Origin of the sequence: Moorella glycerini (genome assembly GCF_009735625.1) — a bacterium.
In the GTDB taxonomy this organism is placed as follows: Bacteria; Bacillota; DSM-521; order Neomoorellales; family Neomoorellaceae; genus Neomoorella; species Neomoorella glycerini.
In genome coordinates, this window is the sequence record NZ_CP046244.1 from 2817905 (window position 1) to 2875575 (window position 57671).

A 57671-nucleotide genomic window follows, 5' to 3' on the forward strand; every position below is an offset into this window, starting at 1 on the left:
CGGGCGAAGAGAGTAGCCCTCACCAGGCGGGCCGGGATGCTGAAAGCCCTGGCTGTTTCAGGACGGGAAAAGGGCAAGGTGCTCAGGATTACCGACAAAAAAGGCCCCTGGTGGGAAATGATTAAAGATCTGGTGGAAAAGTACAGGTTGGTAGGAGCAGATACATATCTGCCTGATTCCATGGAGGCATTTGCCGGTGAATTGCAACACCGCATAGAAGCCGCCCTGGATGGGGTACGTATAGAAGTTAAAGAGATCAGGGATGGCATTAAGATGTATGAGGTGTTTGGCGGCTTTACAGCCGCGGTCATCAGACCCCTCGTTGACCAGGCTGCAATAATCGTTTCGGCAAATTTACATGGAGACAAGCTGGGAGCAAAACAATACGAAGGCATGATAACTTTTGACCAAATGGGCCTGAAAGTCTCCGGCCGGGCCATAGAAAATTTTAAGGGCATAGTGTTCAAGAATCAGGAAAAAGAGTGGTTTACTATGGAAACCAGGCTACTTCAGGCCGGAGATAAAGTTCAGGTCAGATCGGACGTTTACGGCGGGGAAGTTTTGGAAGTCATATCCTGGAGGCAGGATATCCCGTTACCAAGTGTGATATGTCTGAAAGAAGAAGATTTAGCCCTGGCGGTGGCTGCTTTTAAAATAAAAGAAGAGTGTTTCATAGAGATAGCAGGAAAGTTATTTGACTATCGTAAGACAACGGTAACAAAAATGGCAATCTGAATAAAAGCTGCCCCTAAACAAGAGGGTAGTTTTTTTTATTGTTTGGTAGTTTTGTAGAAAAAAGGGCGACTTTGCAGGTACATGATCACATGGTATTATATTCCTGGATTCATTCGGTATCAAGAAAGAGGGTGGGATAGTGAATTATATATATAAGGAAGAAGCGCAAAAACTTAGAGAAGTTTATAGAGACATTCTGAAGTCTATTAAAGAAAACGAATCCAGGGTAAAAGAAAAAGAAGAACGTATTCGCGAAGTAGCAGGATACGGCGGTGATATGCAGGAAGAATCCCAGGAACTACGGGTACAGAGTGATATAATTCGGCATGAAACCAAGAAGTTACAGCAAATTCTTCCCCAACCTTACTTCGGCCGGATAGATTTTCAGGAAAAAGGTGAAGAGGAAATGGAAACGGTTTATATTGGCAAGCAGGGTTACCAAAGCGATGGCGTAATGGTTATCGACTGGCGGGCACCTGCCGCTGCCATGTTTTACAGCCGTAATGGCCGCTATACCGTTAACCTAAAAGAAGGGCAAAAAATAATTGATTGCGATTTGCATTTAATCCGCCAGTTAAAGACTTACCACGACCATCTGGAAGAAGTATTTGAAGTTTTAAATGCCCAAAATCCAGGAGCTGCCGTAAGCGGAACCCATATAGATCAGTTTTTACAAAAACAACTTGACCGCCAGGGTCAGGAACGGCTAAAGGATGTAGTCGCCACTATTCAAGCCGAACAAAATGAACTGATACGTATTTCCCCAGAAAAAAATCTTATTATTCAGGGCGGGGCCGGTACGGGCAAGACAATAATAATGCTGCACCGCGCTGCTTATCTCATTTACGCCAGCAAATGCCGGGCCTCCGATATATTAGTAATTGCTCCTAATAAATTTCTTTTGGAACAGATAGCCGGGATCCTTCCCGACCTTAATGTGGAAGCTGTAGAACAGATGACCCTATATGATCTTTTTTTGAAGATAGTTGAAGATGAACAGAAAGTTAATCGTTTACATCTTAATCCTCATATTTTAAATCCCTTTATGGTTCCTCTAAAATCTAGAGCAACGGCACAAGAGATTATGCGATATAAGGGTTCTGAAAAAACCAAGGAATATTTGGATTATATTATTGATTCCCAAGTAAAGGTGGCCTTGGCTGGCGCAGGGGACTTTCTTTATGATCATAAAGTCCTGGTACCGCGGGATAAAGTTATTGGTTTTTACAACCGGGATGCCTTAAAAAGTATGCCTTATCAAGCCCGGCGAGAAAAGCTCCAGAATTGGCTGGCCGATATTTTTGAGAGTAAGAGCCTGAAAATTAAAGAAGGAACCAAACATCATGACATTGAAGATATAAAAAGAAAAGCACTAGAAAAAGCCCGAGATTATATTAATAATAACCTGCCGGATTCTAGCCGGCTTTTCTGGAATGGTGCCGTACCAGCGTATCTGGCTTTGAAATTCTTTATGGAAAAACAAGCTGGTTGGCAAGGGCCAGATTTAATAACCCTGGAAGATATTGCAGCCCTAATATATCTTTACTTACGGATAATGGGGGTACCAAAACATTATCGTTATATTCTCATTGACGAAGCCCAAAATCTTTGCCCCTTGTGGTTGGAAGTGTTAAAGATGCTACTTGCCCCCAACGGGTCAATAACTCTTTGCGGGGATATCAACCAGAAAGTTTCTTTTGGCGGTTTTGAGGAAAATTGGTCGGACGCTCTTAAGATTCTTGGCGAAGAAGCATTACTTGGTGTGCTTACAAATACTTACCGTACCACCAGGCCTATACTTGAACAGGCCAAGTGGGCCCTCGAAAAAAGCTTCCCTGATGCCTTAGACGCTATGCCATCTGTTCTGAGGGAAGGAAAAGCCGTTAAAATACGAGAAATTATCTTTAACAAGTTTTCTACCATCTGTGAGGTGATTTCCGAGATAAATGGTTATCAAACGATAGGTATTATTTGTCCCACTACTCAAGAGGCAGTGAAACTAAGCTCCTTATGGAGCACATATACGAAAAATGTTAAAGAGGAACAATTTAAGATAACCTTTCTTCCCGTGGAGTTAGCAGGGGGTACGGAGTTTGACGTTGTGATTATAACAGATTTAGACAGGTATAACCGCAGTAACCCTGAGGAGGCGCGTTTGCTCTACACAGCAATAACCCGTGCCGTACATGAATTATATCTTTTATATGCTAACGACTTTAGCGATTCCAAAATAGCCAGCAGGTCAAAAATAAATAGATTTAAATGCAGGCAATAGTTTGCAGCTAGAGGGTTCAAAATAGGCAAGGGCGGCGGCAAAAAACCTCTCCTTCCATAAAATACCGGGTTATACCCGGTTTTTTGTTGGTTATAGCTAGTCCAGGCCCACATTATGGTGCCTGACCCTTATCACGGGAACCAAGATGAACATGCCGTATAAACGGTAGGCCGAAGCGGAAAGATAAAATTTGCCAAAGAGAGGAAGGAGGTGCCATTGTGGGGGTTCCCAAAACGCAATATAATATTAAGGAAGAAAAAGACCACATCATTTATACCAGGAAATACAGCGGGATAACGGTTAACAATAAATTTCCCCGGGTAGCCTCAGATACGGAAAAGCGATTGGAAGCTTTGCGGTATCTTGCTGCCCAGATGATAATGGAAAAACTGGAGGAATAGGAGTTGCGCGCGGCGGCCCTTTACCGGGTAAGTACAAAACGGCAAGTAAAGAACGAAGAAGATAGCATACCCGTCCAGCAGCATTTATTAAGAAGCTACGCAAGCGAACGCGGATGGGAACTTGTGGCCGAATACCTGGAACCTGGAGTGTCGGCCTATAAACTATCTTCTATGGATAGGGATATCCTCCAGGACGCCCTTCGTGACGCTGAAACTGGGAAATATGATGTACTTCTTGTTTTTAAAGCCGACCGCCTCAGCCGCAATAGCTTCGAGTACCCTATGGTGTTATGGCGATTGCACCGGGCTGGAGTGGAAGTAATTGCCGTGGCCGATGCACCGGGAGGCCGCAAGCTTAACGTCGATGACCAGATGGAAAAACTCCTACGTTTTATTGAGGGGTGGCAGGCCGAAACCGAAAGCAAAAACACCTCCATTCGCGTTTCACAGGCAATGCTTGAGTTGGCCCGCCAGGGAAAGTGGACCGGTGGCCGGCCTCCTTATGGTTTTAGGCTATCCTCTTCCAAAAACGGTTTGCCCCTCGAAATAGAACCTCAAGAGGTAGAAGTTATTAAAGAGATGGTCAGGCTATACCTGGAGGAAGACATGGGGAGCAAGAAAATTGCCGAAGAGCTAAACAGCCGCGGTCTAAGGACCAGAGAAGGCAGGCCCTGGCGGGATTCCCGGGTAAGGGACGTGTTGCAGAACCCTATTATTGCAGGGCTGCCTGCGTATAACCGGACCAGGCAAGGAGACAGGCCAGGACGCCAGGTTAGAGTGAGAAACCGTTACGATATAAATAATCCGGAGATAATTATCCCCAGGGATGAAAACGGCAACCCCCGTCCAGTACCGGAGTATACCATTATCCCATTAGAAACCTGGCTCAAATTAACCCATAAAATGAAGTCGTTGGCCAGCAACACAGCCCCTGATACCAGGACGCTGGATAGCCCGGCTCTCCTGACAGGTTTCTTGAAGTGCGGCTATTGCGGGAGAGGATTTGTATCAAGCAAGAAAAACAACTCTAAAGTCATGGCCCCTAATGGCAAGATTTACAACTATAAAAGAGCCTCTTACCGTTGTGTAACGAAGGCCCGCATAAGCACAGAGTACTGCCAGGGTCAAGGAAGTTATTCGCAAAAGAAAATAGATACCATCTTTATGGCAGAACTCGAGAATTTCCTATCAAATCTTGACCTGGGCAACCTGGAAAATTATATTAACAGTAGGCAGTCTTTCAATATGGCCAGGGTACAGCACCAGATAAAGCAGTTGGAAAAAGAACTTGAAAAGGCTAGACGCCGGCACAAGAACTGGGTGGACCGTTTAAACCAGTTTTTTGCCGAGCCGGATAAAAGCATTTACAGCGAAGAGTTAATGGCCAGGGAAATCAAAAAGGCAGAAGATGATATGGCTCAACTGGAAAAGCAATTAGGAGAGCTAAAAAGCGAATACCAACAAAACCATATCGAAAGGGAAAAGCTGCAGCAGTTCGTCAAGCTGGCTCCCCACTGGTTCGAGATATTTAAAGAGGCGCCTACCGACATAAAGAAAAGGATGTTAGCCCAAATTATAGACCGGGTAATCCTCTGGCGCGACAGGATGGAGATACTATATAAAGTAGACCTTACGAGGTTGGCCCAGGCTACAGGGGAAACAGCAGATGGCACGGTCGAATTGCGGGTTGCGGTATCAATGTAGACCTTCTATATATAGAAGGTCTTTTTTCTTTTAGTAGCTACTTGGGCGGCATAGGTACGCCGATGCTGTGGCCGCCGCCCAGGACCAGGGAGACTACCGGTTTGGACATGCTGACCAGCATTTCGGCAATGGCCAGGCCGGCTTCAACATCGCCACCCACGGTATTTAAAACCACCAGGAGGCCTTTAATGCTGGGGTCCTGTTCTACGGCTACCAGCTGGGGAATAATGTGCTCATATTTGGTGGTTTTGTTCTGCGGCGGCAGGACCAGGTGGCCTTCGATCTGGCCTACGATTTGCAGGCAATGGATTTCACTTTTGTAATCAGCGACATTAGTTTGCCCCAGCTCTTTAATGTTTTCTACCTCCGGGCTGGCAGGGGGGCTGGCGGTGACTCGCGCCGGTTCCACTGGCGGCCGGGGTGGGGGTGTGGCCGGCTGGTTGGGTACAGGGTTGGGACTGATATCAGGGCTGGGCATAATTTAAACTCCCCCTTGGTAATTTAAACCTGGCTCGGTAAAGAATTGCGCAGGGTTAAGTCTTTCCGGTAATTTTCCTTATTTAGTATAGGGAATAAAGCCCGCAAACATGCATTGCCATCTTTTTATTACAGAAGCAAGGAATTTCAACCCCTGGTGTAGAATAGTAGCAACCGGGGTGATGGAAAATGGCTCCTGCCAGGACTCTAAATGAAAAGATAAAAAATGAAATTATCGGTGTGGCCCTGGTGGCCCTGGCCCTCCTTTGCCTGGCGGGGTTGTATGTCCTGGACCTGGGTTACATAAGTTCTGCTGCCAGTATTGGCGCTGTAGGTCAATTGCTGGTGGGTTTTTTAAAGGCCCTGACCGGTGAGGGTAAATATGTGTTTCCTTTATTCCTGGCTGCCTGGGGCGTCCGCCTCATTACCGGGGGTAAAATGAAGGATTCCCGGCCGCGTTTAATAGGAGGCATTTTACTTTTTCTTACTTTTTTAAGCGCCCTGCACCAGCCCCTCTTAAATGGCAGTACTTATAAAGAAGCTCTGGCCCGGGGGCTCGCCGGCCAGGGTGGCGGTTTGCTTGGTGCCCTGGGAGCTTTAATCTTGAAGTCCATCTTTGGCCGGGTCGGCACCTGGATTGTACTGGTGGCTCTAGGTTTAATTGCCTTTCTCCTGGCCACAGGTGTTTCTTTAACACGCTTTACCGGGCGTCTAGGCCAACTGCTCTATGTGACCTTCCAGGCCATTAAGGGCTGGCTCCTGGCCTTTCTCTTTACCGAGGTTGAAGAAGAGGAGCCGGAGGTGCAGGAAAAGAAAACCCTGAAGGCCGGGGGGAAGGCCTTACCGCGGGAACGGGAAGTAGTACCCGTGGTCATTAACCCGCCACCGGAACCATCGCCGCCAGTACTCCCACCGGCGGTAAATACGGAAGAGTCGGCCCAGGCCAGGGTCTACCCGGAAAATCCGGCCCCGCCGGTTAGCGAAGACGAGAAAAAGGCCCGGCGCCGGCCCAGGGTTAACCTCCAGGCAGAGGACTCTACCGGCACAGAGGGGGAAGGCACCTCCGAGCAGCCCGGTCCCTATGTCCTGCCGCCTTTGAGTCTCTTAACCCGCCCGGTAAGGGTAAAAAATCCCCGCCTGGAGAAGGATATTACCGACCGCATCAAGATCCTGGAAGACACCCTGGAGAGCTTTGGTGTCAAAGTTAAGGTGACTCAGGTCAGCTGTGGCCCGACGGTGACCCGCTATGAAGTCCAACCGGCACCGGGGGTGAAGGTGAGCAGGATTGTCAGCCTGGCCGACGATATTGCCCTGAGCCTGGCGGCTGCCCAGGTGCGGATTGAGGCCCCCATTCCGGGCAAGGCGGCGGTAGGCATTGAAGTGCCCAATAAGGAAATCGCTGTGGTTCATCTGCGGGAAGTACTGGAAGATCCTGCCTTTATGGAAGCCGGTAGCAAGCTGACGGTAGCCCTGGGTAAAGATATTGCCGGCAACCCGGTTATTGCCGACCTGGCGAAAATGCCCCACCTGCTGATTGCGGGGACTACCGGTTCAGGCAAGAGCGTTTGCCTGAACGCCCTGATTTGTAGCCTGTTGTTTAAAGCTACACCCCAGGAATTAAAGCTGTTGATGATTGACCCCAAAATGGTGGAGTTAACCCAGTATAATGGTATTCCCCACCTGCTGGCACCAGTGGTCAGCCAGCCGAAGAAGGCCGCTACGGCCCTGCAATGGATAGTCAACGAAATGGAGAAACGCTATGAGCTTTTTGCCGGCGCCGGGGTCAAGGATATTACTCGCTACAACCGTTTGATGCACAAGGAAAATGGCGGCCAGGGGGCCTTGCCCCTGGTAGTAGTCCTTATTGATGAGCTGGCCGACCTGATGATGGTGGCCCCGGCTGATGTGGAAGACGCCATTTGCCGCCTGGCCCAGATGGCCCGGGCGGCCGGTATTCACCTGGTTGTGGCCACCCAGCGGCCTTCGGTAGATGTCATTACCGGCCTGATCAAGGCCAACATCTCTTCCCGGATTGCCTTTGCCGTTTCCTCCCAGATTGATTCCCGGACTATCCTGGATATGGCCGGGGCCGAGAAGTTGCTGGGCCGCGGTGATATGCTCTTTTTACCCATTGGGGCCAGCAAGCCTATCCGCGTCCAGGGGGTTTATGTTTCGGACCGGGAAGTGGAAGACCTGGTGACTTATGTCAAACAGCAGGGTCGCCCGGAATATAACCCCAGTTTCCTGAAAGGGGAGGAAAGCAGCGAAGACAACAGCGGGGCGGAAGACGAGCTTTTTCCCGCAGCCGTGCGGGTGGTCCTGGAAACAGGGCAGGCTTCCATCTCCATGCTCCAGCGGCGCCTGCGGATAGGTTATACCAGGGCGGCAAGGTTAATGGATATGATGGAAGCCAGGGGGTTTGTGGGCGGCCATGAAGGCACCAAGGCCCGCGCCATCCTTACTAACTGGGAGGAATACCAGGAATTATTTGGCGCGAAAGAAGAATGATAGGGCAGGAATCTCTTGATATGGTGTCGAAGATGATTAAAACACCGGGAGGTGAGGCCATGGAAAAGGTAGGGGAAATGCTCCGCGCTGCCCGCCAGGCAAAGGGGATTTCTCTCCGCGAAGCGGAAGAAGCTACCAAAATTCGCCTGCGCTACCTGGAAGCCCTGGAAAAGGGTGAATATGACCAGATTCCCGGCCGGGTCTATGCCCTGGGTTTCGTGCGTAATTATGCCCGCTTTTTAGGGCTGGATGTCCAGGCGGTAGTGCAGCAGTTTAAACAGGAATACCCGTCCGACGAGGATAATTACCCGGCGGAAGAAAGTAGCCTGACGGCAACGGGATTGTCCCCCGGGAAAAGGATGCGCTGGTTACTGGTCCCGGCAGTGCTTCTTGTTCTCTGGGGTATCAACTGGTTATACAACCATTATCGTCCTTCCCTGGAGCAAAGGCCCTCGCCACCACCGGTAACAGAACCGGCACCGGTAACCCCTGAACCACAACAGCCGATCAGCCAGCCACCGCCGGTAGCGACAACACCCCAGGACCAGGGGGTGGAAGTTAAAGTCAGGGCTGCAGGGGATTGCTGGGTAGGTGTTATAATTGATGGTAAAAATGATTTTTCCGGGACTCTCAAGGCCGGGGAAAACAAGGTATTCCTGGGAAAAGAAAAAATTAGCGTTACCCTTGGCAGCGCCGGCGCAGTGGAAATAACCGTTAATGGCCAGGTCCAGCCACCCCTGGGCAGGGTGGGCGATGTAGTTACCTTTGAGGCTACTAAAGGTTCCAACCAGGCTAGAATAACGAGGAAACCATGATTAAAACTGCCGTTATAACCCTTGGTTGTGCCAAGAATCAAGTTGACAGCGAATATATGCTGGGTGTCCTGGCTAAAAACCATTTTGCCCTTGTCAGCGATCCCGGTGAAGCGGAAGTAGTTATCGTCAATACCTGCAGTTTTATTACGGCAGCCAAACAGGAGGCCCTGGAAACTATTTTAGGGCTGGCCCAGGGGGAGTCACGGCCCTATATTATTGTTGCCGGCTGCCTGGCCCAGCAGCACGCCCGGGAGCTATGGGAGGAATTACCTGAAGTCGCCGCTTTCATTGGTCCAGGAGCCATTGGCCGCTTGCCCCGGATTATTGAGCGGGTATTAAAGGGGGAACGGCTTTTGGATGTCCCGCACCCGGATAAAGAGGAAGGGGAATTGCCCCGCCTTACCGGGAAGGGAAAGCCCTATGCTTTTTTAAAGATTGCCGAGGGCTGTGATAATCGCTGCAGTTATTGTACCATCCCCGCCATCAAGGGGCCTTACCACAGCCGTCCCCTGGCAAAACTGGTTGCCGAGGCCAGGACCCTGGCCGCGGCCGGGGTGAAGGAATTAATCCTGGTGGCCCAGGACACTACCGCTTATGGCCTGGACTGTTACGGCGAGTACCGCCTGCCCCGGCTTTTGCGGGAACTGGCCAGGATCCCGGAAATAGAGTGGTTGCGCCTCCTCTATGCCTATCCAACCCGCATTACACCAGAGCTGGTGGAAGTGATGGCCACGGAAGCGAAAGTATTACCTTACCTGGATTTGCCCCTCCAGCATGCCAGTAAAACCATCTTGCGGCGCATGAACCGTCCTGGCAGCCTTACCGCTGGCATAAAGGCTATTGAACGCCTGCGCCGGGCCATGCCGGAAATAGCCCTGCGCTCCACCTTTATTGTCGGCTTTCCGGGAGAAGATGAGGAGGATTTCCAGATTCTCCTGGACTTTTTGGGCTCTATGCAGTTCGACTGGGTGGGGGCCTTTAAATATTCCCCGGAAGCCGGTACAGGCGCCGCCGATTTGCCGGATCAGGTGCCTGAAGAAGTAAAGGAAGAACGCTACCGGAAGTTAATGCTCTACCAGCAGCCCATTACCAGGGCCTGCAATGAACGCTGGGTGGGACGGCAGGTGCAGGTTTTAATAGAAGGGCCGGGGGTGGGGCGCAGTTTTCGCCAGGCTCCGGAGGTAGACGGCTTGATTTATATTAAAGGAAGTACCCTGCCGGCCGGAACTATGACGACAGTTAAACTTACCGGGGTCCATAGTAATTACGATTTAATGGGGGAGGTAGAGGAATGACGGCGGCCAACCGGCTAACCCTGGTGCGCCTGGGCCTGGTGCCCTTGTTTGCCATCCTGGTTCTTTTGCCCTGGGGACCCGGGCGTTACCTGGCGGCGGCACTATTTTTACTGGCGGCAGCTACCGATGGCCTGGACGGGTATCTCGCCCGTAGCCGGGACGAAGTTACCAGGCTGGGCCAGTTACTGGATCCCCTGGTCGATAAGCTCCTGATTACTACGGCCTTAATTTTACTGGTCCAGCTGCACCTGGTTCCCGCCTGGGTGGTAATATTAATTGTCGGTAGAGAATTTTTAATCAGCGGCCTGCGCCAGGTAGCAGCGGGGGAAGGGCTAATTCTGGCCGCCAGTTCCTGGGGCAAGGTCAAAACCCTGACCCAGGTTATAGCCATTGTTGCCTTGCTTGTCGAGGTTCCCCAGGCCGTTCTCCTTCTTTATGTGGCCCTGGTCCTGACCATGGTTTCGGCGTTGCATTATCTTTTGAGCAACCGGGATTTACTTTATCGCCCTGGCTAAAGGTAGATGTGGCAATCCTGCCAGGTAATTCATAAGGCCTGACCGGTTGAAATTTGTTATAATTGAAGGTGTTATCCCTGGGAGAGGAGTGTTTTCGTTGCACTTCAAAGGGTGGCGCCTTCAATTTGTTTTTCTGGCAGCCCTTTTGACCCTGGGTTTATTAACCGGGGGCCAGTGGGCCTACCGGCACTACAGCCAGGAAAAACCCCTGGCTGATACCCTAAAGTCCGATCCTGCGGTCCAGGAGGCAACAGTAATCCGGACGGCTGACGGCCTGGAAGTAAGGGTCATTCTCGGCCCCGGAGCTGATTTACCGCAGGCCTACCGGCAGGTACAGGAAACGGTGCACAAGCTTTATGGCCGGCAACAGGTAAAGCTGGTCATCCAGGACCGCCGTTCCCCGGCCCTGGAGAGTTTGTGGCGGGAAAGCCAGTTTGCCGTCTATGAAGCGGCAGTACGGGGCAACTTTACCCAGATGGCGGCTACCGTGGACCGGCTGGCGCGCCAGGCAGGAATCGACCATTATGCCATTAATGTGGACGATAACTATATTTATCTCCAATTCAGCCAGGGACAGGCCTACCTTTACCAGGTAGTCCCCCGGCAAAATTATGTAACCCGGGGGGAGGGGCAAAGTGTTTAAGGAAGTAAAAGAAATAATTGCTGGTACAGGCTTAGGGTTAATGATTTTTTTAGTCATCAAAGGGGTAGATATTACTCCCTTTCTGCTTTTGGCTGGCATGGGTTTCCTGGCCTACTGGGTGATTGAAAAAAAAGGATTGCTCCCTTCAACCCTGGGGGGGAAGGGATATACGCCGCCGGTCAAGGTATCTTTTGCCGATATCGGCGGCCAGGCTACGGCTATCCGCGAATTAAAGGAAGCCCTGGAGTTTTTGCTCCGCAGTGCTGAAGCTGAGGCCATGGGCATTCGCCCCCTGAAAGGCCTCCTTTTGAGTGGCCCGCCGGGAACGGGAAAGACGTTGCTGGCCAAGGCAGCCGCCACCTATACAGATGCTGTTTTTCTCGAGGCCAGCGGCAGCGAATTTATCGAGATGTATGCTGGCGTTGGCGCCCAGCGGGTACGGGCAATTTTTAACCGGGCCCGGGAACTGGCCCGGCGCCAGCAGAAAAAACGGGCCATTATCTTTATCGACGAGCTGGAAGTCCTGGGTGGCAAGCGCGGCAACCATACCTCCCATTTAGAATATGACCAGACCTTAAACCAGCTCCTGGTAGAGATGGATGGTTTAAAAGGCAGTCACGATGTCCAGGTTCTAGTTATCGGCGCTACCAATCGTCCTGACTTGCTGGACCCGGCCCTTTTACGCCCGGGGCGTTTTGACCGGCAGGTTAAGGTTGACCTGCCTGACAAGGAGGGGCGCCTGGCCATCTTAAAACTGCATACGGCCAATAAGCCCCTGGCACCGGAGGTTGACCTGGAAGCCATTGCCCGCGAAACCTTCGGGTTTTCCGGGGCGCATCTGGAAAGCGTAGCCAATGAGGCCGCCATCCTGGCCCTGCGGGAAAAGTCCCCCCTTATCACCCAGAAACATTTAATGGAAGCCGTCGATAAGGTAATGCTGGGGGAAAAGCTGGGTCGCAAGCCGGCGACGGACGAGTTGTACCGGCTGGCCATCCATGAAGCTGGCCACGCCATTGCCGGCGAGCTTTTAAGGCCCCGGTCCATTTCCCATGTGACCATTACTTCCCGGGGCCAGGCTTTGGGCTATACCCGGCAAAAGCCGGAACACGACATTTACCTCTATACCAGGGAATACCTTGAGACCCAAATGGATATCTGCCTGGCCGGGGCCGTGGCTGAGGCCTTAATCCTTGGCTGTCGCAGTACCGGGTCCCTCAATGACTTTAAAGAAGCCATTCGCCTGGCCCGGGTGATTATTACCTCCGGGCTGTCGGACCTTGGGGTAGTGGCCGAAGAAAATTTGACCAAGGAACAGATGCACAATGCTTCTTCAACTATCATCAGCCGGGAAGAGGCCAAGGTGGCTTCTCTCCTGCGGCCTTACCAGGAGGCTTTAAAGGCTTTAGCCGGACAACTGGTAGAAAAGGAAACGGTAACCGGACGGGAATTGCGGGCCCTGTTACAGGAACAGGCCATGGCCTCTTGAAAATTTTGTCACGTGGCAGCAGGATTATCAGGATTGGGAAGCGAATAGATCCTGAAAACAGGTGATCGGCATGCGGCTGTTTGTGGCCATAAATTTTTCCCCGGCTCTGCAAAGTGCCCTGGCCGGGTTACTGGGTGAATTACGCCAGTTACCGGTAACGGTTAAATGGGTGCCCCCGGAGAATATCCATTTAACCCTCAAGTTTTTAGGTGAAGTGGCCCCGGCCAGAGTTGAGGAAATAGGAGCAGCCTTGCGGCGTGCCGCTATGGGGGTTAACCCCTGGCACCTGGAGGTAAAAGGCACCGGGGTTTTTCCCAACTGGCGCTACCCCCGGGTTGTCTGGGTGGGAGTGGACTCCGAAGAGACATTATATACCCTGCAACGACAGGTAACCAGGGAATACCTGGAACTGGGTTTTCCGGCCGATTCCTTTACCCCCCATTTAACCCTGGGCCGCCTGCGTCCTGGGACAGCCACCGGGCCATTACAGGACAGGCTCCAGAGTTTGGCCGGCGTGTCCTGGGGGAGGGAAAGGGTGACGGCGGTAAGTCTTATGGAGAGCCGGCTAACCCCACAGGGGGCTATTTACCGCCCGGTTTTGACGGTTACTTTGCCAGCAGGCGGCAGGAACTCTTAATAACGGTTGACTGGCGTTGCCAGTAAAGTGCAAAAGCAGGAGGAGGCGAACTTACATAGTGGTTTTATCAGACAAGCAGCGGGCCCTGGAAAATGCCCTGCTCCAGATCGAGAGGCATTTTGGCAAGGGTTCCATAATGAAGCTGGGTGAATCCGGTGCCCGGCTCAATGTGGAAGCTATTTCCACCGGCGCCCTGCCCCTGGACCTGGCCCTGGGGGTAGGCGGGTTGCCCCGGGGCCGGGTGGTGGAGATCTTTGGCCCGGAATCTTCGGGCAAGACGACGGTCGCCCTCCATGTTGTTGCCGAGGCCCAGCGGAGCGGTGGCACGGCAGCCTTTATCGACGCCGAGCACGCCCTCGACCCGGTATATGCCAGGAACCTTGGCGTCGACATTGATAATCTTTTAGTATCCCAGCCCGATACCGGTGAGCAGGCCCTGGAAATCGCTGAAGCCCTGGTGCGCAGCGGCGCCATCGATGTCATCGTCATCGATTCCGTAGCTGCCCTGGTGCCCAAAGCCGAACTGGACGGTGAAATGGGCGACGCCCATGTAGGCCTGCAGGCCCGGCTCATGTCCCAGGCTTTACGCAAACTGGCCGGCGTTATTGCCAAGTCGCGGACAGTAGCCATTTTTATTAACCAGTTACGGGAAAAGGTAGGGGTCCTCTTTGGCAGTCCCGAGACAACACCGGGGGGACGAGCGCTAAAATTTTACGCTTCGGTGCGCCTGGATGTGCGCAAAATCGAGCAGGTCAAGCAGGGGACCGAGATTATTGGTAGCCGCACCCGGGTAAAGGTTGTTAAAAATAAAGTAGCGCCGCCCTTCCGCCAGGCCGAGTTTGATATTATTTACGGCCGGGGTATTGACCGCGAGGGCTGCCTCCTTGACATGGGCACGGAATTGGATATAGTAAAGAAGAGTGGGGCCTGGTATTCCCTGGGGGAAGATCGCCTTGGCCAGGGCCGGGAGGCAGCCAAAGAATTTTTACGTGACCACCCCGAACTGGCGGCCAGCCTTGAAGCCCAGATTCGTGCTAAAGCTGGTTTAGTCAAGACGGCAGCGGCTATAGAAGATGAAGGTGCGCAAAACGAATAATCCTTCAGCGGCGGCAGCCTGGGAGTATGCCCTGAAAATATTAACCCGGCGCCAGCAGAGTGAACAGGAAATGTGCTGGAAATTGCAGGCAAAGGGTTTTCCCGGGGAGGTAGTGACGGCAACCTTAAACCGGTTAAAGGATGCCGGTTTGCTAGATGATGCCAATTTTGCCAGGAACTGGGCCACCTACCGGCTGGCTACCCACCCGGTAGGCCCGAGGCGCCTCCAGCGCGAGTTGCAAGAGCATGGCGTGGCCCCTTCCCTGGCGGAAGGTATAGTAGGCGACCTGTTTCCTCCAGAAGCAGAGCTGGCGGCGGCCCGGGAACTGGCGGGGAAATATTACCGGCGCCAGGGAGAAAGTGCCGATCATTATTACCAGCGCTTGGCCCGTTTCCTCTGGCAGCGAGGTTTTAATGGCCATGTAATTCGCCAGGTACTGGGAGAGCCGGCTGAAGAAGATAATTATATTGACAGTAATGATTTAAACCTATAAAATTATTGTGGGAGAAACTAGGTGTAGGATCACCACCATTACCCTTAATTTATAGATTTCACTACCGGGTTTAGCCTGGATGGAATATAACTCTTCTGACCTGAAAATAGATAGCAGGGCTGTATTTTTGGGTCCCCAACAGGCGTATGTAAGTCCTGGTTTTGAACCAAAGAAGGGGATATGTGGTTGGTGTGCCTAACTTCAAGCCGAGTTTCGACTCGGCTTTATTTTATGAAGGGGAGGTGAAGAACAATCCTGTATATCCTTTATGCCCTGATAGCTTTCCTGGTGGGTGCAGCTGGCGGTTATGCCATCCGCAAGTACCTGGCCGAGGCCAAAATTGTTTCGGCCGAGAAGGCTGCAGCCACCATTATCGAAGAAGCAAAAAAAGAAGCCGAGGCTAAAAAGAGGGAAGCGGTCCTGGAAGCCAAGGAAGAAGCCCACCGCATCCGTAATGAAATAGAGCGGGAAAGCCGGGAACGGCGCAATGAACTCCAGCGTTTCGAGCGGCGCCTGATGCAGAAGGAAGAGGCCCTGGACCGCAAGACCGAAGCCCTCGAACGCAAAGAGGCTAGCCTTCACCGGCAGGAAGAAGCTGCCCAGAAACTGAGGGAAGAATTGGAAGAGCTGCGCCGCCGGCAGGTCAGCGAACTGGAACGCATTTCCGGTTTGACGATCGAAGAGGCCAGGGCCATCCTGCTGCAGAGTGTTGAGGAAGAAGTAAGGCATGAAGCAGCCATGATGATTAAACAAATTGAAACGGAAGCCAAAGAAGAAGCAGATAAAAAGGCCCGGGAAATTATTACCCATGCTATCCAGCACTGTGTTGCTGATTATGTAGCCGAGGCCACGGTATCGGTGGTGAATCTACCCAGCGATGAGATGAAGGGGCGCATTATCGGCCGCGAGGGCCGTAACATTCGCGCCCTGGAAACCCTGACGGGTGTCGATCTCATCATTGATGACACACCGGAAGCCGTTATTCTCTCCAGCTTCGACCCTATTCGCCGGGAGGTGGCCCGGATTGCCCTGGAAAAATTAATTATCGATGGGCGCATCCACCCGGCCCGGATTGAAGAAATGGTAGAAAAGTCCCGGCGGGAACTGGAGCAAAAGATCCGGGAAGAAGGGGAGCGAGCTACCTTCGAAGCCGGCATTCATGGCCTGCATCCAGAGCTGGTGCGCCTGCTGGGTAAACTTAAATACCGCACCAGCTACGGCCAGAATGTCCTTAAACACTCCCTGGAAGTAGCTTTCCTGGCGGGGGCCATGGCTGCCGAACTGGGGGCCGATGTCCAGCTGGCCAAGCGGGCCGGGTTGCTCCATGACATTGGTAAAGCCGTTGATTTTGAAGTTGAGGGACCCCATGTCACCCTGGGGGTTGAACTGGCTAAAAAATACCGGGAATCCCCGGAGGTAATTCATGCCATTGAAGCCCACCATGGCGATGTGGAACCGCGCAGCATTGAAGCCGGCCTGGTCCAGGCCGCCGATGCCATTTCGGCAGCCCGGCCGGGAGCCCGGCGGGAAACCCTGGAGGCCTATATTAAACGCCTCGAGAAACTGGAAGAGATTGCCGATTCCTTTGCCGGCGTAGAAAAATCCTATGCCATCCAGGCCGGCCGGGAGATCCGGATTTTAGTTAAGCCCGACAAGATCGATGACGCCATGGCCGTCCACCTGGCCAGAGAGATCGTCAAAAAGATTGAAAAGGAGATGGAATACCCGGGCCAGATTAAAGTGGTGGTCATCCGCGAAACCCGCGCTGTTGATTATGCCAAATAATTTTATGGCAGGGAGGGTAAAAGTTTTTCCATCCCTGCCATTAAATTTTCATCATTAAAGGCGGACAAGGCAAGCAGGAATTTGCTTTTGGGTGCAGAAGTAGTGTCTTATTTGGTGGTAACATCTTATACATAAAGTACGGGGCAGGTGTTTACCTTGAGCCTGAAGTACAAACATGGCGGCGAAGTATCTGACAGTATTGGTCTTCTTATTTCCATCCTGGTACGTTATCCAGAAGTAGGTACCATTAACTATGAACCCAAAGACCAGGTTTTACGCTTTACCTTTATGATGGCCCAACCTCTGGCCGGGGAGGCCATCCAGCAGTTCGAAAAGAAATTCCGCAAGTCCCTGGAAGTATATAACTACCTGGAAGACCGGGAACCGAAGGTTATCAATCTGAAATATACACCCTATGACCAGTTAATGGCCCTGGAGGTACAACGGGATGTAATTACCCTCTCCCGGGATGAAATTGACCTCATTATCGCTCTGGTCCGGGAGGAATTTGGCGCCAGCCTGGTAGCGGAGAACAATGATAATATCATGGAAGAAGAGCTTATGATCCAGGAAGAGTTAATTGACCGTATGCTGGAAAGTGTCCGGGGTACCGTCCCGGAGCGCCAGCTAATTGCCTTCCGGGAAGAAGGCCGGGTCATGGTGTTTAATAAATAGACGCGGGGCAATAATAATATTTAAGGCAAATTGAGGGGAGCTTTATTTTTGCGGGTTTTAATGATCGGCGATGTGGTAGGGCGGCCGGGCCGTAAAGCCGTCCGGGAACTCCTGCCACCTTTGCTCCAGGAACACCGGCCGGATCTGGTGGTGGCAAACGGCGAAAATGCTGCCGGCGGCAATGGTATTACCCCAGATATTGCTGGTGAACTTTTTGCCGGTGGCATTGATATCTTAACCATGGGCAACCATGTCTGGGATAAGCGTGAAGCTATGACCCTCCTGGAGGAGGATGAGCGCATTGTCCGGCCGGCCAATTATCCTGCCGGTACCCCCGGCCGGGGCTATACCCTGGTAAAGGCTAAGGAAAACCTGCAGGTAGGAATTATTAATTTATCGGGGCGGGTGTTTCTAGCACCCCTGGAGTGTCCTTTTCGCCTGGGACGCCGCCTGGCTGAAGAAATCGGTGCGCTAACCCGCATCATTTTAGTAGACTTCCATGCTGAAGCAACTTCGGAAAAGGTTGCCCTGGGCTGGTACCTGGACGGCCTGGTAAGTGCCGTCATCGGGACCCATACCCATATCCAGACGGCTGATGCCCGGGTCCTGCCCCAGGGGACGGCCTATATTACCGATGTAGGCATGACCGGCCCCAGGGATTCTGTCCTGGGGGTGAAGACAGAGCTTATCGTTAAAAAATTTCTTACCCAGTTGCCGGTGCGTTTTGAAGTAGCTGGTGGAATTATTCAGTTGGAAGCTGTCCTGATAGATATTGATCCCGGTACCGGCCGGGCAACCGCTATCCAGCGGTTGCAACACTATGGGCCGGCATAAGTTAACCATCAAACAACGCTAAAAAAGCCTGCTTACCGGTAAGGAGGGCAGGCTTTTGTGTTACAATAACTAGCAAAAGATTGGAGCCGGGTAAAGATGGCAGCTGATTTACATACCCATACTACGGCCTCCGACGGCCGGCTGTCACCCACTGAACTAATCAGCCTGGCGAAGACAAAAGGGTTAACGGCCCTGGGTGTTACCGACCATGATACGGTAGCCGGCCTGGCAGAGGCACTGGCTGCCGGAAACAGTTATGGCGTTAAGGTAATTGCCGGGGTCGAACTGAGCACCGAATGGGAAGAAGGGGAGATCCATATCCTGGGTTATTATATCGACTGGCAAAAGGAAAGTTTGCTGGCTTTCCTGGAAACAATGCGCCAGGCGCGTTACCGGCGTACGGCCAGGATGGTAGGCCGGCTTAAAGAGCTGGGTTATGATATTAGCATGGGTGAGGTAGAGCAGGAAGTGCGGGGCGAGGCCATGGGCCGTCCCCATATTGCGGCCGTTCTAGTTCGCAAGGGTTATGTACCATCGGTGGAGTTTGCCTTCCGAACTTTGCTGGAGCGGGGCCGGCCTGCTTATGTCCCGCGGGCCAAAGTCTCACCTGCCCGGGCTGTGGAGGTAATATTAAAGGCTAGAGGGGTTCCGGTTTTGGCCCACCCGGGCATAAGCCGGGCCGATGGTCTTATTCCTGCCCTGGTGGGCAGCGGCTTGCAGGGTATTGAAGCTTACTATCCCCACCACGATGCCGCTGCCACCGGGCGTTACCTGGAACTGGCATCACGGTATAACCTGGTAGTAACCGGCGGGTCGGATTTCCACGGCATAGTTGATAGCAGCCATGCCGACCTGGGAGCCTGCCAGGTGGGCACAATCGAACTGGAGCAATTACAGAGGCGGGCCGAAAAGATTAAAGCTCAAGCGACTAAGGTTTGACTTCCGGGCATATATTTTAGCAAACTAATAATGAGGGGGGTGGGGCCGTTGGCTGGCAATGATGCAGGTGCCCTTTACCGGCGCATTCAAGAGCTGGAAAGCAAGGTGGAACAATTAAGGGTCAGCCGGCGTGTCCTGATGCGCCTGGTGGAAAAAAGCGAAGCCGAAAAGTGGGAACTGGTAAATCGCCTGCGCCAGGAAAAGGAACAGATCCAGCTCCGCAACCGGCGCTACGCCCGGGCCATCTGGGAAAAGAATAAAGAGCTGGTTTTGCTCACCAATAAGCTCCAGGGTCTATCGTTGCCCAGGGCTTGACTGATAGGAGGGGACGATTTATACTATAATTAACTTAATAGGGAACAGGTGCCTGACAGGTTAAAAGGGAATCAGGTGTAAATCCTGAGCGGTCGCGCCACTGTAACCGGGGAGCCTGCTTCAAGGCCACTGGTATTATACCGGGAAGGCGAAGCCAGGCAAGGAGCCGGAGCCAGGAAACCTGCCTGTTCATTTCACCCTCGCGTTAAGGGGCCGCAAGTTAGGTTATGTAACTCCAGCTACTTCGTGGGGGGCTGGAGTTTTTATTTTAGGATTTAGGAGGCCATACCTTGGGATACGGCTCGTTAATCATGGTAACCGGGGGTGCCAGGAGTGGCAAAAGCCGCCTGGCCGAAGAGCTGGCTGCTGCCGGGGGCGCAAAGGTAGTCTACCTGGCCACGGCTACCGTGGGCGATGCAGAAATGGCTGCCCGGGTGGACATGCACCGGCGCCGGAGGCCGGCCGGCTGGCAGACGGTAGAAGTTCCCCTGGCCGTAACGGAAGCCGTAGCCAGGGAAGGCCAGCGTGCCGGTACCATCATCCTTGATAGTCTGGGCATGTGGATTAGCAACCTTTTGAGCCAGGAAACAATTGAAGCAGAAGATAGCTGGGAAAAAAATATAGCGGCTATAGAAGCCATCATGGTTAAAGTCAGGGAACTGGCGGTCGTAGCCTGGCAGGTACCGGCGCGGGTAATTATTGTTACTGAAGAAGTGGGAATGGGACTCATTCCTCCCTATCCCCTGGGCCGGGTTTTCCGGGACCTCCTGGGCCTGGCCAACCAGGAGATAGCCAGCCGGGCCGACCGGGTCTACCTGGTGGTGGCGGGGCTGCCCCTGGTTTTAAAGGATAATAAAAGGGACGCTGCTGCCGGGGAGGAATTTCCCCGGAAATCCACAGGAAACTAAAGAGATAAACGCTGCCTGGAGGAAAAATCGTTGCAGAAGGAATTACGGCGGGGCTATACCACAGGTACCTGCGCGGCAGCAGCAGCCAGGGCGGCGGCCCTGGCTTTATGGCAGAAGCAGCTGGTGCGGGAGGTTACCCTTACCCTGCCCCGGGGAGAAAAGGTCACTCTACCGGTTACTGTCCATCATGGCCCGGACTGGGCCGAAGCCGTGGTGTTTAAAGACGCCGGTGATGACCCTGACGTTACCCACGGGGCTGCCATCCATGTCCGCGCCCGGAAAACTGGCGGGGGATTGACTTTACGCGGCGGGGCCGGCGTCGGGACAGTAACCCGCCCCGGCCTGGCCATACCTCCAGGGGAACCGGCCATTAACCCTGTTCCCAGGCAAATGATTACCGCGGCAGTAGCCGATGTAACCCCGCCCGGCCAGGGCCTGGAACTGGAGATCAGCATCCCCGGTGGCGAAGAACTGGCCCGGCGGACCCTCAACCCCCGCCTGGGGATTGAGGGCGGTCTTTCTATCCTGGGCACTACCGGCATTGTCGAACCCATGTCCGAAGAGGCCTACCGTACCTCCCTGGTACCCCAGATTGATGTCGCCCTGGCTGCCGGCTGGGAAACCCTCATCCTGACCCCCGGCCGCCTGGGGCAACGCCAGGCCGAGGAACGCTATCATCTACCGGCTACGGCCATTGTTTTAACCAGCAACTTTATTGGCTACATGCTGGAGGCCTGCGCCGAGCGCGGGGTGAAGCAGGTGCTCCTGTGGGGGCATGGCGGCAAGCTCATCAAGGTGGCAGGAGGTATCTTTTATACCCACAGTCGCCTGGCCGATGCCCGCCAGGAAATTCTGGCCGCCTGGGCCGCGGCGCGGGGGGCATCCCGGGAAGTAGTCCAGCAGCTTTTAGAGGTAACTACAGTTGAGGCTGCCCAGGAAATTATCCGCAACCATGGCCTGGGGAGGGAGTTCTGGGACTCCCTGGCGGCCCGGGCCAGCCAGCGGTCGGAGGCCCTTGTCCGTGGAGAACTCACAGTGGGCACGGTTATGCTAAACCTGCAGGGAGAAATTATAGGCTGGGATGGGATGGCCCGGCAAATACTGGAGGCGTGGGGTCATGGGAGCTGAAGGCCGGTGGCTGACCGTCATCGGGGTTGGACCCGGCAACCAGGAATACCTGACGCCGGCGGCCCGCCGGGCTGCGGCTGCGGCCGAAGTACTTATCGGTGGCCCCCGGGCTTTGAGCCTTTTTCAAGATTTGGAGTGCGAGAAAAGGGTGATCACTGGCGACCTGGAAGGATTACGTTCCTTTCTGTTACAAATACGCGGCCGCCCGGCGGCTATACTGGTATCAGGGGACCCCGGCTTTTACAGCCTCCTCTCGTGGCTCAAGCGCCAGTTTCCCGGAGAAAAAATTAACGTTATCCCCGGTATCAGTTCCGTCCAGCTGGCCTTTGCTCGCCTGATGCAGGGCTGGGAAGATGCCACTTTCCTGAGCTGCCATGGACGCTCCCTGGAGATCCTGGAACCATACCTGCCCCGGCTGGCTGCCGGGAAAGCGAGGCTGGCCATGTTGACCGGCGGGGCTAACACACCGGCAGCTATAGGTAAATACCTGGCCGACCACGGCCTCGCCAGGATAAAGTTGTGGGTGGGTACCGACCTGGGTAGCGATCAGGAGCAAACAATCTGGCTGACGGCAGCCGAACTGGCCCGGCAGCCCTTAACCAGGCCCGGGGTGGTGATAGCCGGTTATGAACCGGATTAACTGGCCCTACAGCACGCCGGGGATACCTGACCATTACTTTAGCCGCAGCCAGGTCCCCCTGACGAAAGAGGAAGTCCGCATCCTTACCCTGGCCAAAGCCCGTTTGGGTCCGGGTATGATCGTTTATGATGTTGGCTCTGGAACCGGGACCCTGGCCGTTGAAGCGGCCAGGCTGGTGGCTCCGGGACAGGTCCTGGCCGTGGAGGTAAACCCGGAGGCCTGTACCCTGATCAGGGAGAATGTAAAGCGTTTTGGCCTGGATAATGTCCAGGTGGTGGCCGGCAGGGCCCCGGCAGCCCTGGAGGGGTTGCCGCCGCCGGACCGGGTTTTCATCGGGGGTAGCGGTGGGCACTTAGACGAGATTTTAAGGGCCTGCCATGAAGCTTTGCGGCCGGGAGGCATTATCGTCCTCAATGCCATCACCGTCGAAACCTTGAGTACGGCCCTGGCCTTCGGCTATCATCAGGGTTACCAGGTAGAGGCCCTGGCAACCAACCTGGCCCGCCTGGAACCGGCCGGCCGTTACCACATCTGGCGCGCCCTTAATCCGGTATATATAGTGCAGCTGGTGAAAGATTGTCCTTAGGGACAGTAGTATACCGGGCTAATAATTGCGGTTGATTAATGAATACCATCAAATGATGGCATGGTGGGATAAGGGGTGGAGGCTTTTGGTGAGTGGAACCTTCTATGGCCTGGGGGTTGGACCAGGGGACCCGGACCTGTTAACCCTGAAGGCTAAAGCCATTTTAGAACAGGTACCAGTCCTGGCGGTACCGGTTTCCCAGCGGGGCGAGGAAAGCCTGGCCCTGCAGGTGGTCCGGCCCTTTCTTCGGCCTGAGCAGAAAATACTAAATCTTTTCATGCCTATGACCCATGACCAGGCTTACCTGGAACGTTGCTGGGATGCAGCGGCAGCAGAACTTTTGGCAAACCTTACCGCAGGCCAGGATATCGCCTTCCTGACTCTGGGGGATGCTTCCCTTTACAGCACCTATAGTTACTTAATGCAACGCTTACAAAAACTCAACCCGGATTTAAAGATTGTTACCGTTCCCGGGATCACTTCCTTTGCTGCGGCTGCTGCCAGTTTGAATGTACCCCTGGCGGTAGGGGACGAACCCCTGGCCATCATCCCGGCCCTCAAGGACCCGACTAACTTAAAGGAATACCTCTCCCTTTTCCCCAATCTAGTCTTAATGAAAGTCGCCCGCCATTATGACGCCATCGTTACAGTTCTGGAGGAGGAAGGTGTGGCCGAGCAATCGTTCCTGGCCAGCCGCTGCGGCCAGCCAGGGGAGAGCTTCAGTTGTGACCTTATAGCGGAAAAGGGTAAGAAACAGGATTATTTGTCGTTAATTATAGTCAAAGGCACCACCAACAAGGGTGATTGTTAACAGACAAGAGATAGAAAAGCTTCGGCGGCGATTATGGGTGGGGATATGTCCCGGAGCCGCGAATAGTGGAGCGCCGGTAACAGGACAGGCGAGGTGAGGTAACCGTTGCCGCCGCCGAGGACGCCTGAGCGTGCCCTGGCGAGGAATACAGAGTGACCTCATAGAAGGATCCAGGCCAGCGGAGCAGGAAGCCTTTTCATTGGCAATCCGCAGGCGGCGAGCAACGGTCCGAACCGAGCCGTAGTCCTGTCGGCGCGTAACTCCTGAGCGGCGAAGGGACATATCCCCACCAGAAGGCACCATTTTTAGCAGAACGCTATTTTGGGAGGAACGCTATTTTGGGAGGAGCCCCCCATGGGGGCTGGCGCCCCCTCCACGACACATGAAATAGGTGATAGTATAAGTTAAAACACTGCCATGAAAAGGATCGATTTCGCTCTGGTGCCGGACAAGGAGCCCGAGGAGGAGTCTGATCCAGACACCTTTAGGAACCACGAACTGTAAAGCAGGCCTCAACAAGGTAAAGTACCCGCCTTGGAAGGCTGAGCACGTGGAGGAGATTCTTAGACCATGGAGGTGTCTCTTGGCAGTAGTTAAATAAAAAATAAAAAAGAAAGAGGGGAAAGCAAGAAACCACGAAATGGAAGTAGTGTATGAACGCTGCTGTGGGCTAGATGTCCACAAGAAAAAGGTAGTGGCGTGTCTGATCACGCCAGGAGAAAAACAACTAAAACAAGAAATAAGAACCTTTGGCACCATGACCGAAGACTTAGAAGGGTTACGGGGATGGCTTTTAGAAAACGGAGTTACTGCCGTAGCCATGGAAAGCACCGGAGTATATTGGAAACCGATATACAACATTTTAGAAGGCCAAATACCAGAATTAATATTGATCAACCCCGAACACTTTAAAGCCTTAAAGGGGAAGAAAACCGACTGCAAAGACGCGGTGTGGCTAGCCGAACTTTTAAGGCATGGCCTGCTAGCAGGAAGCTTTATCCCGCCGAAAGAAATAAGGGAATTAAGGGAGTTAACCAGGTATAGGGCGGCTTTGGTAGCAGAACACAGCCGCGAGGTGCAAAGGGTCCAAAAGCAGCTAGAAAACAGCAATATCAAATTAAGTTCAGTAGCCACAGATATCATGGGCGTATCAGGGCGAGAGATACTAAAAGCGATGCTTAACGGGAACGAAGATCCAAAAGAACTAGCGCAAATGGCCAGGGGGAAATTACGCAAGAAGATACCAGAACTAGAAAAAGCCCTGGAGGGGAAAATAGAAGAACATACCCGGCTATTGTTGAAACAACAACTAGAGCACCTGGAGTTTTTAGAGCAACAAATCGAAGAACTAAATGCCGAAATCGAAAAAAGGATGGAGCCTTTTTTCGAAGAAGCGGGGAGACTAGCTGAAGTAAACGGCATAAAAAAAGAAGCAGCCCAGGATATAATTGCCGAAATAGGCGTCGACATGACCCCCTTTCCTGATGCTGACCATTTAGCCTCATGGGCAGGGGTCTGTCCCGGTAACAACGAAAGTGCCGGTAAACGAAAGAGTGGGAAAACCCGTAAAGGAAATCAACACTTAAGAGCAATATTAGTCCAATGTTCCTGGGCCGCAATACGAACAAAAGACAGCTATCTCTCCGCGAAATATCGTCGATTAGCGCCACGACTAGGCAAGAAAAAAGCCCTGCTAGCCATCGCCCATAGTCTGATAAAAATTATCTACCATCTCCTAAAAGATAAAGCCCATTACCAGGATCCAGGACCAAACTACTATACCAAAGAAGAACGAGAACGCCGAATAAGGCGGTTAGTAAAGCAAATAGAAGCCCAAGGTTACACAGTAACTCTAGAAGAAAAGCCTTCTGTTGCCTAGTTTTAAAAAAAGCCAAAGGAAAGATAAATGCTAGGTGCAAGCATGCAATGGTAAAAAGACACATTTTAGTATAGCTATACCGCCAGAGTAAAGTTTATACAGCAATAACGCACACTAATTATTTCCACTAAAGTGAAATATGGGCTGAACTGTAAGCCTTAGTGATTTCGGAGGAGCGGGGCAGGCATGAAGGTTTACTTTGTCGGGGCCGGACCGGGAGACCCGGAGTTAATTACCGTCAAGGGGCGCCGTCTTTTAGAAGAAGCCGGGGTCATTATCTATGCCGGCTCCCTGGTTAACCCGGAAATTTTAAAGTATGCGCCACCGGGAGCAAAGCTGTATAACAGCGCTTCCCTCACCCTGGAAGAGGTCCTGGCCATCATGCAGGAGGCTGTAGCCAGGGGCGAAAAGGTGGTCCGCCTCCATACAGGCGATCCTTCCCTGTACGGGGCCATCCAGGAGCAGATGGACGCCCTGGAAAGGCTGGGAATACCTTATGAAATAGTGCCCGGCGTCAGCTCCTTTGCGGCGGCGGCGGCAGCCGTAAGGAGGGAATTTACCCTGCCGGGGATAAGCCAGACATTAATTATCACCCGGCGGGCCGGCCGGACCCCGGTACCGGCAGGGGAAAGCCTGCCTGATTTGAGCCGCCACCGCGCCAGCCTGTGCCTTTTCCTTAGCAGCCAGGACCTGGCGGCGGCAACCGCCGAGCTGGCCCGGGGGTATGGGGAAAATACGCCGGCAGCCATAGTCTATAAAGCCTCCTGGCCGGAAGAAAGGGTTATCCATGGTACGCTGGGGGATATTGCCGCCAGGGCCAGGGAGGCGGGCATTGCCCGGACGGCCCTGCTCCTGGTTGGCGATTTCCTGGCCGGCAGCTACCAGCGCTCCTGCCTGTACAACCCGGCCTTCAGCCACGGCTACCGCGAGGCAAAGACACCCCATGACTGAAGGACAGGGAATAGCCATTGTCACCCTGACCCGGCCGGGTTTACAGACGGCCCTGCAACTGGCCCACTCTTTATCAGAGGGGACTACTATCTTTATCCCGGCCGGCCTGGTCCCCCGGGCAGGGGCTGGTGAAGGGGACCCGTTCAAAGTAGTGCCGTATTCGGGGCCCTTATCGCCATTCCTGGGGCAGATTTTTCACCAGTACCGGGGGTTAATCCTGGTCATGGCCGCCGGTATTGCCGTGCGGGCTTTGAGCCCCCACCTTGTTTCCAAAAAAGCAGACCCGGCCGTGGTGGTGGTGGACGTGGGAGGTAAATACGCCATCAGCCTCCTCTCCGGCCACCTGGGCGGGGCCAATGAACTGGCCCGGAGAGTAGCTTCGCTGCTGGGTGGCCAGGCGGTTATTACTACCGCCAGCGAAGTGCAGGGGCTACCACCCCTGGACCTGGTGGCCCGGGAGTTGAACATGAGTGTCTGGCCGGCAGCCAGCTTTACGAAAGTAATGGCGGCCCTGGTCAACGGCGAGCCAGTCGAGCTACTGGTAGAGAAGCCTTTACTTCAGACCCTGGAGGAGGCCCTACCCGCCTTAAGGCCCCGTCCCCTTGAGGCCTGCCCCGCAGGAGGGGAAGGCAGGGCGGGGATCATGGTTACCTGGAGGCGCTTGCTCCTGCCTGGTCCCCGGTGGGTTTACTGGCGGCCCCGGGTGATTAGCGCCGGTATCGGCTGCCGCCGCGGCGTACCTGCCGGGACAATCCTCTACGCCCTGGGCCTGGCCCTGCGGGAAGCGGGCCTCAGCCGCCGCAGCCTGGCAGCCCTGGCCAGCGTTGATTTTAAGAGAGAGGAACCGGGCCTGCAAAGGGCAGCCGGCCGCCTTGGTCTCCAGTTGCTTACCTTTACTCCCTGGCAGCTGGCGGCCTGTATGGAACGTAACCCCCATTTGAAGCGTTCGGAAAAGGTTAACCGGCATATTGGCATCCCCGGCGTTTGCGAGCCGGCGGCAATCCTGGCTGCAGGAGAGGGGGAATTAATATGGCCCAAAATGAGTTACCGGGGGGTGACTGTAGCCCTGGCAAGGGGGAGATAATGGTCATCGGCCTGGGGCCGGGCCGGGAGGAAGAAATGACGCCCCGGGCCCGGCAGGCCCTGGCCCGGGCGGAAGTAATCGTCGGTTACCGCACGTATATTGATTTAATAGCTTCCCTGGTGGCCGGGCGGGAAGTAGTGGTTACCGGCATGACGGGGGAAGTAGCCCGGTGCCGGGAAGCCGTCGCCCGGGCGGCCGCCGGGGCCCGCGTGGCTGTTATTTCCAGCGGCGACCCCGGGGTATACGGTATGGCCGGGTTGATCCTGGAAATCCTGGCCGGACACCCCCGGGGAAAAGAAATAGCGGTAAGTATTATTCCTGGGGTGACGGCAGCCACTGCCGCGGCAGCTACCCTGGGAGCGCCCCTGATGCATGACTTTGCCGTCATCAGCTTGAGCGACCGTTTGACCCCCTGGGAGGTTATAGCCAGGCGCCTTGAGTTCGCAGCAGCGGCCGATTTCGTCCTGGTCCTGTACAACCCCCGCAGCCACGGCCGTCCCGATCACCTCCACCGCGCCCGGGATATTATCCTCCAGTACCGCCAGCCATCTACCCCGGTAGGGGTGGTACGGAACGCCGGCCGGGAGGGAGAAGAAGCCTGGGTCCGCGACCTGGCCACTTTCCTGGAACTACCGGTAGATATGGTCAGCACGGTCATCATTGGCAACAGCCAGACCAGGGTGCAGGATGGACGCCTGGTGACACCCCGGGGGTACCGGCTATGATCCTGGTACTGGCCGGTACGGCTGACGCCAGGGAGGTTATCGGTACTTTAAAGGCAGGAAGCTACCGGGTGGCAGCCAGCGCTGTTACGGCATACGGTGCCAGGCTGGCCAGGGAGGCCGGAGCCGATACGGTCCAGGAAGGGCCCCTGGGAGGAGAAGACTTGCTGGCCTTTTTAAAGGACCATGACGTCAGGGCAGTTATTGATGCCACCCATCCCTTCGCCACCGCAATTACCGGTGCAGCCCGGCAGGCCTGCCAGGCCCTTGGGTTGCCCTATTTCCGTTACCGCCGGCCGGAAGTTAAATTGCCTTCCCACCCGAACCTGCTGCTGGCCGGTAGTTTTGAGGAAGCAGCGGAACTGGCTTCCCGGGGACAGGTAATATTTCTAACCACCGGCACGCGACACCTGGAATACTTTACTACCGCGCCGGCCCTGGCCGGCAAAAGGCTCGTTGTCCGGGTACTCCCGGAGGAGGCTTCCCTGGCCAGGTGCCGCCAGCTGGGTATCTGGCCGGGGGATATTGTGGCCATCCAGGGTCCCTGCAGTTATGAGTTAAACCGGGCCCTTTACCGGCAGTTTAAGGCCGATATAGTTGTAACCAAGGACAGCGGCACCACCGGTGGGATGGTCGATAAAATCCAGGCCGCCCTGGACCTGGGGCTAACGGTTGTCGTCCTCCGTCGCCCGCCGGAGCCTGATAGTTTACCGCTGGAGGAGATTATCCCTTTGCTGGGAGAAGCGTTAGAGAGATAAGAGGGGGGGGGACAACAATGAGCACAGGGATTATTTTGCTGGGCCATGGCAGCCGCATACCGGAGGCCAATGAGCACCTGAAGCTCCTGGCGGCCCAGGTAAGGGAGTTGCTGGGGGGTATCCGGGTAGAACCCTGCTATATGATGCGTACCCACCCGGACCTGATGGAAGGGATAACCATACTGGTCGAAGCAGGCCTGCAGAAAATTATTGTCGTACCAATGTTCTTCTGCAATGGCCTTCATGTCCAGCGGGATATTCCCGAGCAACTGGAGATAGCCAGGAAACGTTTTCCGGACATTGAATTGATTTATGGTACCAACCTCGGTGCCGACCGTAGAATCGCCGAGGTTATTGTAGAACGTATCCAGGAGGTGGCCCCCGGTGTCGTTTATACATGATCCCCGGGCCATTGAGGCCCATAGCCGGGAGATAATAGCTGCCCGGGTGGGGGATTTGGGCCTGGGACGCGGGGAAAGGGCCATTGTAACCAGGATCATCCATGCCACCGGGGACCTGGATTATGCCCGGCTGGTAGTCATCCACCCCCGGCTGGTCCAGGTAGCAACGACAGCCCTGCGCCAGGGGGCGGATATTATCACCGATATAGAAATGGTGCGCCAGGGGATCAGCAGCCAGATGCTTGCCCGGGGCGGCGGCCGGGTAATATGTGCCATCCGGCAAAAAGAGGTCATCGACGCAGCTGCAGCCCGGGGGGTGACCAGGGCCATGGTGGCCATGGAATACCTGGCGCCCCGGATGGCGGGAGCCCTTGTGGCCATAGGCAATGCCCCCACGGCCCTTTTTCGCCTGCTGGAGTTAATGGCCGCCGGCCGGGCAGCGCCGGCAGCCGTAATCGGCACTCCGGTGGGTTTTGTGGGAGCGGCGGAAGCCAAAGCAGCCCTGGAAACAGCCGGTATACCCTTTGTTACCGTCCGGGGAACCAGGGGTGGGAGCACAGTGGCGGTTGCTGCTGTCAATGCCCTGCTGCACCTGGCCTGGGACGGGGAAGGTGACAATTAATGGCCAGGGCAATTATGCTCCAGGGAACCAGTTCCAATGTCGGCAAGAGTGTCCTGGCGGCAGCCCTGTGCCGGATTTTTTACCGGGCCGGTTACCGGGTTGCTCCCTTTAAATCCCAGAACATGGCCCTTAACTCCGGCGCTACCCCGGACGGTGGCGAAATGGGGCGCGCCCAGCTGGTACAGGCATATGCTGCCGGGGTGCAGCCGCGGGTGGAAATGAACCCGGTCTTGCTTAAACCCACGGCCCACGCCCGCTCCCAGGTAATCCTCCTGGGAAGGCCGGTAGGCAACCTGGGGGCCAGGGAATATCATGGTCACTTTAACCAGGAGCTCTGGCAACATGTAGAGGCGGCTTACGCCACCCTGGCCAGGGAATTTGAGGTTATTGTCATTGAAGGCGCCGGCAGCCCGGCCGAGGTCAATCTTAAAGCCCGGGAAATAGCCAATATGCGGGTAGCCAAAATGGCCGGGGCCCCGGTGCTCCTGGTGGCCGATATTGACCGCGGCGGCGCCCTGGCGGCCATTGTCGGGACCCTGGAACTCCTGGACCCCGACGAGAGGGAACTGGTAGCCGGTTTGATTATTAACAAATTCCGGGGTGACCTGGATTTGCTGCAACCAGCCCTGGATTTTCTGGAAAGGAAAACCGGCAAGCCGGTTCTGGGGGTTATACCCTTCCTGGCCCACGGCCTGCCGGAAGAAGATTCCGTGGTCCTGGAGCAGGCAGCTGGCCGGCCTACGGCTGCCGGTGAGGTGGAAATAGCCGTAATTAAAATCCCGTGTATTGCCAACTTTACCGATTTTGATGCCCTGGAACGGGAAGTCGGCGTTAACCTGCGCTATGTAGAGGATAAAGAAGCCCTCGGACAACCGGACCTCATCATCCTGCCGGGCAGTAAAAATACTATAGGCGACCTTTTATGGCTGCGGCAACGAGGCCTGGAGGAGGCCATCAAAGACCTGGTGGGCAGGGGGACCCCGGTGGTGGGCATTTGTGGCGGCTACCAGATGCTGGGCCAGGAGATTGCCGACCCCGGCCATGTGGAGACAGACCACGACGGCATCGCCGGGCTGGGCCTCTTACCGGTGCGGACGGTATTTCAACCAACCAAGGCCACCAACCTGGTACAGGGACAGGTAACAGGTACGGGCCCTTTCCTGGGGCCACTGCAGGGCCTGGAAGTAAAAGGGTACGAGATTCATATGGGGGCCAGTTACCTGGTAGCAGGCCAGCCGGCCTTTAAAATTACCCGGCGCGGGAATAAACCGGTCGACATTGACGACGGGGCTCTAAGCCCTGATGGACTTATCTGGGGTACGTATATCCATGGTATCTGGGATAACGATCCCTTCCGCCACCAGGTACTGGCCACCTTAAGGGCCAGGCGCGGCCTGCCAGCCAGGGAGAGCGGCCTGGACTTTACCGCTGACCAGGAGCGCCGTTTTGATGCCCTGGCCACGGTGGTAGCCAGGCACTTAGATCTCAAACGCCTGGCGGCGATTATGGGGCTGGAGCGCCCCCTGGCGGGTGACAGCCTTGGGGCCTAGCGTCCTTTTGCTGGTCCTGGCCTTGCTCCTGGACCTGGCGGTGGGGGACCCGCCCTGGCTCCTGCACCCGACCCGGGTCATGGGGGCGGGTATTGGTGCTCTGGAAAAACTTTTCTGGCGGCCAAATGCTTCCCGGGGCTACCTGTTAGCAATGGGTGGTATGATAGTCATTTGCATAGTTGGGGCCAGCTGGACCATCACCTGGGGGTTGCTGGCAGTAGCCGGCCGGATTAATTACTGGGTGGAGGTATTGCTGGCCGGGTGGCTGCTGGCTACAACCATTGCCCCCCGGGGCCTGGCCGGAGCGGCCTTAGGGATTGGTCAATCCCTGGCGGCAGGTGACTTGCTGCGGGCCAGGCAGCAGGTGGGTTACATTGTCGGCCGGGATACAGCTAACCTTTCGGAAGGAGAAGTGGTCCGGGCGACGGTAGAAACTGTAGCCGAGAATACCAGCGACGGCGTTATTGCTCCCCTTTTCTATTTTTTCCTGGGCGGGGTGCCCCTGGCCATGGCCTACCGGGCCGTTAACACCCTGGATTCCATGCTGGGTTACAAAAACGACCGTTACCTTTTTTTCGGCCGGGCGGCGGCCCGGCTGGACGATCTGGCCAATTATCTTCCCGCCAGGCTAACGGGAATAGCCTTATGCGTGGCGGCCGCCCTGTGGGGCTATGGTTGGCGGGCCTGGACGATTATGCTGCGCGATGCCCGCAGGCACCCCAGCCCCAACAGTGGTTTCCCGGAGGCAGCGGTAGCCGGTGCCCTGGGGGTGCAGCTCGGAGGCCTCAATTACTACCAGGGGATACCTTCCCAGCGCCCCTTGATCGGTGAAGCCCGGCAGGGCTTGAGGAAGGAACATATCTGGCAGGCTGTTTACCTCATGGTTGGAGCAACGGTAATAGCTGCCCTGGCCGGTGGGTTAATCCTGGGCCTCAGGGGGAACTGGTATTAAAAAAGGAGCACCTGCATGAGCCACAAGCGGATTGTTATTGCCGGCACCCGCAGCGGAGTTGGCAAAACGAGTATCGCCACCGGTTTAATGGCGGCCCTGGCTGCCAGGGGCTTCAAGGTCCAGGGTTTTAAAGTTGGTCCCGACTACATCGATCCCAGCTACCATACCCTGGCCACCGGCAGGCCTTCCCGCAACCTGGACACCTTTTTAATGTCCCGGGAAAACGTCCTGGAGGCATTTACCCGGGCTGCTGCCGGGGCTGATATAACCATTATTGAGGGTGTCATGGGCCTTCATGACGGCCACAGGAGTAGCGGCAGCGGCAGTACGGCTGCCATAGCTCGCCTGCTGGCCGCCCCGGTCCTCCTGGTTGTGGACGCAACCTCCCTGGGCCAGAGTGTAGCTGCCGAAGTCCTGGGTTACCGGGCCTTCGATCCCGGGGTACACCTGGCCGGGGTGATCCTCAACCGGGTCAGCAATGAAAGCCACCTGCAACTGCTCCGCCGGGCCATTGAAGATTATACCGGCATAGCGGTGGTTGGCTGGCTGCAAAGGGGGGCATTACCGGCCCTGCCCTCCCGGCACCTGGGGCTGATCCCGGCCGGAGAGCAACAGGGATTAAAAGCGGTTTTAAAAGAGCTGGCTGCTGCCGTGGCTGCCGGTATCAACCTGGAAGAGGTTGTTTCCCTGGCCACAAAGGCCGGCCCCCTACCGGCCGGCGGGAGCCAGAGCTTTGCCGCGGCAGCCCTGCAGGCCGGCGGGCCGGTGCCGGTGGCCGTCGCCAGGGATGAGGCCTTCAGCTTTTACTACCAGGATGCCCTGGATTATTTAGCAGCCCTGGGAGCCGAAATCATAACCTTCAGTCCCTTATATGATACTTCACTGCCGGGGGAAGCTGCCGGGGTGATTATCGGCGGTGGCTTTCCGGAAATCTTCCTGGAGCCCCTGGCAGGCAACCAGCCTATGCTTACCGACCTGCGCCGGCGGGTAGCTGGGGGCATGCCGGTTTATGCCGAGTGTGGCGGCCTCATGTACTTGACCCGGGGGATAACCGACCTGGAGGGGCGGACCTGGAAACTAGCCGGGATAGTCCCGGCCGACTGCCAGATGCAGACCAAACTCGCCGGCCTGGGCTACCGGGAAGCCACCTTATACCAGGATAACCTCCTGGGTAAGAAAGGAGATCCAGTCCGGGGACACGAGTTCCACTATTCGCTGCTGACCGGCATGGCAGGAGACTTCCCCCCTGCCTATACCTGGTACGCCAGGGGTGGCGAGTACCATGAAGGCTACGCTACCCCCAGGCTACTGGCTTCTTATTTACATTTACATTTCCTGGGCAACCAGCAGGCCGCGTTAAATTTCCTGGCAGCCTGCCGGAGATACAGAACCCAGCGGAGGAGGAATGCTTCGTGCAATTATTAAACCAGACCCTGGCCGCCATTAAACCCCTGGATGAAGAGGCCATGGCCAGGGCCCAGGCCCACCTAGACGATCTCACCAAACCACCGGGAAGCCTGGGGACTCTGGAAACAATTGCCCGGCAGCTGGCCGGGATTAAAGGGGAAGTGCCGCGCCGGTTATCCCGCAAGACCCATATCCTCATGGCCGGGGACCATGGTGTAGTAGCTGAGGGAGTCAGCGCTTTCCCCCAGGAAGTTACACCCCAGATGGTGCTGAACTTTGCCAGCGGCGGGGCGGCCATTAACGTCCTGGCTCGCCATGCCGGGGCAGAACTGGTCCTGGTGGATATTGGTGTGGCCGCGGAACTGCCGGACCTCCCGGGTTTACTGAAAAGAAAAGTAGCCCCCGGTACCGCCAACCTGGCCCGGGGCCCGGCCATGATCAGGGAGCAGGCCATTGCCGCCCTGGAAGTCGGTATCGAGGTTGCCAATGAGAAAATTGCCGCCGGCAGCGAACTGCTGGGCATTGGTGAGATGGGCATCGGCAACACCACCCCCAGCACGGCCATTCTGGCCGCCTTCAGCGGCCTGCCGGTAGAGAAAATTACCGGCCGGGGGACGGGAATTGATGATCAACGCCTGCAGCTAAAGATTAATGCCATTCGCCGGGGGCTGGAAGTAAATCGCCCCAACCCTGCAGATCCCCTGGATGTCCTGGCCAAGGTAGGGGGGTTGGAGATTGCCGGTATGGCCGGGGTAATCCTGGCCGGGGCAGCCGCCCGGGTACCGGTGCTTATCGACGGCTTTATTTCCGGGGCTGCCGCCCTGGTGGCCACCCGCCTGGCACCGGGGGCCAAAGAATACATCCTGGCCTCCCATCTTTCCGAAGAACCCGGGCATGCTGCCGCCCTGGAACTCCTGGGCCTCAAGCCCATGCTGACCATGCAGATGCGCCTGGGCGAGGGTACCGGGGCCGCCCTGGGGATGACCATGATCGAGGCAGCCATTAAGATCTACCACGAGATGGCTACCTTCAGCCAGGCCGGCGTTTCAGGGGCGCTCGACAGTTGAAAGGCCAGCTCAATGCCTTCCTTGCCGCCCTCCAGTTTTTGACGCGTATCCGTTTAAGCAGCGGGGATAATTCTCCGGATGCCTGGCAAAGGAGTGTCGCTTATTTTCCCCTGGTAGGGCTGCTTTTAGGGTTAATCCTTGCCGGGGTCTGGCAGGCCTTAAGTTACCTGCTCCCCGCTTCCGCCCGGGCCGGCCTGGTCCTGGCCCTGGCGGTTTTCTTAAGCGGCGGCCTGCACCTGGACGGCTTTATCGACAGCATGGACGGCCTTTTTTCCGGCCGGGAGCGGGAACGCATCCTGGCCATCATGAAAGACAGCCATGTGGGTGCCCACGGCGTAACGGCAGTCGTTACCCTGCTGGTGGTAAAATACAGCCTGTTAACGGCCCTGCCGCCCGGGCACCTCTGGCTGGCCGGGCTGCCGCTACCGCCGCTGCTGTTGCTGATGCCTGTCTTGAGCCGCTGGGCCATGGTACCGGCCCTGACCTGTTTCCCCTATGCCCGTAAAGAAGGGCTGGGCACCCTTTTCAAGGCCGGCCGGGGCCGCCGGAGCTTGAGTATAGCCACCCTGATAACCGTCCTGCTGAGCTGGTTAATTATGGGGCTACCGGGTCTGGTTTACCTGTTGCTGGTGGGTCTGGTGTCCCTGGGCTGGTGCAACTGGGTCAGGCGGCTCCTGGGGGGCCTGACCGGCGATACCTACGGTGCCCTGGCCGAAATAGCCGAGGTCTTTGTCCTGGCAGCTTATTTTTTCTGGCCGTGGTAAGGGGGGGAAAGCCATGCAGGGAGTAGCCCAGGCCCGTGGTGCCTGCGGCGAGTTGGTCCAGGGGATGGTTGACGGTAAATATTTCCTCATTACCTGCCCGATTAATATCAGTGCCGAAGCGACTGTAACTTTGATCCCAGGAGGCCGCTTTCAGGGTCCACCGGGAAAGAGCAAGGCCCTGGCGGCAGCACGCCTGACCATGGCCCGGCTGGGAGAGAAGCAGTGGGGCGCCCGGCTGGCCATAAACAACCCCCTGCCGCCCGGCAAGGGGCTGGCCAGCAGTACGGCCGATGTGGCGGCGGCAGCCGCAGCTACGGCCGGGGCCCTGGGGGCAGAACTATCCCTGGAAGAGATTAAAAGGATAGCCCTGGCCATTGAACCGAGTGACGGTACCTTCCTGCCGGGCATTGTCCTCTTTGATCACCTCCGGGGCGAATTCTGGGAAAGTTTGGGGGAACCGCCGCCCCTGGCCATTTTAATCGTCGATCTGGGGGGTACGGTTGATACCGTCCTCTTTAACCAGCGCCGGGATCTAATGACTTTAAACCAGGCCAGGGAAGGGGCTGTCCGCCAGGCGGTGGCCCTGGTGCGGGAGGGACTGGCCTGCGGGCGACCGGAATTAATTGCCCGGGGTGCCACTTTAAGCGCCCTGGCCAACCAAAAGATTCTCTATAAACCGGAACTGGAAACCCTGGTGGAGCTGGCTACCGGCCTGGGAGCCCTGGGGGTAAATGCGGCCCACAGCGGCACGGTGGCGGGTATCCTCTATCGACCTGGAGAAGTAGACATCGACGAGCTGGAAAGACAAATCCGGGCAGTCTTTCCCTATGTACATTTTATCCGGGCCACTATGACCGGTGGTGGAGTGGAAACCGGGGGTGAACCATGGCTTACGGGCAAGCAGGTAACGGCGGCAGGGAGCTAGCCAGGCCGGTTCATGGCGGCGACTGGCAGGGGGCGGTAGAAAAATATGGCTGGCAGCCGGAAGAAATACTGGACTTCAGCGCTAATGTCAACCCCCTGGGGCCGCCCGCCGGGGTCCTCAAAACCTTGCAACAAAACCTGCAGGCCATCCAGCGTTACCCCGATCCCCAGTGCCGGCAGTTAAAAAAAGCCCTGGCTACTTACCTGCAGGTAGACCCGGACGCAGTTATAGCCGCCAATGGAGCGACAGAATTGATCTATCTCATCTGCCAGGCTTTAAAGCCTCGCCGCGTCCTTATCCCGGAGCCAACCTTTAGCGAATATCGCCGCGCCGCTTTAGTTGCCGGGGCCGAAGTGGTGACGATGGAACTTGACCCGGCTTCTTTCTTTGCCCTGGATATAGCCCGCTGGCGGCAAAACCTGGCGCGAGTAGATCTCGCCTTTTTATGCAACCCCAATAACCCTACGAGCCAGCTCTTGGAGAAAGCAGTTTTAAAAGAAATTGTTGAACTTTGCCGGCGGCGTGGCGTTTTTCTTGTTATCGACGAATCCTTCCTCGATTTCGTCCCCAACTGGCCGGAACTTTCCCTGGGCAGCCGGGCGGCTGCCAGGGAGGGATTATTGTCCTTACGCTCCCTGACCAAGATTTTTGCCCTGCCGGGGCTGCGCCTGGGCTGCGGGGTGGCCCATCCAGAACTGGTAGCCAGGCTGGAAGCCCGGCGGGACCCCTGGAGTGTCAATATCCTGGCCCAGATAGCCGGTGCTGTGGCCCTGGCCGACATGGAGTATTTAGAGGCGACCCGGGAATTAATCAGGCAGGAAAAAGAATATCTTTATCATGGGCTGGCGGGGCTGGCAGGATTCCGGCCCTATCATCCCGAAGTTAATTTTATCCTGACGGATATTACCGCCAGCGGCCTGACGGTTCCCCGGCTGGCAGCGCACCTGGCCCGGGAACGCATCTTAATTCGCGATTGTTCTTCTTTCCCCGGCCTGGGGCCGGCCTATTTTCGCGTGGCCGTACGTGAGCGGGGGGCCAACCAGAAGCTGCTGGCAGCTTTAGAGAAAGCGGTGGAGGAGAGTTAATTGCAGGGTACAAGGGTTTACCTGGTCCGCCATGGTGAAACGGAGTGGAACAACTCGGGGCGCTACCAGGGGCATTCGGATGTGGCTTTGAGCTCAAAAGGCCGGCTCCAGGCAGAATTGTTGCGCGAGCGTTTTCGCCATATTTCCCTGGATGGTGTTTACAGCAGCGATCTCAGCCGCGCCCGGGAAACAGCGGCTACTATTGCTGCTCCCCATGGCCTGGAAGTGAATACAGTTACGGGCTTACGGGAAATAAACTTTGGCGCCTGGGAAGGCCTGACCTACCAGGAGATAATCGCGGGTTTCCCCCGCGAGTGGGAAGAATGGCGGCAGGATCCGGGTAACAGGATTGTACCCGGCGGGGAAAGTTTCCAGCAGGTCAAGGCGCGGGTCTGGGAAGCCTTTAACGGGATCGTACAGCAGGAAAAGGGGTGCAGCATACTTTTGGTAGCCCACGGCGGCAGCCTCAGGACCCTTATTTGTGCCATCCTGGGACTGGATTTAACTGCTGTCTGGCGCTTTCGCCTGGACAATACCGGGGTCAGTATTGTCGATTGTTATGACGATAAGCACATCCTGGTGCTCTTAAACGATACCCACCACCTGGAAACCCTGGGCGGGCCCGACGGCAGTGGTGTTTTATAATCAGTCCGGGGTAAAAGGATACCCTTTAAGGCAAACTACCTCCAGGAGGTGTTTGCCGTGGAACCTACCTTCAAGCCCTCGCGAGCGCCCTGGAGCACCCGGCCTGGCTTAAAGGAAATGGCTGCTGAGGTCGGGATAGATTTTGACCGCTTCCTGGCCGGCCTGGCTGCCAACCGCTCAGATACCGAACTGGCAGCCGAATTCGGGGTGGATTCCCAGGTTATTTTTCGCCTGCGGGACCATTTTGAACGTTACGGGCTTCATTCCATTATGGGGCAGGATTAGCCGGGTTTCCCGGCTATTTTTTATATTTCCCGGGGAACTAATTTCAGATATAATAGCCTGGAATCAGGAGTAACTTGACAACGATTTACCCTGACAGGAGGCTGGTACTGCCAGCCGGACTTATGGTATAATTAAGCAATAATTTGGTCCTGATTTAAGGGGGCTTAACCTTGACAATGGATAAGATTATTGGGGAAGGCTTGACCTTTGATGATGTCCTGCTGGTTCCGGGTGAATCGGAAGTCTTACCGCGGGAAGTGGATATCAGTTCCAATTTCACCCGCCATATTCGCCTCAATACCCCCCTGGTAAGCGCCGCCATGGACACCGTAACCGAAGCCAGGATGGCCATCAGTATGGCCCGGGAAGGCGGCATCGGGGTTATCCATAAGAACATGTCCATTGAACGCCAGGCCAAAGAAGTTGACCGGGTTAAACGCTCAGAACACGGGGTCATCACCGATCCCATTTCCCTGACACCGGACCATAAGGTACGGGATGCCGTAGCTTTAATGGAGCACTATCATATTTCCGGGGTACCCATTACGGTTAATGGCAAGCTGGTGGGTATCATTACCAACCGGGATATCCGCTTCGAGGAAAATTATGACCGGCCCATCAGGGAAGTCATGACCAGAGAAAACCTGGTGACCGCCCCGGTGGGCACTACTTTGAGCGAGGCCATGGCAATCTTACGCCGCTACAAGATTGAAAAGCTGCCTCTGGTGGATGACGATTATAACCTGAAAGGGTTAATCACCATTAAGGACATCGAGAAGACGCGCAAATATCCCCTGGCCTCCAAGGATGAGAGGGGGCGCCTCAGGGTAGCGGCAGCTGTGGGAACAGGAGCCGATACCATGGCCAGGGTAGAAGCCCTGGTAGGGGCCGGGGTAGACGCCATCGTCGTTGACACGGCCCATGGCCAGGCCCGGAGTGTGCTGGAGACTGTCCGCCGGATTAAGGCCGCCTTTCCAGCAGTAGAACTAATAGCCGGTAATGTGGCCACAGCTGATGGGGCCCGGGCCCTGTGTGAGGCTGGTGTTGACGCCGTCAAGGTGGGCGTTGGCCCCGGTTCCATTTGTACCACCCGGGTTATTGCCGGCATTGGTGTGCCTCAGATTACGGCCATTATCGAATGTGCTCAGGCGGCAGCTCCCTTTGGTGTACCGGTGATTGCCGACGGGGGTATTAAATATTCCGGCGATGTTACCAAGGCCCTTGCTGCCGGGGCCAGTACGGTCATGATCGGCAGCCTGCTGGCCGGGACGGAAGAAAGCCCCGGGGAAATTGAAATCTTCCAGGGCCGCAGTTTTAAGAGTTACCGCGGTATGGGTTCCCTGGCTGCCATGAAGGAGGGCAGCAAAGACCGCTATTTCCAGGAAGAAGCGGAAAAGCTGGTACCGGAAGGCATTGAAGGCCGGGTACCCTATAAAGGCCCCGTGGCGGAAACCATCTTCCAGCTGGTGGGGGGCCTGAGGGCCGGTATGGGTTACTGCGGTGCCAGGAGTATTGCCGAGTTGCAGGCTAAAGGTCGCTTCATCCGCATTACCCCGGCGGGCTTGAGGGAAAGCCATCCCCATGACGTCATGATCACCAAAGAGGCTCCCAACTACCGGATTTAAGGTAGGGGCATTAAATTACTACTGCTGGTTCCCAGAGACCTCCCGGCCAGAATGTAAGTTAAATATGTCGAACTGGTTCTCCTGGAAGGTTCAGAAAGAAAGCAAAAAATGCATAAATTGGGAAGAGGTGGAAGCAATGGCGGCAGAAGTATTCTGGGCTGATATGCGGACAGAAAAAGGGAAGAATCTCGTGGACAAGGTAGCCGCTTTATGGCGTAAAGCCGGTTTTCAAAGGGCCATCGCCCCGGAGGACCTGGTAGCCATCAAAATCCATTTTGGCGAAAGGGGGAATCTGGCCTATATTAACGCAGTTTTTGCCCGTCGGGTGGTGGAATTGGTGAAAGCCAGCCGGGGTAAACCTTTCCTTACGGATTCCAATACCCTCTATGTAGGTTCCCGTTCCAACGCCGTCGACCATTTACAGACGGCCATTGAAAACGGTTTTGCCTATGCTGTGGCCGGTGCTCCCTTGATCATAGCCGACGGCTTGAAAGGCAAGGATTATTATGAGGTACCGGTTAACGGCAGGCATTTCCAGCAGGTTAAAATCAGCAGCGCCATTTACCACGCCGACAGCATGGTGGTCATGAGCCACTTTAAAGGCCATGAATTGACGAGTTTTGGCGGGACTATTAAGAACCTGGGCATGGGTTGCGGCAGCCCGAGCGGCAAGCAGATGATGCATAGCGATGTTCTACCCGAAGTCCAGGAAGAAAAATGTATCGGCTGCGGCAGGTGCCGCCGCTGGTGCCCGGCAGGAGCCATTACCGTAAATGAAAAAGCCAGCATCAATGCTGAGCTGTGCATTGGCTGCGGTGAGTGTACCGTTACCTGCCCGGAAAGGGCTATTAAAGCGAGCTTTAAAAGCGACCCGGTAGTATTGCAGGAAAAGATTGTAGAATTTGCCCGGGGAGCCCTCAAGGATAAAGAGAACAAATGCGTCTTCTTTAACTTTGTGACCCACGTGGCTCCCGAATGCGATTGTAACTCCTGGAATGACGCCGCCATTATCCCCGATGTCGGCATCCTGGCTTCCTGGGACCCGGTGGCCCTGGACCAGGCTAGTTTCGACCTGGCCAATGCCCAGCCGGCCCTGCCGGGAACCCGCCTGGACGGTCACGAGGGCGTTAAAGATAAATTCCTGGCCATCAGTGGGTATGACGGTACCCCCCTCTTAAAATATGCTGAGGAGATGGGCCTGGGAACGCGAGAATATAACCTGATTAAGATTTAAAAGGTATAAATGGCAATGTGGTCTTTAAGTTGAAAAGACACATATATATCGACAACCTTTCCAGCAGGAGGATTGGAAAAAATGGCGAACTTATATGTTAAGAAGCTGGAAGGCAGGTCCGGCCGGCAACTGGCCTATCGCCTGGCCTATGGCTGCGATCTCCTGGAAGCCCTGCAGGGTATAGTTGCGGAAGAGGATGTACGTTTCGGTTCCATTAACTTTTTGGGTAGCGTTCTAAAGGCCAAGATAGGATACTATTTAGTAGAGGAAAAGCGTTTTATAACCATGGAAATGGACCAGCTTATGGAAATTTTAAACGGCCTGGGCAATGTTTCCCTGAAAGATGGTAAACCCTTTGTCCATGCCCACGTCACTTTCCTCGACCGCGAAGGAAAAATTCACGGAGGGCATCTCTTGCCGGGAACCATTGTTTATGCCGGGGAAGTTTTCATTGAGGAAATTGAGCTCCCGGCACCGCCGGAGCGGGTCTATGACCCGGTGACCGGATTAAACCTGTGGGAATAGAATGGCTTGAAGGTTGGCCGAATAATAATCTTATTGGGGGTGGGGATAATGCTCATACCGGTGAAGGTAAAACAGATAGTCCTGGATCAGAGCTTGAGCCCGGTAGTGTTACTGAGCGACCAGGAGGGAACTCAGGTTTTGCCCATCTGGGTGGGTCCCTTTGAAGCCCAGGCTATTGCCCTGGCCTTGCAGGGCATCCTGACACCGCGCCCCCTGACCCACGACCTGTTACGCTCCCTGTGTGAGAATCTGGGAGTGGAGGTCAAAAAGGTTCTGGTCCAGGATATACGCGACGGTACCTATTATGCTGAACTTTACCTCCGTCAGGGGGATAAAGAGATAGTAGTTGATGCCCGGCCCAGCGACGCCATTGCCCTGGCCCTCAGGACCAACGCACCCCTCTATATCACTGAAAAGGTGGCAGCCTATACCTTAAATATTGAAGACCTGGTCAGTGAAGACCAGGTTGAGGAGTTGCAGCAAATGCTGGCAGATAATAAACCAGAGGATGACAAAAAGCACCTGCATTAACAGGTCCTCCATCCCGGCCAGGCAAAAAGGCCGGGATTATTTGTAGCCAGGGCCAGGAAAATGTATAATAAAAAGGAGTTACATTCTATACTTCCGGAGGGTTCAAGTTTGGCGGGTCAAGGGAAAACCTTTAAGATTATCACCTACGGTTGCCAGATGAATCAAAGGGACAGCGAAATGATGGCCGACCTCCTCCAGGCTGCAGGTTATGAACCAGTTGCTGACGAGGCAGATGCTGATGTCATTGTCCTTGATACCTGCTGCGTGCGGGAAAAGGCTGAGAATAAAGTCTACGGTAAACTGGGCCAGATAGAAAGACTGAAAAATGCCAATCCAGACCTGGTAATTGCCGTAGCCGGTTGTATGGTCCAGCAGCCCGGAGCGGCCGCAAAGATCCGCCAGCAGGCACCTTATGTCGACTTGCTCCTGGGGACCCATAACCTGGCTGAATTGCCCCGGCTGATTGAGGAAATCAGAGAACTGCACCAGCCCCGGGTAGCTGTCCGGGAAGAGGAAGGCGCGATAGGAGAAGATTTGCCCCGGCGCCGGGCCCGCGGCGCCCAGGCCTTTGTAACCATTACCTATGGCTGCAATAATTTTTGTACCTACTGCATTGTGCCCTATGTCCGCGGCCGGGAGAGGAGCCGCCGGCCAGAAGATATATTAAAAGAAATCAAAGACCTGGTTGACCAGGGGGTTATTGAGGTAACCCTGCTGGGCCAGAATGTCAATTCCTACGGGCGTGATTTAGAGGAGAAAATTGGTTTTGCCGACCTGTTAACCAGGGTTAACGCCATTGAAGGATTAAAACGTATTCGCTATGTGACTTCCCACCCCCGGGATTTTACTCCCCGGCTGGTGGAGACCATCAGCCGCCTGGACAAGGTGTGCGAGCATGTGCACCTGCCCGTCCAGGCCGGCAGCAACCGTATCCTGGAACTCATGCACCGGGGCTATACGAGGGAGCATTACCTGGAGCTGGTCGCCTCTTTACGCCGGCATATGCCAGGAATTAGCCTGACTACCGACCTTATTGTCGGTTTTCCCGGCGAAACGGAAGAGGATTTTAGGGAGACCCTGGACCTGGTGGCCAGGGTACAGTTTGATAATGCCTTTACCTTTATGTACTCGCCACGTAAAGGTACGGTGGCGGCTACCCTGCCCGGACAACTGCCCCTGGAAGTAAAGAAAGAACGCTTAAAGCGTTTAATGGAACTCCAGAACCAGATCAGCCTGGCCAAAAACGAAGCCCTGGTGGGGCAGGAAATAGAGGTGCTGGTGGAAGGGCCGAGTAAAACGGATCCTTCCCGGTTAAGCGGGCGCACCCGGACCAACAAGCTGGTTATCTTCCCTGGCGACCAGAACTTAACCGGCAAGCTGGTCAATGTCCGGCTAACCCAAGCCCAGACGTGGTTATTAAAAGGGGAAATCAGCTGTGACTAAAGGACAGGCCCTGACACCCATGATGGAACAATACCGCCAGATCAAATCCCAGTATCCCGACAGCATCCTTTTTTTCCGCCTGGGCGATTTCTATGAGATGTTTTACGAGGATGCCGAAGTGGTATCCCGGGAACTGGACCTGGTGTTAACCTCCCGGGGCGGCAAGGAAGCGGCTCCCATGTGCGGGGTTCCTTACCACGCTGCCGATAGCTATTTAGCCCGCCTGATAGCTAAAGGCTATAAAGTAGCCATCTGTGAACAAATGGAAGATCCCCGCCAGGCCAAAGGCCTGGTCCGGCGCGAGGTTACCCGGGTGGTTACGCCAGGGACTATAATTGACGAAAAAGCCCTGCCGGCCAGGGGCAACAATTACCTGGCGGCCATCGTGGGTGAGGGCGGTAATTTAGGCCTGGCCTGGGCCGATGCCTCCACCGGTGAATTTCAATTTACCCTTTGCCCGGGCCTGGAAGAATTGCTTGACGAACTGGTACGCCTGATGCCTGCGGAGTATTTACTGCCACCTGAACTGGCCACCGATGCTTCTTTTTGCCGGCGCCTGCAGCTCTATACCCGGGGCGTAATTACCAGCTGGGCCCCGGCAGCTGACCCCGCAGATGCCCGGCAGGCGCTCTCCGACCACTTTGGTAAGGATAAAGTGGACCAGGTGGAATTACCGCCGGCAGCCGGCCTGGCCGCAGCCATGGTCCTATCCTTCCTGCAGGCTACCCAGCATAGCTCCCTGGCCCACCTGGATGCCCCGGCACCGGCAGCTTCCACCAGCCGTATGGTCCTCGACCAGGCCACCCGGCGCAACCTGGAGCTGGTAGCCTGCGGTCGGGAGCAAAAGCGAGAGGGTTCTTTACTCTGGGTCCTGGATAAAACGGTCACCGCCATGGGAGCCCGCACCCTCAGGCGCTGGCTGGACCAGCCCCTGGTGGATGTCAAGGCCATTAAGGCTCGCCAGGAGGCCGTGGCGGAACTGGTGGACGGTTTTATCCTGCGCCAGGAGTTACGGGAAGCCTTACAGGCCGTACGGGACCTGGAGCGCCTGGCTGGCCGGGTGGCTTATGGTACGGCCGGCGGGCGGGACCTCCAATCCTTAAGGGGGTCCCTGGCGGTGGTGCCGGAAGTTATGGAGTTACTGGTAGGTGTCCGGGCCAGGTTTTTACTTAAAATTAGGGAACAGATGGATCCCCTGGCGGATCTGGTGGACCTCCTGGGCCGGGCCATCGTCGATGACCCGCCGGTTGGTATCCATGAGGGAGGGATTATCCGGCCCGGTTATAACGCCGAGGTTGATCATTTGCGCCAGGCGGCAGAGCATGGCCGGGAATGGATAGCCAGCCTGGAAGCTGAAGAAAGGGAACGGACGGGGATCAAGTCGCTAAAGGTAGGCTATAACCGGGTTTTTGGTTATTACATAGAGGTTACCCGGCCGAATCTACCCCAGGTACCGGCCGATTATGAGCGCAAACAGACCCTGGCCAACGCTGAGCGCTTTGTTACCAGCCGCCTCCAGGAACTGGAACGCCAGGTGCTGGGAGCCGAAGAGAGACTGGTCCAGCTGGAGTATGAGCTTTTTCAAGCCCTCCGGGAAGAAGTGCTGAAAGTGCTGCCCCGCATCCAGCGCACGGCCCGGGCCCTGGGGGTCCTGGATGCCCTCCTTTCCCTGGCTACTGTGGCCGTGGATCATAACTATACCTGCCCCCAGGTAGATACCGGCATGGTTATCCAGATCGAGCAGGGGCGGCACCCGGTCGTGGAACTGGTGGGGGCCCACGGTAGCTTCGTACCCAACGACACTTACCTGGACCAGGAACAGCGGGTGCATATTATTACCGGCCCCAACATGGCCGGCAAATCCACCTATATCCGCCAGGTGGCTTTAATCGTCCTTATGGCCCAGATCGGCAGCTTTGTGCCGGCCTGCAGGGCAAGGATTGGGGTGGTAGACAGGATCTTTACCCGGGTGGGCGCCGCCGATGACCTCTTTGCCGGCCAGAGCACCTTTATGGTCGAGATGCAGGAAGTGGCCAACATATTGCGCCATGCTACCCGGCGGAGCCTCGTCATCCTGGATGAAGTAGGGCGGGGGACAAGTACTACCGACGGTTTAAGTATTGCCAGGGCGGTCACGGAGTATTTACATGATGTCACCGGCGCCCGCACCCTCTTTGCCACCCACTATCACGAACTGGTAACCCTGGCAGGGCAGCTGGCCGGGGTAAAAAATTACTGCGTAGCCGTCCGGGAAGAGGGGGAAGAGATTACCTTCCTGCGCACCATTGTTCCCGGCAGTACCGATAAAAGCTATGGTATCCATGTGGCCCGCCTGGCCGGTTTACCCCCTGCGGTGCTCAAGCGTGCCCAGGAGCTTTTAGAACAGCAACCCGGTGGTGAAGTCCGGGCTGCCGTGAAAACGGTAAAGAGCATAACACTGACCAGCATTGAAAAACAGGTTTTACATGAGCTGGCGAGTTTCGCCCTGATGGCCGCCACGCCCCTGGAAGCCATGGAACAGATTTTCCGCTGGCAGCGGCAGCTCCACCAGCAGGGGACGGAAATAGCAAAAATAAGCAGGGGATGATCCTTTGACAGGTGAACTTTATCCCAGGATAGCCATCCTGGATGCCGACACAGCCAACCAGATCGCCGCCGGGGAAGTAGTCGAAAGGCCGGCCTCGGTGGTCAAAGAGCTGGTGGAAAATTCTTTAGATGCCGCTGCCCGGCATATTACCATTGAAGTTAAAGGGGGCGGCCTCACCTTAATCCGTGTCCGGGATGACGGCTGGGGGATTAACCGGGAGGATGCTGCCCTGGCCTTTGCCCGCCATGCTACCAGTAAGATTCGCCGGGCCACCGACCTGACGGGGATTACCACCCTGGGCTTCCGGGGTGAAGCTTTACCCAGTATTGCCGCCGTGGCCCGGGTAGAAATGGATACCAGGCCCCCGGGAGAGACTGCCGGTACCAGGGTAAGGATTGCCGGCGGCGGGGAGCCGGAGGTTACTGCAACCGGCTGCCCCCCCGGTACCACGGTGACGGTGACCGATTTATTTTTTAATACTCCGGCGCGGCGGCAGTACTTAAAGAAACCGGCTAACGAGGCCCGCGCCATTGTTGCTGCTGTAGAAAAGCTGGCCCTGGCCCACCCGGAAGTAGCCTTTAGTCTCCACCTGGAGGGCAGGCGCTTGCTGTCTACCCCGGGTAATAGTGATTTACAGGCGGTGGTGGCGGCCCTTTACGGCCTGGAAACAGGCCGGGAATTACTGCCCCTGGCAGGAGAGGGTGCAGGCTGGACCATGAAGGGTTTCATCTCGCCGCCCTGGTTACACCGGGCCGGCCGCAGCCAGCAGGTGTTAACTGTTAACGGCCGCTATATTTTTAACCGCGTCCTAACCCGGGCCGTGGAGGAGTGTTACCAGGCCGTTATTCCCAGCGGCCGCCATCCCCTTTTTATCCTGCAACTGGCTATAGACCCCCGCCTGGTGGATGTCAATGTCCACCCGGCCAAACTGGAGGTACGCTTCCAGCAGGAATACGAGCTGGCCCGGCAGGTAGCCGCCCTGGTAAACAGGGCCCTGCATACTCCCCGGGCCGTCACGCCAGTAACCGCGGGCCGGCTGGAGGGAAGAAAGGCAACCGGGCCGGTCGCCCTCCAGCAAGATTTTAGTTTCCAGAGAAAGGAAGAAGAAGCCCGGTTTTGGGGAGAATATATATTAAGGGAAAGGCCCCTGGCAGAGGAAAAAAGGGTAGATAAGGTTGAAGAAGTACAGGAGGTAAAACCTGATAAGGAAATTGATGCCCGGAGCGACTTAAAAACGGAACCAGTGGCAGCCGGCGGCCAGGTCCTGCCAACCTTAAGGGCCATAGGCCAGCTACTTAATACCTACATCCTGGCTGAAGGCAAGGATGGCCTTTATATCATTGACCAGCACGCGGCCCATGAACGCTGTCGCTTTGAAAGCCTGCAAAAACGGGTTAACTCCGGCAGGTGGCCGGCGCAGATGCTGGAGCCCCCCCTGACCTTACACCTGGCCCCGGCCATGACGGTGAAACTCATTGACCAGATTGTGACCTTGCGGGAGCTAGGGTTTATAGTTGAAACCTTTGGCGCCAATTCCTTTTTGCTGCGGTCGGTGCCCTTAGGTGTACCGCCGGGCAAAGAAAGGGAAGTCCTGGAGGACTTCCTGGCCGGCGATCATCTACTGGCAGGGGAAAGGCTCCTGAAGCTCATCGCCTGTCATGGGGCTATTAAAGCCGGGGACCCCCTCAGTGGGGCAGAGATGCAAAAGCTTTTGGAAGAACTGCAGGGCCTTAGCCAGCCTTATACCTGCCCCCATGGCCGGCCGGCAGTGGTCCGCCTGGACCAGGCCACCATCGCCCGTTATTTTCACCGGCCTTTAGCGTAAATGGAGGATGTAAAAACTTGACTGCCAAGGAACCTCTGGCGGCCATCGTCGGGCCCACGGCTACCGGTAAATCGGCCATAGCCCTGCAGGTAGCTGCCAGGCTGAAGGCGGAAATAATCTCCGTCGATTCCGCCCAGGTTTACCGGGGTATGGATATTGGCACAGCCAAATTAACGCCGGCAGAACGGGTGGGCCCTGACGGAGTACCCGTACCCCATCATTTAATTGACATTGTTAATCCGGACGAGCCCTTTAGTGTAGCTAATTTTCAAAGGCTGGCCCGGGAAACGGTAACGTCCATTCTCCAACGAGGGCGACTGCCCCTGCTGGTAGGGGGAACGGGCCTTTATTACCAGGCGGTAGTCGATCCCTACCTTTTTACTCCCATGCCCGGGGACAAAAAAATCCGGCAACATCTGGAGGAACAGGCGCGGCGCCGCGGTAATGAATACCTTTATGAACAGTTAAAAAGAGTTGACCCGGAAGCGGCGCGGCGGATTCACCTCCATGACCGGCGCCGGCTGGTTAGAGCTTTGGAAGTTTATATCATGACAGGCAAGCCCATTTCGGCGGCCTTAGAATGGCGGCGACGGCAAGAAACGCCTTACCACCTGGCGGCAGTTGCCCTGACTATGCCCAGGCCGCAACTTTACCGCCGGATAGAAAACCGGATCGATGCCATGATAGCCAGGGGGCTGGTAGAGGAAGTCCGAGGCTTACTGGCCAGATATGATTACCGCCTGCCAGCCCTCCAGGCCGTGGGCTATAAGGAAATTGGCGCTTACGTCCGCGGTGAGATGAAACTGGAGGAAGCTGTAGCCCTCTTGAAACGTAATACCAGGCGCCTGGCCAAAAGGCAGCTGACATGGTTTAAGCGGGATACACGCCTGCGCTGGTGGGAAGTTGACCCCGGGAGGATAGAGGAAATATCTGCAGAGATTGCTAATTATATTGCAGGACACCTTGATATTAATGTAGAATAGGGTTATACTAAACAAAAAATACCAACCTGGAGGGTACAAAATGAATAAAACACAAGGGAACCTGCAGGACTTGTTTTTAAATGTGTTGCGCAGGGACAATACCCCCGTCACTATTTACCTGGTTAACGGTTTTCAACTGAAAGGGGTAGTACGGGGCTTTGACAATTTTACCGTGGTCCTGGATGCCGATGGCAAGCAACAAATGATCTACAAGCATGCCATTTCTACCATCATGCCCTTCCGGCCGGTTAATCTCATGGCCGAGAGCAAGGCGGAAGCCAAATAATACTTACCACCCCCGGAACTCCCCGGCCTGGACCGGGGAGTTTTTTCTATGGGTTAGGAGCCAGGGGACGGGTATAATCTGCGGTTCCAGGTTAAAAAATAGGACCAGGGAGGAATCTTATATGCCCGGACCCAAAGTAAAGTGCAAAGTAAATACCTGTAACCACTGGATGAACGGCGACCTCTGTACGGCAGGCAATATTGATATTATGCATGAAGAAGAGGGCAAGATGGCCCAGAATCCCGAACAGACCCAGTGCAAGACCTTTTATGCCCGCCGGGGGCTGGCCAACCTGCTGGGCTCCCTGGATAATGTCAACTGGGGCGGCCTCTTGAGCAATACCTTCCTGCCCGGGGGAGAACTTTATCCCTCTGTTACCTGTATCGTCAATACCTGTACTTACTGGGCGGAAGGAAACCACTGTAAGGCCGAAAAGATTGATGTGGTCGGCGTTAATGCCGACGAAAGCCAGGATACCAACTGTTTTACCTTTAAGCGCAAAAGTTAAGCAGGAAAGAAATAGCAGGGCCGGTTCCTACCGGCCTTTTTTCTTACCCGGCCCGGTGGCGCGTATAAATAAAATAAAGAGAGCAGGGGAGGGCGGGTGAGAAAATTGCAGGTTAAATTTGGCACCAGTAACACTAAAGGAAGTAGCAGGGCCCTGATTCGCCCCCTCCAGCGTGACCGGGGCAGCGGGGATAATGAATTAAACAGCCGGCGGCGGGTGGATGCTGTTATGGCCGAGCTGGAAAAAATGATCGGCCTGGACAATGTCAAGGGTTTAATCAAGGAATTAAGGGCCTTTGTCGAGATTCAACGCCGGCGCCAGCGGGAAGGGCTGGTGAGCAGCGCCAATACCCTGCACATGATTTTTAAAGGCAACCCGGGTACGGGGAAAAGTACCGTCGCCAGGCTGATGGGGCGGTTATTCAAAGAACTCGGCGTCTTGTCCCAGGGGCACCTGATTGAGGTAGAACGGGCCGACCTGGTGGGGGAGTACATCGGCCACACGGCCCACAAAGCCCGGGAACAGCTAAAAAAGGCCATTGGGGGTATACTCTTTATTGATGAGGCCTATTCCCTGGCCCGGGGCGGGGAGAAGGATTTTGGCCGCGAAGCCATTGACGTCCTGGTCAAGGGTATGGAGGATTACCGCGAGAACCTGATTCTCATCCTGGCCGGTTATAAAGACGAAATGGACTATTTCCTGGAGACAAACCCGGGCCTGCGTTCCCGTTTTCCTATCCAGCTGGAATTTCCCGATTATACCGTGCCGGAATTGCTGGCCATTGCCCAGGTGATGCTGGCTGAAAAACAATATATCCTTACGCCAGCGGCTGCCGGGGAGCTAGAAAAGATTTTACGCCGGGAAGTCCTTTTGGGCCACCGCTATAACGGTAATGCCCGCATGGTGCGCAATATTATCGAAAGGGCCATGCGCCGCCAGGCCTTGCGGCTGGTAAATAAGAAAAACCTTACCCGGCAGGAATTGATGAGTATTGAAAGGGAAGACCTGTTGCGACCGGCCCTGCCGGCCGGGGTAAAGGAAGGGGAAAGCAATCTTCCCGGGGGACCGCCGATCTGCTATAATAACTCCCGGTAGTTTGAGGTGCGGGGGTTAAGAATTGGATTGGCACAAAGATATAACCAGGTTTTTTCCCATTGCCCCCTGGCTGGTAGCGAAGCTAGAGGCAGCCGAAAATGACAGCCGGGAAGCAATCGCGGCCGTAAATGCCGTCAGCGCCTATAATCACTTAAAGGTACTCCAGGCCTTTCAAAGGCAGGGGATAAACGAGTACCATTTCCAGGATTCCACGGGCTATGGCTATGGTGACCTGGGGCGTTCCACCCTGGAGCGGCTTTTTGCCAGCCTTTTTGGCGGCAATGCTGCCCTGGTTCGCCCGCAGATTGTTTCCGGTACCCACGCCCTGACCCTGGCTTTAAGTGCCCTTTTGCGGCCAGGCGACACCCTGCTGTCCGCCTGCGGCCGCCCCTACGACACCCTGGCTACGGTCATCGGCCTGGGCCCGCGGGTAGCGGGAAGCTTAAGGGAATGGGGGATAAAATACGCCGAAGTAGCCTTAGATACCCAAGGCCGTCCGGACCTGGCAAAGCTGGCCGAGGCTGTAGATGATATACGGCCCCGTTTGTGCCTTATCCAGCGTTCCCGGGGCTATAGCTTACGGCCTTCCCTGGGTATCCAGGAACTGGACCGGATAATCAGCACCATTAAAGAGGTCAACCGGGAAACCGTCTGCCTGGTCGATAACTGTTACGGGGAGCTGGTAGAGGAGCAGGAACCGGGTGAGATAGGGGCCGATCTGGTGGTGGGTTCTTTAATTAAAAACCCCGGCGGCGGTCTGGCACCGGGCGGTGGCTATATAGTGGGACGGGAGGACCTGGTAGAGGAGGTGGCGGCGCGCCTGACCGCACCCGGCCTGGGGGGCGAGCTGGGGGCCTTTACTGAGAAACGCCTTTATTACCAGGGCTTATACCTGGCTCCCCTGGTAGTCAGGGAGGCCCTTACGGGAGCCATCGTTGCGGCTGCCTTTTTCCAGGACCTGGGCTTTGACGTTGACCCTTTGCCCGGGGAACGAAGGCGGGATATCGTCCAATGTATTATCCTGAGACAGCGGGAAGCACTGCTGGCCTTTTGCCAGGGGCTGCAAAAGGGTTGCCCGGTAGAGGCGACTACGGTACCGGAACCAGCCCTGCTGCCCGGTTATGAAGACCAGGTCATCATGGCCGGGGGGACCTTTATCCAGGGCTCTTCCATTGAGCTCAGCGCCGATGGCCCCTTACGGCCGCCCTATGCCGTTTTCCTCCAGGGGGGACAGGCCTATCCCTATACCAGGGTCGCCCTCCTGATGGCGGTCCAGGAAATGGTAAACCGGGGTTTGCTTCAGGAGAAACGGCGGTAAAGGCCGGTGACCTTACCCAGGATGGTTACTTCCCGGGTTTTAATGGGTTGCAGGCGGCTGTTGGCCGGGACCAGTTCTATATGGTCTTCATAGCGGTGGAAATATTTAACGGTAGCTTCGTCACCGAGGAGAGCAACGACAATATCACCGTTTTCGGCCCTGTCCTGGGGCCGGACAATGAGGTAATCGCCATCCAGGATACCGGCTTCAATCATGCTGTCGCCCTGGACCTGGAGCATAAAGGCGTCTTCACTCCCGGCCAGTTCGGAGGGGAGAGGGAAGACTTCTTCGATATTTTCCACGGCCAGGATGGGCTGACCCGCGGTAATTTTGCCCAGCAGAGGGACGGAAACCATGTTTCTAGTGGTATGGGAAGGGCCCGGGTAGGTGGTAAGGATTTCGATGGCCCGGGAGCGGGTGGGATCGCGGCGGATGTAACCCTTTTTCTCCAGCCGGTTTAAATGGCCGTGAACGGTAGAACTTGAACGCAGGCCAGTAGCCTGGCAGATGTCCCGGACCGTAGGTGGGTAACCGTGCACATCGATAAAATGGCGGATATAGTTAAGGACCATTTCTTGCCTGGGCGTTAAATCGGACGTCAACCTCAATCCCTCCCGGTTCATTCTATAACTTAATCCTAACATATTTTTACCCTGTAAACAACTGTTCGTTACAAGAACAGATAATCCAGGCACGGGTCCTGCAATACCAGAAATTAAAATCCTGCTCACAAAGCCGGCAGAGGCAGTACCCGGTATTTTGCAGCTCAAAGATTAGCAGGTAAATGAAAGAGATTACTTAGCTGTAGAAACTACAACTTCCTATAATAATTATTATGTTAAGTAATAGAGAGGACAATATAAGTCAGGGCAAAATCCCCGGCGATATTTTTTCTGTGGGAATAAAAATAAACCGGTGCCTGCACCGGATTATTTGTTAGCACGCATAGCTAATCCCTGGGCAATCACCGATTGCACCGCCGGGCTACATCAGGTTCCGGCCGGGTTTTTGGTAAGGCAGTCATGACCGGCATTAGCACCCGTATGTTCCCGGATGTCCTTTAAATTGTGGCAGCATTGCCTGGTTACTATGTGGTCCAATATCTCACTATCCGTAACGTTATTACAGTAGCAGATTATCCGGGGCGATTCTTCTTTAAACCAGACCGGCACGCGGACATTTTCCTTGGTAAATACGGTACCATTATCGCTATAGTAGACAACGTTACATGATGGTGACAGGCATAAATTGTACCGGATATCGCTAAAAGAAGCCGCTACTGCCGTATTAAGTAAACTAGCTACCGTTATCCCCGGTACTTTTTGCCCCTTTGTACCACAAACCGGGCAAGCCGTGGTAGCTTCCCTGCCTTTACCACCGCAGACTTCATGCGTCATTATGAGTACTCCCTTTCTTATTTAAGTATTAAAAGAGCTGGCCCGTTAAACCCGGGTAAGGTTTTAGGACCAGCTATACTACTCTTATTATTTATTTTCCGGGCCCCGTTCAGGGTCAATAATAACCTGGTTGCCGCGGATATGATGAAGCTCCCTGGCCCTTACCTTTGAACGACGGTACTGATTGGGGCCGTTACGGCTGAGTTTAAAACGCCTGGGCATCTCTTCCCCCCCTTGCAAAAAGTTTTATCGGTTTTTGGTCATGCTAATTATTGAGTAAAAGTTGAGCCTCGGAGCTCTAAATAATTCATATCGCTAGTTTATGTACCTTACCTTACCTCTACGCAGGCAATTCCCGGTATTATGTTAATAAAATAGAGAATAGACGCCGCCCTCTGGTATGATAATAAGTTTTAAAGGGGGGATGTGCAGGTGTTTCGAGGCCGTTATACCATGGGCATGCGCCCGCAGCGGCGCGGCTGGCCCTGGTGGCTCACCGTACTGGCTTACCCCATGGGCTTGCTGGATGGTTACTTGTTAAGTATATGGTTGCGACGCCGCCAGCAACAAGAACCAGCCGGTTAGCCGGGGGCTAAGCCCCCTCCTTTATAATCTATTGAAATTAAAAGAACCAGGTTTCCTTACAGGAACCTGGTTCTGCAATTATCTGGTAGCCCTACGGGGATTCGAACCCCGGTTACCGCCGTGAGAGGGCGGCGTCCTAGGCCACTAGACGATAGGGCCTCAACCGGGGATTATTATAGCACAGGTTCCCGGGAGCCGTCAAGACGTAGTTTCTGCACCAGGGCAATTTCAGCCCCGTATTCTTCATAGGTGCTTACCGGTGTTTCTAAAAGCAAGGTCAACTCACCAAGAAAAGGATCGTTGACAATAGCAGCTATCCCCTCCTCCCCCAGTTCTCCCCTGCCGATACCGGCATGGCGGTCCCGGTGACTGCCCAGGGGCGCCAGGGAATCATTTAAATGCATGACCTTAACCCGCTCCAGGCCAATCTTTGCTTCTAACTCTTTGACCAGTTGCCAGCAGCCGGATGGGGTCCGCAGGTCCCAGCCGGCGGCGAATAGATGGGCCGAGTCCAGGCAAACACCCACCCTTTCCGGCCACTCCAGACCTGCCAGGATGTAACGCAAATCATCAAGGGAACCTACTTCTTTTCCCTGCCCGGCCATGGTTTCCAGTAAAAGCATTGGGCCTGGTTCAGGGATACTTAAATAGGACTCTTTAATCACCTGGATAATTCTCTCTAAACCGGCCTCGTGGTCGCCTTCGTGGTGGCCGGGGTGAGTGATCAGGTATTCGCCCCCAATAGCAGCTACCCTCAAGGTGTCATCATGGAGGACCATACGGGCAAATTCCTGCTGCCTGCCTGGTACAGCTCCCAGGTTGACGGTATAGGGCAGGTGGCCGGCAATGGGATAGAGGCCGGCCCTTTGCCTGGCCTCCTGCCAGGCGGCTATTTCTGAAGGCGGGATTTCCCTGGCCGCGCCGCCGCGGGGGTTACGGGTGAAATACTGGAAGGTATTGGCCTTTATTTCTGTGGCCATAGTTACGGTTTTCGGTAATCCCTTCGCTATGGAAAGGTGGGCTCCCAGGCGCAGCATTTTCATGCCTTCACCGTTATAAGCACCAGGCTTCATGGGGGAATCCTCCGTAAAAACCGGCTTAATACCGGTATCTATTCAAAACTTGTTCTTTTGCGTCCGGGTTGTGGTATGTATTTTCTCTAACCTATCACTTGGTAAAATATCTGTCAACCCTTTACCAAAGAAAAAAACCGGCATAATGCCGGACTGGTCATTTAAGAGAGTTTGGTGACTTCTACCCTGGTATCGAGCTGGCCTGGTGAACCGCCAATGATATCATTCACTGCGCCACCTGGAACAGCTGGGTCCAGCCGCAGGAGGGCATTATAGTTAAATCCTGTCCCCCGGCCGGGAGCATATGACGCTTCCGGCTGCCCGGCCAGCCATGGCGTGTGGCCGTATGGTTTCACGGCCGGTACCATTTTACCATCAATGGTTACGGGCCGGGAACCGTAGGCGGTATGGCCGTAATTATAACAGGTGCCGACAACGCCGGGACGGATTCTGGCAGTGACCAGTACCTGGCCTTTCATCTCAAAGCTGGCGGAACGGATTTTGACGCGGTCACCGGTTTTCAGTCCCCGGGCCGCGGCGTCATCAGGATGCATCCAGAGGACGTTTTCGGATGCAATTTCCCGCAACCAGGCAGAGGAAATATTCCGGTGGGTGCCAATATGCCTGGCCTTCCAGTTGATCAGGATAAGGGGTAGACCGTCTTTGTCCAGGGTTTCGCCGTTATAGAAAGAAGGTATCAGAATCCGCGGCAGGCCATCCAGGAGACTGCCATCATAAGGATTCTTCCCCCTGGCCACAGGCTCATGGTAGAAATCTGCCTGCTGGGCCAGCTTATATTTGAGCAGGCCGCCTTCATACTCGTGGCCTGGAGCCTCAAAGCGACCGCCACGGTTCAGGACGTAGACCACCTTGCGCCAGTGCTCTGGCTGGACGGCCTGGCGCCAGGCTGCTTCATTAAAGGCTGATCCCAGAGTTTTTTGGCGCACAGCAGTAAAAAGGGCTACTTCCTGGTCACTGGCATCGGGTACCGGCTCGGGTCCATCCAGGGCTACATTGGCCACCACCTTCAAGAAGAAGTCTTCACTTCTGTGCAGGGCGCTCCCGTCGGCAAAGGCCTTCTCGCCTACACCGGGTAGTCCCAGGGCTTTAAACAGGTCAATATAGACATCCTCCACAGGCCTTGGTTCCGGGAAGACCCGGACTACAGGCTGTATGATGTGACTTGATTTTAATGGCTGGTTGGGGTAAATGGTTTCCAGGCCCCAGCGCTCCAGGTAGGTCAGGTCCGGCAACACGTAATCAGCGCACATGGCCGTTTCGCTTAAGACCACGTCGGAAACTACCAGCAGGGGTACTGCTTTCTGGTCCAGAAGAACATCCCGCTGCCATTCACCACCGGGGAGGGATAATACCGGTGATATGCGGTGAATGAACAGGGCCTGGATGGGGTAAGGATACCTTTCCTTGGCGCTGGGGAGCACCTCCTGGATGACGTGGGCCGTAAAGGGAAACCACGGCCTCCTGGCCGGGTAGCCATCTCGCTGGAAAAGGCTGGTCTTTTCATAGGCTATCCCGGTACGGGCCAGGGGAATGCCCCATGCCTTCCTCGCCTTGGGTACCGTCATCAGATCGTAGGCACCTTCCAATTCCTTAAAGCGGGCTCCGGAACTAAGACTCCCCCCCTGCCAGTCGTAATTGCCGAGGAGATGGTTCAGGCAATTAATGGCACGGATGTTATCATAGCCGTTGACGTGCATGGCCGGGCCGCGGTAGGAGATGATGGCTGCCTTCTTGCCGTGGGAGGTAAATTCCCGGGCCAGTTCCTCAATCACTCGAGGCTCAATGCCGCAGATGGCGGCATACTCCGCCAGGGTCTTTTCCATAACCCGCTCCCGGA

57 protein-coding genes, 1 tRNA gene, 1 pseudogene and 1 riboswitch (2 of these 60 running past the window's edge) are annotated in these 57671 nt (G+C 55.3%); of the genes and pseudogenes, 52 read left to right on the forward strand and 7 right to left on the reverse strand.

Annotated features, from left to right (window positions below):
- The 4 genes from MGLY_RS14105 to MGLY_RS14120 all read left to right on the forward strand — a co-directional run.
- Nucleotides 1-735, forward strand: partial view of a helix-turn-helix transcriptional regulator gene (locus MGLY_RS14105; RefSeq protein ID WP_156274838.1) — the 3' portion only. Its footprint begins 513 nt before the window's first position; only the last 735 of its 1248 coding nucleotides appear in the window; the start codon falls outside the window, past its left edge; it ends in the stop codon at nucleotides 733-735.
- A 139-nt stretch (nucleotides 736-874) separates the two neighbouring features.
- Nucleotides 875-3010, forward strand: coding sequence for a HelD family protein (locus tag MGLY_RS14110; RefSeq protein WP_156274840.1), 2136 nt, complete (start codon nucleotides 875-877; stop codon nucleotides 3008-3010).
- 218 nt (nucleotides 3011-3228) lie between these two features.
- Entirely contained in the window at nucleotides 3229-3411 is a 183-nt protein-coding gene (locus tag MGLY_RS14115; RefSeq protein WP_156274842.1) for a hypothetical protein, read from the forward strand.
- 3 nt (nucleotides 3412-3414) lie between these two features.
- On the forward strand, nucleotides 3415-5115 hold the full coding sequence (locus MGLY_RS14120) for a recombinase family protein (RefSeq protein ID WP_156274844.1): 1701 nt from the start codon (nucleotides 3415-3417) through the stop codon (nucleotides 5113-5115).
- 49 nt (nucleotides 5116-5164) lie between these two features.
- On the opposite strand, the pseudogene MGLY_RS14125 reads toward MGLY_RS14120, so the two are convergent.
- Nucleotides 5165-5593, reverse strand: a pseudogene (locus MGLY_RS14125) (ClpP family protease); the annotation flags it as partial.
- Between the two features lie 188 nt (nucleotides 5594-5781).
- Here MGLY_RS14125 and MGLY_RS14130 point away from each other — a divergent pair.
- The 47 genes from MGLY_RS14130 (at nucleotide 5782) to MGLY_RS14360 (ending at nucleotide 52758) form a co-directional block, all read left to right on the forward strand.
- On the forward strand, nucleotides 5782-8100 hold the full coding sequence (locus MGLY_RS14130; RefSeq protein ID WP_156274846.1) for an FtsK/SpoIIIE family DNA translocase: 2319 nt from the start codon (nucleotides 5782-5784) through the stop codon (nucleotides 8098-8100).
- Between the two features lie 59 nt (nucleotides 8101-8159).
- Complete coding sequence (locus MGLY_RS14135) at nucleotides 8160-8915, forward strand: helix-turn-helix domain-containing protein (RefSeq protein WP_156274848.1); 756 nt, start codon at nucleotides 8160-8162, stop codon at nucleotides 8913-8915.
- Complete coding sequence (gene rimO / locus MGLY_RS14140; protein ID WP_156274850.1) at nucleotides 8912-10210, forward strand: 30S ribosomal protein S12 methylthiotransferase RimO; 1299 nt, start codon at nucleotides 8912-8914, stop codon at nucleotides 10208-10210. Before MGLY_RS14135 ends, rimO begins: the two co-directional genes overlap by 4 nt.
- Nucleotides 10207-10725 (forward strand): CDP-diacylglycerol--glycerol-3-phosphate 3-phosphatidyltransferase, encoded by a 519-nt coding sequence (gene pgsA / locus MGLY_RS14145; RefSeq protein ID WP_054937685.1) that lies wholly within the window; start codon nucleotides 10207-10209, stop codon nucleotides 10723-10725. Before rimO ends, pgsA begins: the two co-directional genes overlap by 4 nt.
- A 97-nt stretch (nucleotides 10726-10822) precedes the next feature.
- Nucleotides 10823-11368, forward strand: a complete 546-nt coding sequence (locus MGLY_RS14150) for a hypothetical protein (RefSeq protein ID WP_156274852.1) — start codon at nucleotides 10823-10825, stop codon at nucleotides 11366-11368.
- Between the two features lie 40 nt (nucleotides 11369-11408).
- The gene (locus MGLY_RS14155) at nucleotides 11409-12854 is read left to right on the forward strand and encodes an AAA family ATPase (protein ID WP_156276488.1); all 1446 of its coding nucleotides are present in this window, start codon (nucleotides 11409-11411) and stop codon (nucleotides 12852-12854) included.
- 70 nt (nucleotides 12855-12924) lie between these two features.
- Complete coding sequence (gene thpR, locus MGLY_RS14160) at nucleotides 12925-13491, forward strand: RNA 2',3'-cyclic phosphodiesterase (protein ID WP_156276490.1); 567 nt, start codon at nucleotides 12925-12927, stop codon at nucleotides 13489-13491.
- A gap of 58 nt (nucleotides 13492-13549) precedes the next feature.
- Nucleotides 13550-14587: a recombinase RecA gene (gene recA, locus MGLY_RS14165; RefSeq protein ID WP_170291103.1), complete on the forward strand. Its 1038-nt coding sequence runs from the start codon at nucleotides 13550-13552 to the stop codon at nucleotides 14585-14587.
- Nucleotides 14565-15080, forward strand: a complete 516-nt coding sequence (locus MGLY_RS14170; protein WP_156274854.1) for a regulatory protein RecX — start codon at nucleotides 14565-14567, stop codon at nucleotides 15078-15080. The genes recA and MGLY_RS14170 overlap by 23 nt, the downstream gene beginning before the upstream one ends.
- Before the next feature lie 288 nt (nucleotides 15081-15368).
- Nucleotides 15369-16865, forward strand: coding sequence for a ribonuclease Y (gene rny, locus MGLY_RS14175; protein ID WP_422880095.1), 1497 nt, complete (start codon nucleotides 15369-15371; stop codon nucleotides 16863-16865).
- A 147-nt stretch (nucleotides 16866-17012) separates the two neighbouring features.
- Complete coding sequence (locus tag MGLY_RS14180) at nucleotides 17013-17540, forward strand: hypothetical protein (RefSeq protein WP_236713111.1); 528 nt, start codon at nucleotides 17013-17015, stop codon at nucleotides 17538-17540.
- 48 nt (nucleotides 17541-17588) lie between these two features.
- The gene (locus MGLY_RS14185) at nucleotides 17589-18374 is read left to right on the forward strand and encodes a TIGR00282 family metallophosphoesterase (protein WP_156274858.1); all 786 of its coding nucleotides are present in this window, start codon (nucleotides 17589-17591) and stop codon (nucleotides 18372-18374) included.
- Nucleotides 18375-18470: 96 nt separating this feature from the next.
- Nucleotides 18471-19313, forward strand: a complete 843-nt coding sequence (locus tag MGLY_RS14190; RefSeq protein ID WP_156274860.1) for a PHP domain-containing protein — start codon at nucleotides 18471-18473, stop codon at nucleotides 19311-19313.
- Nucleotides 19314-19361: 48 nt separating this feature from the next.
- On the forward strand, nucleotides 19362-19628 hold the full coding sequence (locus MGLY_RS14195) for a translation initiation factor 2 (RefSeq protein WP_156274862.1): 267 nt from the start codon (nucleotides 19362-19364) through the stop codon (nucleotides 19626-19628).
- Nucleotides 19629-19657: 29 nt separating this feature from the next.
- Nucleotides 19658-19831, forward strand: a riboswitch (cobalamin riboswitch).
- Between the two features lie 87 nt (nucleotides 19832-19918).
- Entirely contained in the window at nucleotides 19919-20536 is a 618-nt protein-coding gene (cobU, locus tag MGLY_RS14200) for a bifunctional adenosylcobinamide kinase/adenosylcobinamide-phosphate guanylyltransferase (protein ID WP_156274864.1), read from the forward strand.
- A gap of 30 nt (nucleotides 20537-20566) precedes the next feature.
- On the forward strand, nucleotides 20567-21664 hold the full coding sequence (gene cbiD, locus MGLY_RS14205) for a cobalt-precorrin-5B (C(1))-methyltransferase CbiD (protein WP_156274866.1): 1098 nt from the start codon (nucleotides 20567-20569) through the stop codon (nucleotides 21662-21664).
- Entirely contained in the window at nucleotides 21654-22304 is a 651-nt protein-coding gene (gene cbiE, locus MGLY_RS14210) for a precorrin-6y C5,15-methyltransferase (decarboxylating) subunit CbiE (RefSeq protein WP_156274868.1), read from the forward strand. Before cbiD ends, cbiE begins: the two co-directional genes overlap by 11 nt.
- Nucleotides 22291-22890, forward strand: a complete 600-nt coding sequence (gene cbiT, locus MGLY_RS14215) for a precorrin-6Y C5,15-methyltransferase (decarboxylating) subunit CbiT (protein ID WP_156274870.1) — start codon at nucleotides 22291-22293, stop codon at nucleotides 22888-22890. The genes cbiE and cbiT overlap by 14 nt, the downstream gene beginning before the upstream one ends.
- An 88-nt stretch (nucleotides 22891-22978) precedes the next feature.
- On the forward strand, nucleotides 22979-23701 hold the full coding sequence (cobI, locus tag MGLY_RS14220) for a precorrin-2 C(20)-methyltransferase (RefSeq protein ID WP_156274872.1): 723 nt from the start codon (nucleotides 22979-22981) through the stop codon (nucleotides 23699-23701).
- Between the two features lie 640 nt (nucleotides 23702-24341).
- Nucleotides 24342-25580 (forward strand): IS110 family RNA-guided transposase, encoded by a 1239-nt coding sequence (locus MGLY_RS14225; RefSeq protein WP_156271235.1) that lies wholly within the window; start codon nucleotides 24342-24344, stop codon nucleotides 25578-25580.
- A 186-nt stretch (nucleotides 25581-25766) separates the two neighbouring features.
- The gene (cobM, locus tag MGLY_RS14230) at nucleotides 25767-26531 is read left to right on the forward strand and encodes a precorrin-4 C(11)-methyltransferase (RefSeq protein ID WP_156274874.1); all 765 of its coding nucleotides are present in this window, start codon (nucleotides 25767-25769) and stop codon (nucleotides 26529-26531) included.
- A complete protein-coding gene (locus MGLY_RS14235; protein ID WP_156274876.1) occupies nucleotides 26524-27615 on the forward strand; it encodes a cobalt-precorrin 5A hydrolase in 1092 nt (363 codons plus the stop codon). Before cobM ends, MGLY_RS14235 begins: the two co-directional genes overlap by 8 nt.
- Complete coding sequence (gene cobJ, locus MGLY_RS14240; protein WP_156276494.1) at nucleotides 27615-28340, forward strand: precorrin-3B C(17)-methyltransferase; 726 nt, start codon at nucleotides 27615-27617, stop codon at nucleotides 28338-28340. Before MGLY_RS14235 ends, cobJ begins: the two co-directional genes overlap by 1 nt.
- Nucleotides 28337-29095, forward strand: coding sequence for a precorrin-6A reductase (gene cobK, locus MGLY_RS14245; RefSeq protein WP_156274878.1), 759 nt, complete (start codon nucleotides 28337-28339; stop codon nucleotides 29093-29095). The genes cobJ and cobK overlap by 4 nt, the downstream gene beginning before the upstream one ends.
- A gap of 17 nt (nucleotides 29096-29112) precedes the next feature.
- Complete coding sequence (locus tag MGLY_RS14250; RefSeq protein WP_156274880.1) at nucleotides 29113-29496, forward strand: sirohydrochlorin chelatase; 384 nt, start codon at nucleotides 29113-29115, stop codon at nucleotides 29494-29496.
- A complete protein-coding gene (locus tag MGLY_RS14255) occupies nucleotides 29480-30118 on the forward strand; it encodes a precorrin-8X methylmutase (protein WP_156274882.1) in 639 nt (212 codons plus the stop codon). The genes MGLY_RS14250 and MGLY_RS14255 overlap by 17 nt, the downstream gene beginning before the upstream one ends.
- A complete protein-coding gene (locus tag MGLY_RS14260) occupies nucleotides 30118-31668 on the forward strand; it encodes a cobyric acid synthase (RefSeq protein ID WP_156274884.1) in 1551 nt (516 codons plus the stop codon). Before MGLY_RS14255 ends, MGLY_RS14260 begins: the two co-directional genes overlap by 1 nt.
- On the forward strand, nucleotides 31649-32620 hold the full coding sequence (cbiB, locus tag MGLY_RS14265) for an adenosylcobinamide-phosphate synthase CbiB (protein WP_422880096.1): 972 nt from the start codon (nucleotides 31649-31651) through the stop codon (nucleotides 32618-32620). The genes MGLY_RS14260 and cbiB overlap by 20 nt, the downstream gene beginning before the upstream one ends.
- Nucleotides 32621-32635: 15 nt before the next feature.
- On the forward strand, nucleotides 32636-34045 hold the full coding sequence (locus MGLY_RS14270; RefSeq protein WP_156274888.1) for a cobyrinic acid a,c-diamide synthase CobB: 1410 nt from the start codon (nucleotides 32636-32638) through the stop codon (nucleotides 34043-34045).
- Nucleotides 34033-35094, forward strand: coding sequence for a nicotinate-nucleotide--dimethylbenzimidazole phosphoribosyltransferase (gene cobT / locus MGLY_RS14275; protein WP_156274890.1), 1062 nt, complete (start codon nucleotides 34033-34035; stop codon nucleotides 35092-35094). Before MGLY_RS14270 ends, cobT begins: the two co-directional genes overlap by 13 nt.
- Complete coding sequence (gene cobS, locus MGLY_RS14280; RefSeq protein WP_156274892.1) at nucleotides 35091-35858, forward strand: adenosylcobinamide-GDP ribazoletransferase; 768 nt, start codon at nucleotides 35091-35093, stop codon at nucleotides 35856-35858. Before cobT ends, cobS begins: the two co-directional genes overlap by 4 nt.
- A gap of 13 nt (nucleotides 35859-35871) precedes the next feature.
- A complete protein-coding gene (locus MGLY_RS14285; RefSeq protein WP_156274894.1) occupies nucleotides 35872-36783 on the forward strand; it encodes a GHMP family kinase ATP-binding protein in 912 nt (303 codons plus the stop codon).
- Nucleotides 36744-37868 carry a threonine-phosphate decarboxylase CobD gene (gene cobD, locus MGLY_RS14290; protein WP_156274896.1) on the forward strand — a complete coding sequence of 375 codons (1125 nt, stop codon included), beginning with the start codon at nucleotides 36744-36746 and terminating at the stop codon, nucleotides 37866-37868. Before MGLY_RS14285 ends, cobD begins: the two co-directional genes overlap by 40 nt.
- Nucleotides 37869-38513 (forward strand): alpha-ribazole phosphatase, encoded by a 645-nt coding sequence (gene cobC / locus MGLY_RS14295; RefSeq protein WP_156274898.1) that lies wholly within the window; start codon nucleotides 37869-37871, stop codon nucleotides 38511-38513.
- Nucleotides 38514-38570: 57 nt separating this feature from the next.
- Nucleotides 38571-38798: a helix-turn-helix domain-containing protein gene (locus tag MGLY_RS14300; protein WP_156274900.1), complete on the forward strand. Its 228-nt coding sequence runs from the start codon at nucleotides 38571-38573 to the stop codon at nucleotides 38796-38798.
- A 176-nt stretch (nucleotides 38799-38974) separates the two neighbouring features.
- Entirely contained in the window at nucleotides 38975-40423 is a 1449-nt protein-coding gene (gene guaB / locus MGLY_RS14305; protein ID WP_170291237.1) for an IMP dehydrogenase, read from the forward strand.
- A gap of 136 nt (nucleotides 40424-40559) precedes the next feature.
- Nucleotides 40560-41657, forward strand: coding sequence for a DUF362 domain-containing protein (locus tag MGLY_RS14310; protein WP_156274904.1), 1098 nt, complete (start codon nucleotides 40560-40562; stop codon nucleotides 41655-41657).
- Between the two features lie 81 nt (nucleotides 41658-41738).
- On the forward strand, nucleotides 41739-42182 hold the full coding sequence (locus MGLY_RS14315) for a PPC domain-containing DNA-binding protein (RefSeq protein ID WP_156274906.1): 444 nt from the start codon (nucleotides 41739-41741) through the stop codon (nucleotides 42180-42182).
- Between the two features lie 48 nt (nucleotides 42183-42230).
- Nucleotides 42231-42713, forward strand: coding sequence for a bifunctional nuclease family protein (locus MGLY_RS14320; protein WP_156274908.1), 483 nt, complete (start codon nucleotides 42231-42233; stop codon nucleotides 42711-42713).
- Between the two features lie 60 nt (nucleotides 42714-42773).
- Nucleotides 42774-44156: a tRNA (N6-isopentenyl adenosine(37)-C2)-methylthiotransferase MiaB gene (miaB, locus tag MGLY_RS14325; protein ID WP_156274911.1), complete on the forward strand. Its 1383-nt coding sequence runs from the start codon at nucleotides 42774-42776 to the stop codon at nucleotides 44154-44156.
- A 19-nt stretch (nucleotides 44157-44175) separates the two neighbouring features.
- Nucleotides 44176-46743: a DNA mismatch repair protein MutS gene (gene mutS, locus MGLY_RS14330; RefSeq protein ID WP_170291238.1), complete on the forward strand. Its 2568-nt coding sequence runs from the start codon at nucleotides 44176-44178 to the stop codon at nucleotides 46741-46743.
- Nucleotides 46744-46747: 4 nt separating this feature from the next.
- Nucleotides 46748-48568, forward strand: a complete 1821-nt coding sequence (gene mutL, locus MGLY_RS14335) for a DNA mismatch repair endonuclease MutL (RefSeq protein WP_156274914.1) — start codon at nucleotides 46748-46750, stop codon at nucleotides 48566-48568.
- Nucleotides 48569-48585: 17 nt separating this feature from the next.
- Nucleotides 48586-49551, forward strand: a complete 966-nt coding sequence (gene miaA / locus MGLY_RS14340; RefSeq protein WP_156274916.1) for a tRNA (adenosine(37)-N6)-dimethylallyltransferase MiaA — start codon at nucleotides 48586-48588, stop codon at nucleotides 49549-49551.
- A gap of 40 nt (nucleotides 49552-49591) precedes the next feature.
- A complete protein-coding gene (hfq, locus tag MGLY_RS14345) occupies nucleotides 49592-49837 on the forward strand; it encodes an RNA chaperone Hfq (RefSeq protein ID WP_062285448.1) in 246 nt (81 codons plus the stop codon).
- Between the two features lie 121 nt (nucleotides 49838-49958).
- A complete protein-coding gene (locus MGLY_RS14350) occupies nucleotides 49959-50345 on the forward strand; it encodes a DUF1540 domain-containing protein (RefSeq protein WP_156274918.1) in 387 nt (128 codons plus the stop codon).
- A 105-nt stretch (nucleotides 50346-50450) separates the two neighbouring features.
- Nucleotides 50451-51440 (forward strand): AAA family ATPase, encoded by a 990-nt coding sequence (locus tag MGLY_RS14355; RefSeq protein ID WP_156276496.1) that lies wholly within the window; start codon nucleotides 50451-50453, stop codon nucleotides 51438-51440.
- A 22-nt stretch (nucleotides 51441-51462) separates the two neighbouring features.
- A complete protein-coding gene (locus MGLY_RS14360) occupies nucleotides 51463-52758 on the forward strand; it encodes a methionine gamma-lyase family protein (protein WP_156274920.1) in 1296 nt (431 codons plus the stop codon).
- Here the strand turns inward: MGLY_RS14360 and lexA are convergent.
- The 3 genes from lexA to MGLY_RS18605 all read right to left on the reverse strand — a co-directional run bounded on the left by lexA (nucleotide 52740) and on the right by MGLY_RS18605 (nucleotide 54377).
- Nucleotides 52740-53360, reverse strand: coding sequence for a transcriptional repressor LexA (gene lexA / locus MGLY_RS14365; RefSeq protein WP_153018406.1), 621 nt, complete (start codon nucleotides 53358-53360; stop codon nucleotides 52740-52742). The two genes, MGLY_RS14360 and lexA, sit on opposite strands and share 19 nt — an antisense overlap.
- 387 nt (nucleotides 53361-53747) lie before the next feature.
- Nucleotides 53748-54155 (reverse strand): (2Fe-2S)-binding protein, encoded by a 408-nt coding sequence (locus MGLY_RS14370; protein ID WP_156274922.1) that lies wholly within the window; start codon nucleotides 54153-54155, stop codon nucleotides 53748-53750.
- An 87-nt stretch (nucleotides 54156-54242) separates the two neighbouring features.
- Nucleotides 54243-54377, reverse strand: coding sequence for a hypothetical protein (locus MGLY_RS18605; protein ID WP_277997863.1), 135 nt, complete (start codon nucleotides 54375-54377; stop codon nucleotides 54243-54245).
- 210 nt (nucleotides 54378-54587) lie between these two features.
- Here MGLY_RS18605 and MGLY_RS14375 point away from each other — a divergent pair, with 210 nt between their 5' ends.
- Entirely contained in the window at nucleotides 54588-54740 is a 153-nt protein-coding gene (locus tag MGLY_RS14375; protein WP_156274924.1) for a hypothetical protein, read from the forward strand.
- An 83-nt stretch (nucleotides 54741-54823) separates the two neighbouring features.
- Here the strand turns inward: MGLY_RS14375 and MGLY_RS14380 are convergent.
- The 3 genes from MGLY_RS14380 to MGLY_RS14390 form a co-directional block, all read right to left on the reverse strand.
- Nucleotides 54824-54899 (reverse strand) — tRNA-Glu (locus MGLY_RS14380).
- Nucleotides 54900-54913: 14 nt separating this feature from the next.
- Nucleotides 54914-55813, reverse strand: coding sequence for a deoxyribonuclease IV (locus MGLY_RS14385; protein WP_246187346.1), 900 nt, complete (start codon nucleotides 55811-55813; stop codon nucleotides 54914-54916).
- 161 nt (nucleotides 55814-55974) lie between these two features.
- On the reverse strand, nucleotides 55975-57671 hold the 3' portion of the coding sequence (locus tag MGLY_RS14390; protein WP_156274928.1) for a molybdopterin-dependent oxidoreductase. 1414 nt of this gene lie beyond the right edge of the window; only the last 1697 of its 3111 coding nucleotides appear in the window; the start codon falls outside the window, past its right edge; the stop codon is at nucleotides 55975-55977.

What these genes read in the sequence shown, in the direction of transcription:
- MGLY_RS14130 (WP_156274846.1), top strand. Translation starts at nt 5,782, where the DNA reads ATGGCTCCTGCCAGGACTCTAAATGAAAAGATAAAAAATGAAATTATC.
- MGLY_RS14190 (WP_156274860.1), top strand. Translation starts at nt 18,471, where the DNA reads ATGGCAGCTGATTTACATACCCATACTACGGCCTCCGACGGCCGGCTG.
- MGLY_RS14270 (WP_156274888.1), top strand. Translation starts at nt 32,636, where the DNA reads ATGAGCCACAAGCGGATTGTTATTGCCGGCACCCGCAGCGGAGTTGGC.
- cobJ (WP_156276494.1), top strand. Translation starts at nt 27,615, where the DNA reads ATGGTCATCGGCCTGGGGCCGGGCCGGGAGGAAGAAATGACGCCCCGG.
- hfq (WP_062285448.1), top strand. Translation starts at nt 49,592, where the DNA reads ATGAATAAAACACAAGGGAACCTGCAGGACTTGTTTTTAAATGTGTTG.
- cbiT (WP_156274870.1), top strand. Translation starts at nt 22,291, where the DNA reads ATGAACCGGATTAACTGGCCCTACAGCACGCCGGGGATACCTGACCAT.
- MGLY_RS14225 (WP_156271235.1), top strand. Translation starts at nt 24,342, where the DNA reads ATGGAAGTAGTGTATGAACGCTGCTGTGGGCTAGATGTCCACAAGAAA.
- MGLY_RS18605 (WP_277997863.1), bottom strand. Translation starts at nt 54,377, where the DNA reads ATGCCCAGGCGTTTTAAACTCAGCCGTAACGGCCCCAATCAGTACCGT.
- cobK (WP_156274878.1), top strand. Translation starts at nt 28,337, where the DNA reads ATGATCCTGGTACTGGCCGGTACGGCTGACGCCAGGGAGGTTATCGGT.
- cbiE (WP_156274868.1), top strand. Translation starts at nt 21,654, where the DNA reads ATGGGAGCTGAAGGCCGGTGGCTGACCGTCATCGGGGTTGGACCCGGC.
- guaB (WP_170291237.1), top strand. Translation starts at nt 38,975, where the DNA reads ATGGATAAGATTATTGGGGAAGGCTTGACCTTTGATGATGTCCTGCTG.
- MGLY_RS14155 (WP_156276488.1), top strand. Translation starts at nt 11,409, where the DNA reads ATGATTTTTTTAGTCATCAAAGGGGTAGATATTACTCCCTTTCTGCTT.
- MGLY_RS14320 (WP_156274908.1), top strand. Translation starts at nt 42,231, where the DNA reads ATGCTCATACCGGTGAAGGTAAAACAGATAGTCCTGGATCAGAGCTTG.
- cobD (WP_156274896.1), top strand. Translation starts at nt 36,744, where the DNA reads ATGGCTTACGGGCAAGCAGGTAACGGCGGCAGGGAGCTAGCCAGGCCG.
- mutS (WP_170291238.1), top strand. Translation starts at nt 44,176, where the DNA reads ATGATGGAACAATACCGCCAGATCAAATCCCAGTATCCCGACAGCATC.
- MGLY_RS14315 (WP_156274906.1), top strand. Translation starts at nt 41,739, where the DNA reads ATGGCGAACTTATATGTTAAGAAGCTGGAAGGCAGGTCCGGCCGGCAA.
- MGLY_RS14235 (WP_156274876.1), top strand. Translation starts at nt 26,524, where the DNA reads ATGACTGAAGGACAGGGAATAGCCATTGTCACCCTGACCCGGCCGGGT.
- cobM (WP_156274874.1), top strand. Translation starts at nt 25,767, where the DNA reads ATGAAGGTTTACTTTGTCGGGGCCGGACCGGGAGACCCGGAGTTAATT.
- miaB (WP_156274911.1), top strand. Translation starts at nt 42,774, where the DNA reads ATGTATAATAAAAAGGAGTTACATTCTATACTTCCGGAGGGTTCAAGT.
- MGLY_RS14250 (WP_156274880.1), top strand. Translation starts at nt 29,113, where the DNA reads ATGAGCACAGGGATTATTTTGCTGGGCCATGGCAGCCGCATACCGGAG.
- MGLY_RS14285 (WP_156274894.1), top strand. Translation starts at nt 35,872, where the DNA reads ATGCAGGGAGTAGCCCAGGCCCGTGGTGCCTGCGGCGAGTTGGTCCAG.
- MGLY_RS14370 (WP_156274922.1), bottom strand. Translation starts at nt 54,155, where the DNA reads ATGACGCATGAAGTCTGCGGTGGTAAAGGCAGGGAAGCTACCACGGCT.
- MGLY_RS14310 (WP_156274904.1), top strand. Translation starts at nt 40,560, where the DNA reads ATGGCGGCAGAAGTATTCTGGGCTGATATGCGGACAGAAAAAGGGAAG.
- MGLY_RS14170 (WP_156274854.1), top strand. Translation starts at nt 14,565, where the DNA reads ATGAAGGTGCGCAAAACGAATAATCCTTCAGCGGCGGCAGCCTGGGAG.
- MGLY_RS14135 (WP_156274848.1), top strand. Translation starts at nt 8,160, where the DNA reads ATGGAAAAGGTAGGGGAAATGCTCCGCGCTGCCCGCCAGGCAAAGGGG.
- MGLY_RS14385 (WP_246187346.1), bottom strand. Translation starts at nt 55,813, where the DNA reads ATGAAGCCTGGTGCTTATAACGGTGAAGGCATGAAAATGCTGCGCCTG.
- thpR (WP_156276490.1), top strand. Translation starts at nt 12,925, where the DNA reads ATGCGGCTGTTTGTGGCCATAAATTTTTCCCCGGCTCTGCAAAGTGCC.
- MGLY_RS14260 (WP_156274884.1), top strand. Translation starts at nt 30,118, where the DNA reads ATGGCCAGGGCAATTATGCTCCAGGGAACCAGTTCCAATGTCGGCAAG.
- rimO (WP_156274850.1), top strand. Translation starts at nt 8,912, where the DNA reads ATGATTAAAACTGCCGTTATAACCCTTGGTTGTGCCAAGAATCAAGTT.
- MGLY_RS14350 (WP_156274918.1), top strand. Translation starts at nt 49,959, where the DNA reads ATGCCCGGACCCAAAGTAAAGTGCAAAGTAAATACCTGTAACCACTGG.
- pgsA (WP_054937685.1), top strand. Translation starts at nt 10,207, where the DNA reads ATGACGGCGGCCAACCGGCTAACCCTGGTGCGCCTGGGCCTGGTGCCC.